A 54,624-nucleotide genomic window follows, 5' to 3' on the forward strand; every position below is an offset into this window, starting at 1 on the left:
GCCGCACCCGATGGCCGCGCGCCTCGAGCAGGCGCACGATGGAGCGCGTTTCGCCGGTGTCGAAGCTCGCGGCGCCATCGGACTGGTCTGACACCACGACATCGAAGGCGCGCCAGCTCTGGCCGATCAGCGTCGCCAGCGTGGCTGCGAGCGCGGTGGAGCGGTGCCGGGTGGGGATCAGGACGTCGACAGTGGGCGTCATGCGCGCATGCGCCCGGGCGCGTTGGCCGCGCCGGTGCCCTTCATGCCGCACAGATAAGGGTTCAACGACGGGTCGTTGTACATCTTGAACTGCCGGTAGAGGCGGTAGGTGCACTCCCCCGCCCGCATGCCGTCGAGCAGGCGCTGCAGGCAGCCCAGCAAGTCTTGTCGCTGCGCTTTCAGGCGCTCCAGTTTCTCGGCGCAAGCCATGCGGTGGGACTGCGACACGCCGACGCGATCGAGTTGCAGCTGCATGTGATGCTGCTTGAGCGCGTTGATCGACAGCCGGTCGATCATCGAGCCGGCGGTTTCGCTGTTGACCCAGGCGTCGTCGTGCACCGGCACCTCGCGCATCGCCTCGAGGATGCATGCGTCGAGCGATTCGATGGCGTCGTTGCGCAACTGGTTGTAGCGGTCGATGGCGCGCTTGTTCTGCGCGATCTCGCGGTCGGCCACGTCGGTGCGGCGCGCCTGGTCCTCTTCCTCCCACAGCGCCGAGTTGTAGCGGTGGTTGGCAGCGACCCAGCGCATCGCGCCGTCAGGGTGCGGGGTCTCGGGCCAGCCGGTCAACTGGAAGGCGGTGCGCTGCAGCGTGTCGATCTCGGCAACGCTGGGCATATCGTGACGAGTGTCGTCGGCGGCGGGATCGGTCCCCCGGCGCATCGGCCGGGACCACTGGACAGATGCGGACATGCTGGATGACTCCCTTGCTGTGCTGAACGGACGTGAACAGATGGGTGTGTCCCACTTCAGCAAGCACGGTGCCGGGGGCGCGACGGCCGCGAACGAGCCCTGCGCTGCAAAAACTGCAGCGCAAGCCCCGATGCGGCGGTAAGCACTTCAGCAGCGCGAACGCAGCGGCCGCGTCAGCCCGCTGGGAAGCGCCAGCAGTTGTTGCCGGAAGTCGCCGGGGCTGGTGTCATACCAGCGCCTGAAGGCGTGCTGCAGCGCGCTCGGCTCCGAAAATCCGAGCAGCACCGCGACCTGCGAGATCGACAAGCCTTGCATCAGGTAGCGTGCGGCCGCCTCGCGCCGCACCTCGTCGAACAGGTCGCGGAAGCGTCGGCCTTCGGACTCCAGCACCTGCCGCAGGCGGCGCGGCGACTGCTTGAGCAGATCGGCCACCCGGTCGAGCGTGACCTCGTCGCCCCGCGTCAGCAGGATGGAGATGGCCGCGACCACCTTGTTCTCGACACGCGCCTCCTGCTCCAGGCTCGCCTTCAGCTCGTCGGCCTTGGCCACCAGGTAGTGGTGCAGATAGCTGTCGGCGGTGCGGAACGGCAGGTCGAGGTAGCCGGCATCGAAGGAGATGCTGTTCTCGCTGGCCGCGAACTCGACCGACGTGCCGAAGGTGCGCTCATGCACATGGCGGCAGCCCGGGTCGGCATGCATGAAGCGTGCGCCGTTGATTTTCAGCGTCTGGCCGGTGAACGAAGCAGCGAACCACACCGCGAGCGACAGCACATGCTCGGAGAACCAGCTCGCGCTGTAGCGCGGATCGCGGCAGGCATAGATGAAGCGCGCCGTGCCACCCTCGACGACGTAGTCGACGTCGTCGACTTCGGAGACGAGGAACGCGTACTTGCGCCAGTGTTCGATGGCCGAGCGCATGTCGGCGCAACGCATGCCCAGATGGGCGACGAAGTGCAACTTGTTCTCGGGGTAGTGGTTGTGCAGCTCGAGGGCGATCGCCGGGTTGTTCAGGCGCTCGGCCGCCAGGCGCCACAGACGTTCGATCTGCGAGACCGGCACGCGGGCGTCGGGGTGGCGGGTGGCGGCCAGCGAAATGCCGGTGCCTTGCTCGATCTCCCTGTCGGTGGCGCCGGCGCGTGCGAGCAGCCGCACCAGCGTGACAGCCGACTCGTAGACGGCGGCGGTCGGCTCGCGGTTCGCAGGCGACGTGCGCCAACTGCTGACCGGCATGCGCTGCCGGGCCGCGGGCAGCATCGCATGGGGCTTGCGCATCATCGCGTCGTCGCCGATGCCAGGCAGCGCCCAACGAGCAGGCCCGGGCCGTGAATGTCGGACATGTCCACTCCTCGCGTCTCCATCGGCCACGCCTCCGGGGCGCGGCTCGTTTTCAGAACGAATAGCCCACACTCAACAACACCACATAGGGATCGAGCTTCGAGCGGATCTCGCGCTTGAAGGTCCCCAGGCTGCCCCCGCGTTCGGTGGCCACCTGGTCGATCAGGTTGTCCATCGCTTCACGGGCGACCGGGTCGGTCGGGATCTGGTTCACCGGGTACGGGTAGTCGCTCAGCACCGGTGAGTTGCCGGACAGCATGGTGTGGGTGGTCGTCATGGTTGCGGTGGTGCGCACCCTGACGTAGCCCACCGTTAGTTTGACATGCAGGCGCTCGTTGATGCGGTACTGCGCACCCGCGAACAAACCCAGGCCCCACGACGGTTTCATCTTGATGCGCGTGCGCCCGCCGGTGTAGGCCTCCAGCGCCGGCGTCGCCTTTGCCTCGAAGAACTTGGTGTAGTTGAGCCCGATGCCGATCGACGGCCGGAACTTCGCGTCGAAGTCGTTGAAGTAGTAGTGCAGGATCAGCGTGGGTGGCAGTTGCTTGACGGTGGCCACCTTGCCGAGCCGCGCGATGGTGCCAGCCCCGTGGATATCGTGCTTGAACGGCAGCGCGAGCACCAGGCCCTCGAGAGCCCAGTGGTCGTCGAGGAACTTGCCGATGCTGCCGAACAGCGAGACCGAGTTCCTGACGTCGACGCTGACGCCGTCGGGCGTGCCGAACGCATCGACGCCGGGCGCCAGCAGCGGCAGGATCGGGTGGTCGCTCGAGCGCAGTACCGGGCCGTCGAGGTCACGCACGTCGGTCGACGAGTCGTTGAGTTTGAGGCCGGCGGCCCCGATGCGGACGAACCAGCGGCGCTTGGGCGTCAGGGGGCCGAGCAGCGAGGGGGGATCGCTGCCCGCCTCCGGCGCGGACACGGCAACTGCGGTCGGGTGCGTGTGGCTTTGCGCGTGGGCAGCAAGCGCCGCACACGTCATCGCGATCGCCCCGGCCCACCGCGCTGCCCGAAGCACGGCCAGCAAGTGTTCCATCTGGTTGTCCCCTGTCTGTTGTTGTGGTGTCGTTCGTGGCCATGGAGACGAAGCGCGCCTCGTGGGAGCGCTTGGTGCAGGTTCGGTCCCGGGTCGGGGCGCGTCCTGCCGGTTCGGCCGTCGGGGGGTGTCAGGCGGCGGCCGGCTGGGCAGTGCCGTGGTGCACCGTCGGGCCCTTGCGGCGACGCTTCAGCGCGGCAATGCCGGCCAATCCGACGCCGAGCATCAGGTAGGTGGAGGGCTCGGGCACGGGTGCGGCCATCACGTTGCTGTTGAGCGTGCCGAAGTCGACCTCGCCGACGACGCCCTGCAGAAACTCCGGCACGCCCAGCGCGTTGCCGAGCGTCGCCACGGCCGAGGCGGTCAGGAACATGCCGCTCGCATTGAGCGTGCGGTTGAGCGGGTCGGACGCGTCTTCGACCAGCGTGGTGATGTTGTAGAGCGCGGAGTCCTGCGTCGTCTCATCGCCGATGGTCACGTCGCCGAACAGCGTCTGCGTCGCGACATCGATGCGGAAGTCATCCAGCGTGATGGCGGTGCTGCCTTTCGTGAGCGTGACGCCGGAACCCGGGTCGGTCTGGACACTGGCGAGCAGATCGCCGGAGATGCTGCCGTCGGTGATCGGGAACGAGAACGCGCGGCCCTCGGTCACCGTCGACGCGCCGCCGCTCGGCGTGACCGACACCGAGATCAGCGACAAGGTGCTGACCGCTTCGTCGGAGAACGTCAGCAACGCATCGCCGCCGGTCACCTCGTAAGGTACGGCGGCAGCAGGCAGGGCAACGGCCGCAACGGCCGCGAACAACGCGTGCTTGAGCAGGCGCAAGGGTTGGGTTTTCATCGTCACTCCACTGAGAGAAAAGTCGCGGACGTTCGAGGGGGAGAGCGCGCAAGACACCTCGCGACGGGCGTCCGCGAGGGTCCCGCCGCAAGGCCGGACGTCCCGGGTTCGTCCTGGCCTGCGCGGGGCAAAGAATGTCGGAGTGACCCGCCCTTCGACAATGATCGAAGGCGCCGCGCCCCTCCGGGCCTTCGACGCTGCAATCACTGGTGGCCTGCAGCCCTTGTGCACACACGCGTCAGGCCGTATCGACGGTGTGTGAGCGATGGTGTCTTGCGTGGCAAGACGTCGCCGGTGCAGGCGCCGCAGGCACGGCAAGTGCCGCCGCTACAGCAGGCGCCCTCCCCCGTTGCGGTCTTCGAGGACGGGGCGCCAGCCCTCGCGCTGGCGAGGTTTCGACCGTGGCGCGATGCAAGCGCGTGGACGCACCGTGCCGCCTCCGGCAGGTCGCCGCGCAAGCGGCGCGTGAAGACCGGCCTGCCGACATCCCCACAACAGGAGTCCCTCATGCAGATCAACCAGATGAAGGAGCGGCTCGGCCGCGTCGAGCAATGTGCCAGCAATGCGCAGCAGGCGTGCCAGTCGGCCAGCGGCGTGCCGCAGGAGTTGCAGCAGTGCGTCAGTGAACTTGACCGCCGTTCGCATGAGGCGATGCAGTGGGTGCACGGCTCGCAGGACGAGCAGCGCATCGTGCAGTGCGTCGATGATCTCGAACGCATCGGTGACCGCGCGATGGCTGCCTGCAAGCGTGCCGACGGCATCGACTCGCAATTGAAGAGCGCCGTGCGCCAGGCCCACGACGAGCTGTCCAGCCTGAAGCACCAGTTGCACTGAGCGCAGCGCCTCGAGGTCAAGCCGACGGGCGGCTTCAGCCCGTCGGTGCGTCTCGAGGCCGCTCGCGATCGCCACCGAACGAACCGTGGCTCGCATGGGTGACGCGGCGTGCGTATGCGCACCCTTTGCCGCCCGCGCAGCAAAAGCTACCTGGCGCCGTTCACCCTCCGCCGATGCCCGTGGTGACCTTGCCGCTGCCTGCACAGTCGGGGCAGGCATCCTGCCCGATGCGGCCGCTGCCGCCGCACCGCGGGCAGACGTTTTCGCCGGCGGCCGGAGCGCCGGGGGGCACCTCGTCGGCGGGGGCAGGAGCCGGTGGCGTGGAAGAGGAAGTCATCATCGGGAACGGACCCGCAGAAAAAGAAAAGCCTTGCTGCACAGGGCAGCAAGGCTCGCGCCCGAAGGCGGCAGAGGTGTCAGCGGGCGACCGCGACGCGCGGACTTTGGGCCACGCGCAGCACCCCAGGGTCGGTCATCGCCGCGGCACGCGACGGCAATTCCTGTTTCACGGCCATGGCTTGCGCAGTCTCGCTGCGCAGGGTCAGGCGGGTCAGCGCATACAACGGGTCGGCGTCTTCGCGGCACAGTTCGAAGGTCTCCATCGCCGCAAGCATCGGCCCCTGGTAGCGCATCAGGCAGGCGCTGATGGCCGACTCGACGGACAGCTCGTAGCGGCGCAGCGTCTGGGTCAGGTGCGGGCGCACGCGCGTGATCTGCAACGAAGCCCAGCTCCACTCGGGCAAGCCCACGATACGCGGCGCCGGACGGTCCTGGCCGAACAGGCCGTGGATCGACGCCTTGATCGCCAACACCGCCAAACTGTCGCAACCCTGGGCGTAACGTGCCGGCAACATGCTGCCGGTCGACGTGCCGATGGTCGGGCTGCGCAGTTGAATTTCGAGTTTGCCGCTCGTGTCGCCGAGTGGGCCGATCTGCAGGCGGTACTGGTCAGACTCCTGGTTTTGGCCATACCGCACCGCCAGTTCCACCGTCAGCATTTCATGTCGATCAGGTACGAATTCCACGAGTCCTCCCGGGCCCAGCCGGCCAGCGCGCTCACTCAGACACATCAATCGCCGGCGAGCGCAGAAAACCACCAGCGATTGAAAAATTTGCAGCAAATTGGCAACCGCCTTTCCGATCGTTGCCATAAAAGCGCCCCGAGCCCGAACCACTCCAAGAGGGGTGAGAGTCGGAAAGGAGGCGAAAAGCAGTTCGGTGAGATCGCCCGGGGCTGACACACGACAGCAAAGGCCGTGCCGGCCATGGCGGCCGTGACGCGAACGCTGTGTCGTCGATGTAACTACGGCGCGCGCAGCACCCGGCAGCCTGCTGCACCGGCGCAGGCCTGCCACGGAGGGGTGTTACGGAGGCACCCGCCGGGAGCCGGCGAGCAAAAGACACCGAGACCGGCGGCTGCAGCAAGGCGCCGCACCGGTCTCGAGCAAGGAGGGAGGTTACTTCTTCTGAACGGCCGACTTCAGCGAGGCGCCAGCGCTGAACTTGACACCCTGGCTGGCATCGATGGTGATTTCCTCGCCGGTGCGCGGGTTGCGGCCGGTGCGGGCCTGGCGCTCGGTGACCGAGAAGCTGCCGAAGCCGATCAGGGCAACGGTGTCGCCTGCGGCCAGGGCCTTGGTCACGTTGCCGATGAAGGAGTCGAGCGCACGGGCGGCGGCGGCTTTCGAGAGGTCGGCATCGGCAGCGATGGCATCAACGAGTTCTGCTTTGTTCATGGTCCTGACTGATGTAAGAACAGAGGAAAAAACGCGCGCCGCGGCGCGCGCAAGAACCCTGCAGTCTAGCGGCTTCCGGCGCCACCGGCCGCCCCGACCGGTTAGCAAGCTGTGCGGGTGTAAGCAGCGATGACCGCTCAGTGCGCCATCAGCACCGGCAGCGCCATGCCGGCCAGCAGCGTGCGGGTGGCGCCGCCGAGCACGAATTCCGCGAGCCGCGTATGCCCGTAGGCTCCCATCACCAGCAAATCCGAGCCGAGGTCGGCCGCGCGCGACAGCAACGCTTCGCCGATGCCGATCTCGGTCGTCTCGCGTGCGACGGTGGCGTCGACGCCGTGCCGGGCGAACCACTGGCGCAATTGCTCGAGCTGCCAGCCCTGCACGCCTTCGGCGCGGCTGCCGCCGTCGAAGACGATGGTCTGCACCTTGGCGCCACGCTCGAACAGCGGCAACGCGGACACCAGTGCACGCGTCGACTCGCGGCTGCCATCCCAGGCCACGAGCACGCGCCGTCCGATCAGGTCGAAATGGCCGGCATAGGGCACCACGAGCACCGGCACGCCCGCGCCGAGCACCACCTGCTGCGGCAAGTCCGAAGGCGCCGGCGACGAGGCATCGTCCTCGGCCTGCCCGATCACGGCCAGATCGCTGCAGCGCGCCATGCGGATCACCGCGCCGGTCGGGTCGCCCTCATGCACCCGGCTTTCGTAGGACAGCCCCTGGCGTCCCGACAGGTGCGCCGAGAAAGCGGCCGAAATCCGTTGCGCGCGCTGCATCAAGTGGTCGAACGACAACTGGATGTAGCTGACACCGCCCACCGCCTGGCCCACGCTGGCCGGCATCTCGACCCAACCGGTGGGCGCCAGGCCGATCAGATGGCCGCCCTGTCCGGCGGCGACTTGAGCAGCAAGGTCGACGCGCACGTTGCAGCGCGGGCTGTCGTCGAGGTGGACGAGGATGGTACGGTAGCTCATGGCCTGCTCCTTCTGCCGGTAGCACAGACGCATCGTCGGAAGGCCTGCGGAGCTTCCCGTGGGACAGATCAGTGCGGCAGCAACTCCAGCTGCAGGCGAGCGGTGCCGCGCTGGGACAGGGAGCTCACCATCCTGCCCAGCAAGACTTGGCCCAGCCCCCGCCCCTGCCATTCGCGACGCGTCCGGATGCCGAACTCGGCCTGCCGGTTGTCGGGATCGCAGGCGGCCCGCACTTCGCCGACCCGCCGGCCGTTGCGGTCTTAGTCGATCTGACCGTAGCGTGCGCGTCTGCACCGTGTTCTTGAGGCCGCACAAGTGCGCGCCTGCGTATCGGCGGCGAGCATGTCGCACGGCGCAGCCATGCAGATCCAGTCCGGCATGGACCGGCGGAACTCGAGCGTGACGTGCACGAGCGGCTGGCCGACGGCAGCGACGGCCTGTGCGCCGATCGCGGGGAGCCGATCGGCCATCTGCGATGGCCCCCCCCCCGCCGTCGTTCCCACGCTGCGTGCGCTGCCAATCCACCCTCGAACACACACATCCGTCGCACGGATGAAGCCGGCGGGCGCGACGTGCGGGGAAGGCGCGATTGCAATTGCCGCACGGCGAACTACCGTTGTTCACGGCCTTGTCACCCAACCGACGATCGTGCCGTCCGGTCGACAGGCTCAGCCCTGCCCCCTGCCCGGGGGACATCCCCAGGAGACCGCCATGCCCAGCAAAACCGCCAAGCCTTCGCCAGCGCGCGCCACCGCTGCGTCCGTCGATGTCGATGCCTGGACGCGGGCCGGCAAGCAGCAACTGGCGTGGTCGATCGATCTGGCCGCGGCCCTGTTCAAGGGCGCAGAAACGATGCGCCGTGCGCAGTTGAACGCAGCGCACCTCGCTCGCGTGCGCCACGAGAACGTTGCGGAACGCCTGTCGGAGGCACGCGACCTGGCCAGCGTGATGGCCTTGCAGGCTGAGTTGCTGCGCTTCGACATGGCCGGCGCTGCGCGCTACTGGCAGGAGCTGTTCGACCTCGGCTTGCGCACCGGCGTCGAGATGCTGGGGTGCACAGGCCGTGCAATGGAGCCGGGCGACGGCGACGGCGCCAAGTCGGCCTGGCAGATGCTGCACGGCCTGACACAGACGGGCATCGGCACAATCGACGATCTGTTCGGCACAACGCTGAACCAGGCGACGAAGGCCGGCACCGCACCGACCCAGCGGCCGGCAGCACACTGAACCCGGTCAGTCGGCGCAGCCCGGCGCAGACGATTGCAGCGGCAGCGCCTGCGACTGGCCGCCGCGGCGCACGTCGAGCCGGATCTCCGGGGCCCGTGCGTCCATCAGGCGCCAGAATGCGTCCTCGCTGTCGAAACGTTCGCCGTTGACCGACACGATCACGTCGCCCAGCCGCAGCCCGCAGTGGTAGGCCAGCGCGATCGAATAGGTGACTTCGAGCCCGAAGGGCAGCCCGGCGTCGCGCAACTGCGCCTCATTCAGCGGTGCGACGCGCAGCCCATAAGGCGGCACGTGCTGGCGCCGCTGCGGCGGGCCGTCGTTCGACGCCTGGGCATGGGTGGTCATCGGCATCGCCCCGACGGGCAGCGCAACGGCCAGTGCGGCGCACCAGGCGGACAGGTTCTTCACGCTCATCTTGCTCGCTCCTGTCTGGCTTCCATGCGCCGATGCTCGGTCAGCCGCGCCAACCCTGCCTCGAGCCGGGTCAATCCGCCGGCAGCGCGCTGGTGGCGCTGCCGGCCAGCGCCATCATGTTGACGACCCGCCGCACGGTCGCGGACGGCGTCAGGATGTGCGCCGGCGCCGCGGCGCCCAGCAGGATCGGCCCGACCGTGATGCCGTGGCTGCCCGTCATCTTCAGCACATTGAACAGGATGTTCGCGGCGTCGAGATTGGGCAGGATCAGCACGTTGGCGGTGCCGCTCAGCGTGCTGCCGGGCAGGAAGCGCTGGCGCACGTCCTCGTTCAGCGCGGCGTCACCCTGCATTTCGCCGTCGGCCTCGATGCCGGGGTAGCGCTGGCGGAAGATGTCGCGTGCCTGCCGCATCTTGCGTGCCGATGGCCGCGTGCTGGAGCCGAACATCGAATGCGACAGGAAGGCGACGCGCGGCGCCAGCCCGAACTCGCGCACGGTCTCGCACGACATCGCGGCGATCTCGGCCAGCGACTCGGCGTCCGGATCCTCGTTGACGAAGGTGTCGGCGATGAACAGCGTGTACTGGTCCAGCATCAGCGCGTTCAGCGCCGCCAGCGTGTGCACGTCGGGCCGCTGGCCGATCACGTCGCGCACGTGGTCGAGGTGGTGGTCGTAGCGTCCGACCAGTCCGCACACCATGCCGTCGGCATCGCCCAGGCGCACCATCAGCGACGAGATCAGCGTGTTGGAGCGTCGCACCGCGGCCTTGGCGGCGTCGGGCGTGATGCCGTCGCGGCCCTTGATCTGGTGGTAGGCCTCCCAGTACTGGCGAAAGCGCGGGTCGTCCTCCGGGTTGGTCAGCTCGAAGTCGATGCCCGGCTTCAGCCGCAGTCCGGCACGCGCGATGCGCTGCTCGATCACCGCCGGGCGGCCCACGACGATCGGCTTGACGATGCCCTCCTCCAGCCCGATCTGCACGGCTCGCAGCACACGCTCGTCCTCGCCCTCGGCGAACACGATGCGCTTCGGCGCGCGCCGTGCGGCCATGAAGACCGGGCGCATGAACATGCCGGTGTGCGTGACGAACTTGAGCAGCGACTGGCGGTACGCATCGAGGTCGGCGATCGGTCGGGTCGCCACGCCGGACTCGGCGGCCGCCTTCGCCACGGCCGGGGCGATGCGCAGGATCAGCCGCGAGTCGAACGGCTTCGGGATCAGGTACTCGGGCCCGAAGCTCATCTCCTCGCCCGGGTAGGCGGCGGCCACTTCGCCGCTGATTTCGGCCTTGGCGAGGTCGGCGATCTCGCGCACGCAGGCGGCCTTCATCTCCTCGGTGATGCGGGTCGCACCGCTGTCGAGCGCGCCACGGAAGATATACGGGAAGCACAGCACGTTGTTGACCTGGTTCGGATAGTCCGAACGGCCGGTCGCGACGATGCAGTCGGGCCGCGCGGCCTTGGCGAGCTCGGGGCGGATTTCGGGCTCCGGGTTCGCCAGCGCCAGGATCAACGGGCGCTCGGCCATCGTCTTGACCATGTCCGGCGTCAGCACGCCGGCGGCCGAGCAGCCGAGGAACACGTCGGCGCCCTTCATCACGTCGGCCAGCGTGCGTGCGTGGGTGCGTTGCACGTAGCGGCGCTTCGACTCGTCGAGCCGGTCCTCGCGCTCGTGGTGCAGCACGCCCTTGGAGTCGCACATGAAGACGTTGTCGCGGCTGACGCCCATTCGCACCATCAGGTCGACGCAAGCGATGGCCGCGGCGCCGGCGCCGGAAACCGCCAGTTTCACGTCGCCGATCCGCTTGCCCGTCAGTTCCAGGCCATTCAGCAGCGCGGCGGTCGAGATGATCGCGGTGCCGTGCTGGTCGTCGTGGAAGACCGGAATGTTGAGCCGCTCCTTCAGCTTCTTCTCGACGTAGAAGCACTCCGGCGCCTTGATGTCCTCGAGGTTGATGCCGCCCAGCGTCGGCTCCAGCGCGGCGATGATCTCGACCAGCTTGTCGGGGTCTTTCTCGGCCAGCTCGATATCGAACACGTCGATGCCGGCGAACTTGCGGAACAGGCAGCCCTTGCCCTCCATCACCGGCTTGCCGGCCAGCGGACCGATGTCGCCGAGCCCCAGTACGGCCGTGCCGTTGGTCACCACACCGACCAGGTTGCCGCGCGAGGTGTACTCCGCCGCCAGCGTCGCGTCCTCCTCGATCGCAAGGCAGGCATAGGCCACGCCCGGCGAGTAGGCCAGGGACAGGTCGCGCTGGTTGGACAGCGGCTTGGTCGGCATCACCGCGATCTTGCCGCGGCTGGGCAGGCGGTGGTATTCGAGCGCTGCGTCGCGCAGCGCTTGCTCGGCGGGGGAGAGTTGCTTGTGGCCCATGCGTGCCTCCTTGTCTTGCTTGTCGGTGCGGGGAGCGGTTTCGCGGCGGGGACGGCGCGAGGTCGTGCAGTCTAAACGCGCTGCCCCCCGGGGGGCGGGCGAACCATTGTGGCGCGCTGCGACCGCGAGGTCTGCGGGGTTCCACCCCCGCACGTGGGCATCCCGGCTGCTGGAGTGAGGGCATGCCGACCGGACTCGGATGCACCCCGCCGCTGGCTCCGGCGCTGCTGCCGCTGAGCTGCCGCCTGCGCGCCGGCACGCCGGGGGCCCCGCTGCTGGTGCTGCTGCATGGCGCCGGCAGCGACGAGACCTCGCTGTGGCCCGTCGCTCGCCCGTTGCCGCGGGGATGGAACGTGGTGCTGGTGCGTGCTCCCCGGCCCATGCCGCGCGGCGGCTTCTTCTGGTATCCGGTGCACTTCCGCCGTCGCGGCGTGCATGTCGACGCCGACCAGGTGGAGGCGGCGTTGGTGCGGCTGGCCGAGTTCCTCGACCGCTTGCCGCAACTGTGCCGCTTCGACGCCGGGCGGGTGGTCCTGGCGGGCTTCAGCCAGGGAGCGGCGCTGGCCTCGGCGCTGGCGCTGCGCCAGCCCTACCGTGTGACCGGCGTGGGCATGTTGAGTGGGCGCTTGCTGTCGTCTGTGCAAGCCTCATCGCTGACGTCGGGCCTGCTGCCGCGACTGCGGTTTTTCATCGGCCACGGGCTGCACGACCGCGTGTTGCCGATGGCGCTGGCGGTCCAGGCAACGCGATGGCTCAGGAGTCATGGTGTGCGGGTGACGGCGCGCGCGTACGACGCGGGGCACGAGGCCACGCCGGCAATGGTGGCCGGCCTGACGCACTGGCTGCAAGCGCTGGCGAGTGAAGTTCCGGGGTCCAAGCAGCCCGGCCTTCAACGACCGGGGTGAAGCAGGATGCGTGCGACGGCAGGGCGAGCCACCCAGGCGAACGGGCCCATCCAGCGGCGGCCGATGCGCGCCACCAGCGAGCCCTCGCCGTCGGTCGCCGACACTGGCCCGGCGCGGCCGCGCGCTGCGACGGGCAGTTCGCCCGCTTCGTGGTCGACACGCCAATGCAGCGGCACCAGCCCGCGAAATCGCACCTTCCATACGGAATAGGGGTCGAAGGCAGCCCGGTACGTCAGTGAGAAACGGTCGGAGTTGCCCTCGCCGTTGAGTTCGAGGCACAGTGCCGAGAAATCGGCCGGCTGAGGACCGGTCTGGTAGGTTTCGCAGATGTAGCCCTCGGCTTCGCTGGCGAGATAGCGGCGGGCGTCCTGGTCCATGCGCTCGATCAGCACCAGCGTCGCCAGCGCCACTTCGCACACCAGCACCGACGGCGGTCGATCGCCCTGGCTCGCGAGCAGCCGCAGGCTGGCCTCGGCCCCAAGCTGCGGCACCGGACAGACCCACGCCATCGATTCCGCGTCCCAGTCCAGCGAAAGCTGACGGTAAGTGAAGCGCCCCTCGGCGGGGTCGAAGTGTGTCGATGAGGTCTTGTCCATGGCCACGTCCTGCAAGGCTGGTGGACGCGCCTTGCGTCCATGCGAGGCATGCTAGCCATGGAACCGGACCGGCCCTATCCCTCGGAGGGGTGTCACCCCCCGAAGGGGGAAGGCCGCAGGCACGAAAAGCTCAAGCTGTTTCCAGCAGATCGAGCGTCGTGGTGCGCAACTCGGGCAGGGTGACGATGCGGACGCGCGCGCCGCTGCCAAGCGTGTAGATCGACTGCAGCGCGCCCCCGGAACGCAGGGCGCGCCAGTTGGCCTGCTCGTCGCCCCACGGCAGCTCGCCGAAATCTCCGCTCTGATGCCGTTGCATCAGCTGGCTCTCGGTGGTGCGGGCCGCCACCAGGGCAGCCATCGCGGCGGGTGTGCGAATCACGAAACCGGCGTCAAACAAGAGCGTGCCGGCAGACGCCGGCACCGAAGCACGTGCTGGGGCGGCGGCGTGGAGCTGCGGGTTCATCGTGAGCCTCCCGGGCGGTGCAGCGGCTACTTTCGCAAGCCCTTGAAGATCGAGCTGCCGGCCAGAAGCGCCAGCACGAACAGCACCACGAAGACGAAAAACAGAATCTTGGCGATGCCCGCGGCCCCCGCGGCAATGCCGCTGAAGCCCAGGCCACCGGCCACCAGTGCGATCACCGCAAAGATCAAGGCCCACTTCAACATGTTTCCTTCTCCCGTTGGTCGGTGCGCCGGAGCCCGGCACGTGAGTGAATGATCGGCGCCCGGGAGCGGCCATGCTGTCGTCCTGCAGCCCTCCGGCAGTCGGCCTCCTCCTACACAAGCTTGCGCCTCGCCAGCAATGCATGTGCACAATGCACACTTGCGCTGATGCGCCGGACGCCGGATCAAGATGGACCTCACCCACCAGGCCGCCCCCTCGATTGCGCTCCAGGAAGAGCGTTTCCGCATGCTCGTCGAAGCGGTGCAGGACTACGCCATCTTCATGCTCGACCCGCAGGGGTACATCGTCAGTTGGAACAGCGGCGCCGAAAAGATCAAGGGGTACACCGCCGGCGAGATCATCGGCAAGCATTTCTCGGTGTTCTATCCGCCCGAAGTGGCGGCGGCGAAATGGCCCGAGGAGGAGCTGCGCCGTGCGACCCGCGACGGACGCTACGAAGAAGAGAACTGGCGCGTGCGCAAGGACGGCACGCGTTTCTGGGCGCTGGTGGTGATCACCGCCGTGCGCGACCGCGAGGGCCGGCTGCAAGGCTATGCGAAGGTCACACGCGACCTGACAGAACGCCGCCGCCACGAAGAGTCGTTGCGACGCAGCGAGGAGGGCTTCCGCCTGCTGATCGAGGGCGTCAAGGACTACGCGATCTACATGCTCGACGAGCAGGGATTCATCCGCAGCTGGAACCAGGGCGCCGCGGCGATCAAGGGTTATGCGGCCAGCGAAGTGCTCGGGCGGCATGTCTCGATGTTCTACACGCGCCAGGACATCGACGCGCGCCGCCCCGAAGACGAACTCGCGCAAGCCGTGGCGCAAGGCCGCGCCGAGGTGGAAGGCTGGAGGGTGCGCAAGGACGGCAGCACCTTCTGGGCCCATGCCATGGTGAATCCGCTGTACGACGAGCGGCACCGCCTGCGCGGCTTCGCGAAGGTCACGCGCGACATGACGGAGCGCCGCCGCGTGGAGGAGCTGGAACGCTCCAGCCGGCGCATGAACGAATTCCTCGCGATGCTGGCGCACGAGCTGCGCAACCCGCTGGCGCCGATCCGCAATGCGGTCAGCATCATGCAGCTCGAGTCGCTCGATCGCGAACGGCTGACCACCTGTCGCGACATCATCGACCGCCAGCTCAGCCAGCTGACACGCCTGGTCGACGATCTGCTGGACATCGGCCGCATCACCACCGGCAAGATCGCCTTGAAGAAGGAGCCGATGGATCTGATCGAGGCCGTCACGCGCAGCATCGAGGCCGCGCGGCCGGATCTCGATGCGCGCCGCCAGCGCCTGCTCGTCGATCTGCCCGAGCAGGCGGTGCTGATGGTGGCCGACTGCACACGCATTTCGCAGGTGCTGCAGAACCTGCTCAACAACGCCTCGAAGTTCACACCGCCCGAAGGCGTCGTGACCCTGCAAGTGCGCGTCGAGAGCCGCGTTGCGGTGATCGAGGTCACCGACACCGGTCGCGGCATCGAACCGGCCCTTGCCGACCGCATCTTCGATCTGTTCGTGCAAGGCCATCCGGCCGGCACGGCCGGCGAAAGCGGCCTCGGCATCGGCTTGACGCTCGCGCGGTCGCTGGTCGAGATGCACGGCGGGTTGATCGATGCGCACAGCGAAGGCCCGAGCCGTGGCAGCCGCTTTTCGGTGCGGCTGCCGCTGGGCCTGGACGCCGCCGTGCCGGCGGAGCCCGGTTCGGCCGTCCCAGGCGACAACGGCGCGCGCTGCCGCGTGCTGGTGGTCGACGACAACCACGACTCGGCCGACAGCATGGCCGCCGTGATGGAACTGCTGGGGCAGGAAGCTCGCGTCGCCTACAGCGGGCAGCAGGCGCTGCAGACGGCACGCCAGTGGTCGCCCGACGCGGTGCTGCTCGACCTGACGATGCCCGACGCCAGCGGCTTCGACGTGCTGAGAGACCTGCGCACGCAGAGTGCCGACCGGCCGCTGTATGTCGCCGCGATGACCGGCTATGCCCAGGCCGACGATCGCCGCCGCACCTTGCAGGCCGGGTTCGACGAACACCTGGCGAAGCCGGTCGACGTGGAAACCCTGCAGCGCCTGCTGCAGGACGTGGAGCGGCGCCGGCGCTGAAGCGGGCGTTGGCGGGCACGGCAGGTGCACATCCGGCAGCGATCTCTCCCGGAGCCGCCTCGCCATGCCGACCTCACCCTCCTTGTCCTCCGTGTCCGCCACGCTGCATCGCCACGCGCGGCCCCTCTCCGGCAGCGAAGACGCCGGTGCCGTCGTGCCGCTGCTGGCCGGCGCCGACCTCGTGCTGCTCGGCGAGGCGACCCACGGCACCCAGGAGTTCTATCGTCTGCGTGCAGAAATATCCAAGCGGCTGATCGCCGAGCACGGATTCGACGCGATCGCGGTCGAATCGGACTGGCCCGACGCACTGCGGGCCAGCCGCCACGCGCAGGGCGACGAGGCCGACGCGTCGCCCGAGCAGTCTCTGGACGGCTATCAGCGCTTTCCCCGCTGGATGTGGCGCAACACCGAAACCGTGCGGCTGCTGCGCTGGCTGCGCGCCCACAACCTGGCGCTGCCGCCCGGCGAGCCGCGTGTCGGCTTCTACGGGCTCGACCTCTACAGCTTGCGCAGCTCGATGGACGCCGTGCTGCGCTACCTGCGCGACACCGATCCCGCGGCTGCGCAGCGCGCGATGGAGCGGTACGGCTGCTTCGACCACATGGCCGAAGACCCGCAGCGCTACGGCCAGATGGCGAGCTTCGGCCTGACCACCGACTGCGAGGCCCAAGTGGTGCAGCAGCTCAAGGAGATGTCCATGGCGCTGGAGCGGCAGTTGCGCCACGACGGCACCGCCGAGGTCGACGAGCTGTTCTATGCTCAGCAGAACGCCCGCGTGGTGCGCAACGCCGAGAGCTACTACCGCAAGATGTTCACGGGCCGCATCGCCTCATGGAACCTGCGCGACGAGCACATGGCCGAGACGCTGTTCGCACTGAGCGAGCACCTCGGACACCGCTTGCGGCGCCGAGCGCGCATCGTCGTGTGGGCGCACAACTCGCACATCGGCGACGCACGCGCCACCGAGCTGGGCGACCACGGCGAGTGGAACCTGGGCCAGCTGGTGCGCGAGCGTGCCGGCGACACCTCGACAGCGCTGCTCGGTTGCACGACACACGCCGGCACGGTGACCGCCGCGGCCGACTGGGACATGCCGGCGCAGCGCCGCACCGTGCGGCCGTCGCACCCCGACAGCATCGAGGGCCTGTTCCACCACCTCGGCCTGCCGGCTTTCGTGCTGCCGCTCGCAGGCAACGCCGAGCTGCGCCGTGCGTTGTCGGAACCGCGGCTGGAGCGCGCGATCGGCGTCATCTATGCGCCGCGCACGGAGCGCGTCAGCCACTACTTCCGTGCCGAGATCCCCCGCCAGTTCGACGCAGTCGTCCACTTCGACACGACGCAGGCGCTGGAGCCGCTGGACGCTTCCGGTCACTGGCAACCGAACGTCGAGGAGGAGACCTATCCATCCGGCCTGTGAGCGCCGCGGGCCGGGCGGCCCCCAGGCCGCCCCATGGGCATGGGGTTCAAGACAACGGGGAACGGCCCGGCGCTTCCCGGAGTAGCCGCCGCTTGACCGCGTTGTAGATCTCGGCGCCCAGCTTGGCCATCATCAGCGGCTTGGTGACGAAGCCGTCGACCCCGGCCTCGAAGCACGCAGCACGGTCGGCCGGCGTGTAGAAGGCGCTGGCGACGATGATCGGAAAGCGCGGCAGCTCTCCTTCGGCCTGCAGGTGCCGCAGCCGGCGTGTTGTTTCCAGGCCGTCCATCACGGGCATTTGCACGTCCATCAGCACCGCGTCGGGTGCGCGTTCCTGGCACGCGGTGATTCCCTCCAGCCCATTGGCCGCCACGCGCACGGTGTAGCCCAGCGCCTGCAGCATGCCGGCGGCCACCAGTGCATTGACGGGATCGTCTTCGACGACGAGAAAGTCCATGGGCTTCGACGACGGGCTTTTGAGATGCAGGCCGCTCAGGCGCCCATCGTATGCCGCTGCCGTGACGCCACGCCGATGCCCACGCGGACGAACGGGGCAGGCACGGGGGTTGCCGTACCGCCCCCGTTGACCCCGAGCAGCATATCCCAGGAGCCGCCATGCAACCGCAGCACGTCAAGGAACGTCTGTCCTTCATAGAACAGTGCATCGACGATGCCGCCCTGGCCTGTCGCGAGACGGGCTTCGCCCCCGAGGAACTGAAGGCCTGGGTGCGCGAACTCGACCGCCGGGCCGACGAACTCGGCACCGCGATCGACCGGGACGACGACCCCGGGCGGCTGCTGGCCTGCCTGGAGACGCTGGAGGAAATCGGCGACCGTGCGGTGGAGGCCTGCCGTGAACTGCGCCACATCGACCCCCAGCTGCGCAGCGCGGTGCAGACCGCACACCACGAGATCGCGTCGTTGCGGCAGCAATTGCACTGACGCCCTTCGGGGCCCTCTCAGCCTGCGAGCACCGCCGCCATGGCGAGTGCCGCGGGCAACGCCTGCACCCACAGTATCTTGCGGCTTGCCGTCGCTGCGCCGAACACACCGGCCACGATGACGCAGCCCAGGAAGAACAGCAGCACCGCCCGGCCGTCCTCCAGCCACAGCCCCCACGCGAGGCCGGCCGCCAGAAAGCCGTTGTACAGCCCCTGGTTGGCCGCCAGCACCTTGGTCGCCGCCGACTGCTCGGCGCTCATGCCGAAGCTGCGGCGTCCGAAGGGCGTGTCCCAGAGAAACATCTCGAGCACCAGGAAATACAGGTGGAGCAGGGCCACCACCCCCACCAGGATTGAAGCCAGAACCGCCATCGGATCTCCCTCACGTTGCAAGCTCGTCGAGCGTCGGAGCATAGCGCCGTTGCGGACTCGGTGTTTGCCCTGACGAATCGCACGCACGTGCAGGAACGCAGTTTGCTTTCAGTGCGCCGTACCTTTGCTTTCCGGGGCTTGCATGGCACTCGATTCCCCCACCGAGACGAGAGCGCCGCGCGTTCTCGTCGCCGACGACAACCGCGACGCCGCGGACAGTCTGTCCCTGCTGCTGTCGATGCTCGACTGTGAGGTGCGCACCGCCTATGACGGCGCGCAGGCGATCGCGATCGCGCGCGAGTTCCGTCCTTCGCTGATTCTGCTGGACCTGTGCATGCCAGTGCTCGACGGGCTGTCGGCGGCACGCGTCCTGCGGGCCGAACCCGCCGGGCAGGGCTTGGCCCTGGTCGCCGTCACGGCCCTTGCCACGGAGGCCGACAAAGCTGCCGTAAAAGCTGCCGGCTTCGACGCTCATTTGCCCAAACCGCTCGACCTCGACAGCCTGCGCCCCTACCTCCGGGTCGAACGCGCTCCGCTCCCCGCCTGACCCCGGCCACCCTTCCGTGCAACTTCTCACATCTTTGCCGTCGACATAGACCCGCCGACCGGGCCGACAGCCAAACAGGAGCAGGGCTTGCTCCAGTGAGGGTCCCCCGGGCACCGGCCCCATGCCGGCGTGCCCGCCCTTTGAACCTTCTCCCCCGACACCCCATGCAGCAGCCCGCCGCCATCCCGACTGTCGACGCCCCCGCGCCCCGCGTCCACGCCCCGCTGGTCCGTCCCTCAGTGCGCCGGCTCGCGTTGGTGGTCGAGGACAACCCGGTCAACCAGTTGCTCGCCGAAGAAATGCTGAAGCGGCTCGGCTTCGAGGTGGCACTGGCCGCCGACGGTGTCGAGGCGCTGGAAGCCTGCCAGCGCAACACACCCGACATCGTGCTGATGGACATCCAGATGCCGCGCATGGACGGGTTCGACGCCACGCGGCAGTTGCGCCTGATGCAGCAGGCCGGGTTGCTGCGCCGCTTTCCGATCATCGCGGTGACGGCATGCGGCACGTCGCGGCAGCAATGCCTCGACGCCGGGATGGACGGCTACATTCCGAAGCCACTGGATCTCGCCAGCATCGGCCGCCAGTTGCAGGAAGTGGCGCACTGACACACGCCGCCTCCAGCCACCCGGCAGTGCCCCCTCAGTGCAGCTTCACGCGCGGCTGCGCCCGCCCGGCCAACCAGCCACCCAGTGTCGCCAGCGCCGTCCGCGTCACACCGTGCAGCGTCGCCAGATGCCGGCGATACAGCATCCAGTAGGTGGTGCGCGCGATCCATCCTTCGATGGTCCAGGCGCGTCCGGTCACGCTGCCCACCAATCGCCCGACGGCATTGCGCCGGCCGAGCGACACGATCGCGCCCTGTTCATGGAATCGGAAGACCGGCAGAGTGCGCCCTGCCAGCCGCTGCTCCAACCCCTGCGCGAGCAGCTTCGCCTCCTGGTGCGCGGCCTGCGCCCGCGGCGGCACCGGCGCCCCGCCGGGCACCGGCACGCAGCTCGCGCAGTCGCCGAATGCGAACACGTCATCATCCAGCGTCGCCTGCAGTGTGGGGCGCACCACGAGCTGTCGCTGCTGGTTCAGTTCCAGGCCGTCGAGCCGTTCCAGCACGTCCGGCCCCTGGATGCCGGCCGCCCACACCGTGAGGTCCGCCGGCAAGCCCACGCCGGACGCCAGCAGCACGCGATCGGCCTCGACCGCCGTGACTCGCTGCTGCACCCGCACGTCGATGCCCAGTCCACGGAGATCTTCGTGCACCTCGCGCGCGATCGCTTCGGGCAGTGCTGCGAGCAAGCGCGGCCCGGCCTCGACGACCGTGAGCCGCACCGGGCTGGGCAGCGCGGCCAGCCGGCTGCCGTAGCTGGCGATCTCCGAGACCGCTTCGCTGAGTTCGGCGGCCAATTCCACGCCGGTCGCGCCGCCGCCGACGATCACGATGTCTACAGGCCCCTGGTCCCGCAACTCGGCCCGCATGCAGGCAGCGAGCAGGCGGCGGTGGAAGCGGTGCGCGTCATTCGCACTGTCCAGCGCCAGCGCGTGTTCGGGAACGCCGGGGGTGCGGAAATCGTTGACCACGCTTCCGACCGCGATCACCAGCGTGTCGTAGCCGATCGCCCGACGCGGCGCGATCTGCTCGCCCTCCTCGTCGATCAGCGGTGCGAGCCACACCTGCTTGTGGCTGCGCTCGAGCGATTCGAGCGTGCCGAGATGAAAACGGAATCCATGCCGCCGTGCCTGCTGCAGGAAATCGACTTCGCTCTCCTGCGCGCGCAGCGTGCCGGCCGCCAGTTCGTGCAGCATCGGCTTCCACACGTGCGTCAGCGCGGTGTCGATCAGCAGCACCTCGGCCCGGCCGCGGCGGCCGACACCGTCGCCCAGGCGGGTCGCCAACTCGAGCCCGCCGGCGCCGCCGCCGACGATCACGATGCGATGCTGTCCCGCGGTGCGTTGCTGTCCACTGGCCCAAGCCGATCGACGCGATCGCCGGCCACCGCCATCGGCATCGCGCACATCCTGCCGCATCGGCGCAACCGGCCGGCTCTCGGGCAGCGGCGCGGCCGGCCGCCCCGGCGCGGCCCCAACCGGTGCGCAGACTCGCGTCATGGCTGGCCGCCCCCCGGTACGGCGACCGCATGCGTGGAGCCGGACGCCGCCTGGTATGCCTGCGTGTCAGCGGCATCGGCGTCGGCGTCGCTGGCCGCATAGCGATAACCCCGAGGGTCGACGCCGTATTGCGCTTCAAGGGCCTGCGCCGGCAACTCGTCCCAGGCCGCGAGAGAGCCGACCTCGATCACCTCGCCGCCGCGCGCACCGCGCGCGACGCGACGCAACCGCATCTCCAAAGGCGTCGCGTCGCCGGCGCCGGCCGGTTCGTACAAGGTGCAGTGCTGTACGCCGATCCATTCCCCCTCGTGCATCCACGGGGTGTAGCAGTAGGCGCTGCTTCCGGTGGCCCGCACATAGGCACAGGCCTGCTGGAAATCCATCATCTTCGTTTCCCGTCTGGTTGAGGCTGGCGATGGTTCCGGATCCGCAAGCCCTGTGCCTGCGGCGACAGCGCATGCCGATTGCACGGCAGTGCAGCATCGCCGAACAAGGAGTACCGATGTCCCCGACACCACCGCCCACGGACTGCCTCGTCATCGGTGGCGGACCCGCCGGGCTTACGGCAGCGATCTATCTGCGCCGCTTTCATCGCGAGGTGCAGCTGTGCGATGCGGGCGACGGCCGGGCCCTTCGCATCCCTCTGACGAAAAACTTCCCGGGTTTCCCGGACGGCATCAGCGGCGCGCACCTGCTCGACCGTCTGCGGCTGCAGTTGAGCCAGGTCGGCGGCGCGGTACAACAGGGCACCGTCGAGCAGTTGCAGCGCCTGGACGACGGGCTGTTCGTGGCCCACGTGGACGGCCGGAAGGTGCGGGCGAGGACGGTGATCCTGGCAACCGGCATCGTCGACGTGATACCGGCGCTCCCCGGTGCCGCGGAACTGCTGCAGGCCGGGCGGCTTCGCTTCTGCCCGATCTGCGACGGCTTCGAATTCACCGGACGGCACATCGGCATCATCGGCAGCGGCGCCCATGGCGTTCGCGAAGCGCTGTTCATCCGGCGCTTCAGCCACCGCGTCTCCTACGTCTGCCACGGCGCGAAAGACGCGTCGTTGCTGCACCCGCTGGATGCGGCCGGCGTGGCAGTGATGGACGGTGCGGCCGGGTCACTGCATGCACAGACCGACGAAACGGTGTCACTGGTCACGCGGGAAGGGGTCGAACACCGGTTCGATGTGCTCTACGCCGCACTGGGCTCGCATACCCGGTCCCGCCTCGCGCTGGCGGTCGGCGCGCAGGCAGATCCCGCTGGCGGACTGCATGTCGACGCCCATGCACGCACCAGCGTGCAAGGGCTCTATGCGGCGGGCGACGTGGTATGTGCGCTCGACCAGCTCGTGGTCGGCATGGCGCATGCCGCAACTGCCGCAACGCACATCCACAACACGCTGGGCTGAGGCGGCTTCACTCCGCGTCCGCCGTGGTCAGGTAGTTTTCGTCGGCGTTCTCGGTGCAGCACAGCTGGCGCACCAGTTCCAGCACACGCGGCGAAACCGGCCGACTGCTGCCGTCGTGCGTTCCGGGGTCCTGGTCTGCAAGGCACTGCACGCCTGCGGGCAGCACATGCAGCCGCACATCGGACAATTGCGCCACCTCGCGATCGCTCGCCTGCAGGAAGCTGGAGGACATGTCCCGACCATCGATCAGCGTGATCGCCCCCTCGCCTATCACTTCGATGCCACACCCGCGCTGCACGATGAGTGCCGTGTCCTCGTCGATCCCGATGCCGATGAGCTTGGGGTTGTGGGCCACCGCACCGAGCAGCCGACCCAGCCGCTGTCGCTCGGAGAAATGCTGGTCGATCACGACGTCGAGCAGAAAGCCCAGCCCAGCGCGCAGGCTCGTGTCGTCTCGTTCCGGGTGCCCCTGCAGCGGACCGGGGTCGAGCATGTAGGCCGATATGGCCGAGGCCCCTGCACTGGTGCCGCCGATGCAGGCGGCGCGCTGCGCATACGCCTTGCGCATCGCGTCACACAGCAGCGAGCCGCCGAGACGCGACAGCAGCCTCTTCTGATCACCGCCGGTCATGAACACGCCGGCCGATTCGAGCACTCGGGCGGCCAACGCCTCGTCGTTGGCCTCGGCACGGCTGGCGATGTGCAGCGGCTCGCAACGCTGCACACCGAGATCGGCGAAAGCGTTCTTGTAGGTGCGCCATGCCGCCTCGGGCTCCTGTGTGGCGGCTGTCAGTACGTACAGCGGGGCCTCGGCCCGCGGCAGGAGATCCACGAAGCGGCGCAGGATGTCCTTACCGTTCTTCCGGTCCTCGGCGCCCCCGACGATCACGAGGCACCCGCCGCGCATCCTGGCGGCCACGCTATTTCGCCTTGCTCGCCTTGCCGGCCTTCAGCGCACGGGCCATCTCCAGGTGGTGTTGCAGGGCCGGCAGCGTCTTGGCCGCAAAGGCTTTGATCTGCGGATCGCGCGCATTCGATGCCCCGCGCTGGAACAGCGAGATCGTCTGCTCGTGGGCTGCTACGCCCATCTGCTCGACATACTGCTTGTCGAACTCGGCACCGCTCAAGCCGCTGAGCGCTTTCATCTTGGCCTGTTGAGCGGCATCAGGCTCCTTCGGCAGTTGAATCCCCTTCGACGTCGCGATCTGCTCGAGTTCGGCATTCGTCTTCGTGTGGTCTTCCACCATCCGTTGCGCAAAGGCCTTCACGTCCGCACTCGAGGCCTTCTGCTGCGCGAGCTTGCTGCTGACCACTTCGGCATGCCCGTTGTGCGCTGCCTGCTTCATGAAGCCCGCGTCGTCATCGGCAACGGTCTGTGAGGCCGCCGCGCCACCAAAAGCCAGAAAAGCGACCAGCGTCGCGCCGTGTAGGAATTGCTTCATGGATGTCCTCATTGCTCAGTGCACGGCCCCGATGGCCAATTGCGCCTCCGGTGGCGTTGCAATAGCCGTTCCCGCCCGGGCACCGCGCGCAGCGACCTCGGGTGTCGTCTGGCAATACTGCACCGCGTGCCCCCTGTGGGGTCCTCGAGCGCAGGGCTACCATGCGCAGCCATGCCGCACAGACAAAAACGAGGAGAACCCGATGACCCTGCGCCTGCGCTTGTATGAACTGGCTGCGCGCCACCGGCTGGACGGCACTGCCCAACGCAGGCTGCGCGCATGGGCCGGCCTCGAGCAGGAGCCGCCCGGTGTGGGGCATTGGTTGCCGCAAGGCGCCGCGGTGCTCGCGGCCGCACTGGCGGGCCTCGGCATCGTGTTCTGGGTCGCCGCCAACTGGGACGCGCTGGGCCGCGTCGGGCAGTTCGCGCTGCTGCAGTGTGTCGTGCTGGCCGGCTGTGCGGTCGCCTGGCGTTGGCCATCGGCACGCCATGCCGGCGCGCTGGCCGCGCTGCTAGGCATCGGTGGCCTGTTCGCCTATTTCGGCCAGACCTACCAGACCGGTGCCGACCCGTGGCAGCTGTTCGCATTGTGGGCGACGCTCGCGCTGCCGCTATGCGTCGCACTGCGCAGCGACGTACTGTGGGCCCCCTGGGCGGTCGTGGCGGCAACGGGCATCTCGCTGTGGGTGCACGCTCATGCCGGCCACCGCTGGACCATCGAGCCCGAAGCTCTGTCGGTACACGCAGCGGGCTGGGGCGCAGCCGCTGCGCTGGTGTTCGTGCTCGGCCCCGCACTGCGCCGCCACACCGGAGCGGGCACCTGGTCGTGGCGCACGGCGTTGACGCTCTGCGTCGTGATGGTCAGCGCCACCGCATTGGGCGGCCTGTTCCATCGCGAGGTGGCGCCGCACTACCTGCTGGGCCTGGCGCTGCTGGCCGCCGCGGCCGGTGCGCTCGCCTGGCCCCGCAGCTTCGACCTCTACGGGCTCAGTGCGGTGGGGCTCGGCCTCAACACGCTGCTGGTCGCAGGCCTTGCCCGCTGGCTGTTCGACGACCATCGCGGCGACCCGATCGGGCCGCTGCTGTTGCTCGGTCTCGTCGCCGCCGCACTGCTGGCCGGCACGGTGACCGGCGTGCTGAAACTGGCGCGAGCCCGTGTCTCGCAGGGAGCCGCGGCATGAACGACGCGATCCGATTCGAACGTGCGGCGCAGGCCGCGGTGGAGGCCGGCTTGCTGCCGGCCCAGGCACATCCCGCGGCGGACGACTCCCGCCCCTGGCCGGTGGTGCTGCTCACGGCACTCGGGGCCTGGCTGGCGGCGCTCCCGTTGCTCGGCGTGGTGGGCTTGCTGCTCGGCGACCTGATCAGCCGCGGCGTGGGGCCGTATTTCGTCGGCAGCCTGGTGCTGGCCGGCGCCTGCGTGACGTTGCGCTCTTCGTCACTGCCGCTGTTCTTCGAGCAGCTCGCCGTGCCGGCGCTGCTGGTCGGCGGCGGCAGCCTGGCCTTCGGCCTGTTCCGCGACCTGCCCGACCCGGCCGCGGCAGGCGTGCTGGCAGTGATCGCCCTCGCGGTCGCGATCGCGCTGCCGCGCGCCTGGTTGCGCGTGCTGCTGGGCGCTGCAGCCGCCGTGCTGCTCGTGTTCGCCCTCGGCCCGCGACGCTGGTACGACTTCGGCATCCAATGGCGGCATCACTACTGGTGGGCCTGGCACCTGGTGCTGACACTCGCGGCGGCAGGGCTGGGGCTGCAGCAGGCCATCGAAAGCGCCCGGCCGCGGCTGGCGGGGGCGCTCGAATCGCTGCTGGCAGGCTGGCTGCTCGCGACGCTGGCGGGCTTGGCGTGGTGGTCGGGCATGACCCTGCTCGCCGGCGCCAGCCTGGGTGCCGAGCTGGCGCGTGACCTCGGCAGCCAGGCGTCGGTGGCGTGGCGCGGCACGGTCCCGCAGGCGGGCTCGGTGCTGCTGGCCGTCGGTGCGGTAGTCTGGGGCGTGCGCCTGTGGCCCAGTTGCAGGCAGCCGTGGTGCGCCGGTCTGGCGGCCGTGCTGATCGCGCTCGCGTGGTTCATGCCGGCTCTGGGAGCCGCGCTGCTGGCGCTGGTGTGGGCGGCCACCACGCAGCGCTGGCGCCAGGCAGGGGCAGCCGGCGTGACCGCCGCGTGGGTCATCGGCAGCTTCTACTACCAGCTGCAATGGCCGCTCGCCATCAAGGCGGCCGTGCTGGCGACCGCCGGGGCGGCGCTCGGTCTGCTCGTCTGGTGGGCCCTGCGTGGGGGGCCACGCGATACAGCGGCCGCCGCGCCGACGCCGCCACGCGTCACCCTCGGTGTCGCGGCTGCCGCACTGGCAGTGCTGGTCGTGGCCAACTTCGGCATCTGGCAGAAGGAGCGGCTGGTATCGCAAGGCCGGCCCGTCTTCGTCGAGCTCGCGCCGGCGGATCCGCGCTCGCTGATGCAAGGCGACTACATGGCACTGAACTTCCGCCTGCCCAGCGCCGTGCAGGACTCGCTCGAGCCGGTCAACAGCGCCCGCCGACCGCGCCTCGTCGCGCGCATCGATGCGCGCGGCGTTGCCACGCCGGTTCGCGTCGACGACGGCAGCGACCTCGCCACCGACGAGCTGCGCATCGAACTGACGCCGCGCCGCGGCCGCTGGGTGCTGGTCACCGATGCATGGTTCTTCGAGGAAGGCGAAGCCGCACGTTGGCAGCCGGCACGCTATGGGGAGTTCCGCGTGGCGCCCGACGGCAAGGCGCTGCTCGTGGGACTGCGCAGTGCCGAACTGCGGCCCTTGTGACCGGCCGCTGCACGCGCACTCCTAGAATCCGCGCAGCCACTGCCCCCTTTGCGAACCGCCCGATGCCGGACCCCTTGCGCCACGCCACACTGCGCCAGCTGCAGATCTTCCTGCTCGCAGCCGAGCACGGCAGCTTCATGCGTGCGGCCGAGCTGCTGCATCTGACGCAGCCGGCGGTCTCGATGCAGATGTCGCAGCTGGCGGAATCGATCGGCATGGCCTTGTTCGAGAAGCGCGGTCGCCACCTGGTGCTGACGCAGGCCGGCGAAGCGCTGGTGCCCTACGTGCGTCGTATCGGTGACACGCTGCGCGACGCCGGCGATGCGCTCGACGCGTTGCAGGGGCTGCGGCACGGCCGGCTGCGCCTGGCACTCGTCACGACGACGCGCTACTTCGCGCCGCGGCTGGTGGCTCAGTTCCATGCCCGTCATCCCGAGATCGAACTCGAAGTGGCGATCGAAGACCGTGAGCGGGTGATCGCTCTGCTCGAAAGCCACCACGCCGACCTGGCCATCATGGGCCGTCCGCCGAGCCATCTGCCGGTGACCTTCGAGGCCTTCGCGAAGCACCCGCACGGCATCATCGCGGCCCCGAGCCACCCGCTCGCCGGCCGCAAGCGGGTCTCGCCGCAGAACCTCGCACGCGAGTCGTTCATCGCCCGCGAAACCGGCTCCGGCACCCGGCACGCGATGGACAGCTACTTTGCCGAGCACGGCCTGAACCCGCCGCTGGTGCAGGAGATGCACAGCAACGAATCGATCAAGCAGGCGGTGATGGCCGGCATGGGGCTCGCATTCATTTCCCTGCACACGGTGAACCTGGAACACCAGACCGGCCACCTCGCGCTGCTCGACGCGAAGGGCCTGCCGGTGGTGCGCGAGTGGTACGTGATTCACCTGGCGACCAAGCCGCTGAGCCCGGCTGCCGGCGCCTTCAAGCAGTTCATGCATTCGGAGGCGAGTGCCTACATGAAAACCTTGCTGCCCAAAGGGAGCCCCAGGAGGCTGGGCGGCTGAGAGTCGCCGTCCGTTTCGTGGCCATGGCTGCGAACGACCTTCCCTATGAGCCGCAGCAGATGCTGCTGCTGGCCGAGGCGATCCAAGACGGATCACTCCATACGGCGGCGGTGGAGCCCTCGTCAGACTGACTGGAGCCTCCCTCGTGGAGGGAGGCTGGAGGGTGCGGTCCAACGAGCTGGAGCTCTCTCGCGGAGGGGGCTCGGGGGAGCCGTGCGTAAAGCCGCAGGCTAGGAGACTGGGCGGCAGCTGCCGCTCAGTCTCCTAGACGCTGTGCAGCGCCCGCTGCGGCGCAGCGACCTCGTCGTTGCCCGCGGCGTCGAAGCGCCGGTAGCGGGCGCCTGCCGGTTGCCGGCCGTCGTAGACGATGCGGTCCTCGTAGTCGGACAGCCACAGCGCGTGCGGGTTGCGCCGCGCGATGACGAGATCGCCCTGGCTGTCGGCCGAGAACGGCGAACGGTGCACCTTCATCACGACCAGGCCGTCGCCGAACACGCCGCCGATGTCGGCCGTGCAAGTCGCGTCGTCGCCCGGACCGTCGATCACCGAGACCACCTCGAGCTTGCCCCATTCGGTGGACATGGCAAAGCGTGAACGCGCGGTGTCCGACAAGCCCTTCTGCGCCTCGTTGTGCAGCCGCCAGGCCTGCTCGACCGGCAGCGCGAACGCGGTGTGGCCTTCGATCTCGCGGCACTGGAACAGGTACTTCGGCCGGATGTTGAGGCGCCGCAGCTCTTCCTGCAGCAGGCGCAGGCTCGGCGCGTCGTCGTTGACTCGCGCGATGACCGGCGTCTGATTCTCCAGGCTCACGAAGCCGAACTGCTGCACCTGGTCCAGAGCGCTGCGCACGCCCGGCAACCACTGGTGGTAGCCCTGCTCGTTCTTCACGTAGTTGTTGTGCTCGTCGCGCACCAGCATCTCGTCCGGGTGCGTGAAGTGCACGACGATGTTGACGTGCACGTCCGGGTGGCGGGCATGGAACACGCGCAGCATGTGCGCGAAGTTCTCGTCGAAACGCTGCGGCCGGAACGCCATCTCCTTGGTGCCGATGCGCACCAGGTGCACGCCCGCTTCGGCCGCGGCCGCCATGTAGCGGTACAGGTTCTTGTTGGACAACACCATCGGATCACCGCCCGACAGCAGCACCTCGCGAATCGGGTAGCGGCGGGCACCGCTGTCGGCATCCACGCCGCCATGGGCCGCCAGCGTGGTGTTGTAGCCGACGATGTAGGTCTTCAGGTCGTCGGCCTTGATGAGCCCCTTGCCGGTAGAGCCGTTGAAGATGTCGAGCCGGTAGCAGTAGCGACAGTGGGCCGAGCAGGCCAGCGCGGTGTAGCCGAGCACGATCTCGTCGTACTTGTGCAGGATCTTGCCCTTCAGGCTCTCGGGGCTGTAGCGGATCTGGTTCGACGGGTCCTTCTCGCCGCTCATGTCGTCGGCTTCGGCCAGGATCGGCACCACCAGGGCTTCGAGGGGCCGGCTCGGCGGCATCGCCGGCACCAGCACGTCGCCCCCCGGGCCGCGGAACTCCTGCCCCTTCACGAGCGCCATGTAGTACGGGTTGATGCCGAACATCATGCGCTGGTCCACCCCCCGTTCGCGCATCTGCTCGATCTGGCCGGGCGGGTAGAACGCCTGGAGCAAGGGCACCACGTTGTTGTTGTTGAAGCGCCCGCGTGCGGGCTTTACGTTCTGCACGGGGGTGTCGGGCAGATCGATCTCTTGCGGGTCGGTGGTCATCGGGCGGTCCTCCTGAGTCGGATAGAGAGTTCAGATGCGGAAATCAGGGGTGCAGTCTATTGGATGATTTCTTATGTTTTCCAATGTTGAGTTCAGTGTTTCTTATGAATAGACCACTACATTGCCATGCACGTTTCTTGTGCAACTGACCCCGCGGCCTCCTACAGCCCTGTCATCGGTACGCCGACAGGCGACCGAACACGCCGCGCTAAGGTGTGCTTGATCCGTTGCCACGAAAGGACACACGATGAACACCCGAACGCTGTCGGTGCCGCTGCATTTGCGAGTGCTGCTGGGTACCTTCCTGCTGGCCGCCGGCGCAGCCGCCCTCGCGACGGATGCGCGTCCGGGGGCCGGCGCAAGCGAGCAGGCGTCATGCGCCCGCCACACGTCGGCAGAGGATCGCAAGACCTGCCTGCGCGAAGCGGGGGCGGCGAAGGCCGAAGCCCGCCGTGGCGAGTTGCGCGTGCCTGGCGCCGACTATGAGCACAACAGCATGCAACGCTGCCAGGCGCTGCCCGCGGACGATCAGGAAGCCTGCCGCGCCCGTGTGCGCGGCGAGGGCACCTCGAGCGGCAGCGTCGAAGGGGGCGGCATTTACCGCGAAACGCGAGAGATCGTGCCTGCCCCGGCCCCACCTCCGTGAGACCACGCGCGATACCGGTCTTCGGCGCGCGTGTTCAGGTGTGCGGCTCCTCGGTCAAGCCGAGGAAGTGATCGAGCATGTGGAAGTGGTCGTCAAGGAACTGGTCTTCGAACGCCGTCAACTCGTCGACCGGTACCCACAGGGCCTGCGCCGCATCGTCGCCGCCTTGCACCTCGGGCAGCTCCCGCTCGCCGAGTTCGAAGTAATGCGCGTGCGTGATCGTCCTGCCGCGCTGGCTGCGATCCGGGTGGTCGAACACGGCGGTGGCCTTCAGGCACTGGCGCATCGTCGTGTCGAGCAGCGCAAGGCCGGTCTCCTCCTGGAGCTCGCGCAAGGCTGACTGATACGCCGTCTCCCGTTGCTCGATGAAACCACCCGGGACCGCCAGCAGCCCCTTGCCGGGGGCCTGCCCTCGACGCACCAGCAGCACCCGGCCGGAGCAGGCCACCACACTGTCGACGGTGACGAACACCGGCGGGTATGGCGCGGCTGACCAGCTCTGCTTGTAGTGCCTCAGCAGCCGCCATTCCTCGGCCAGTTCCTCGTGATGCGGCAACGCCGACCAAGCTCGCAGGAAGGCCGTGGTGCTCGGCGGCAGGTGTTCCACCAGCGCGGCGAGCGCGGCCTCGCGGTCGTCGGCTCCCGCACCGAACCACGCATCACGAACCGCCGTGGCGTCGACCGCAGCCACGCGCTCGACCGGCGTCAGGCGCCACCCGGGAAAGCCGTGCAGGTATTCGCTGGTGGCGTCCTTGAAGTGGCCGACCAGCGTGACGTGCGCATGCGACGGCATGCCTTCGCCGGCCAGGAGGCGGCTCACGCCATCGCGCACGGCAGTCACCCATCGGGTCTCGTCGTAGTAGTCGCGCACCGGCAGGAAACGCACACGGCTGCGCTCGTCCTCGGACAGCGCCAGGCGCACCATCTCTGCGCGCTCCTGCCATGTGAACGGGTTCTTCGGCGTGCGCGCCTGGTGGGCCGAGCCCAGCACCACGACGCAGCGCGGCGCCAACGCCAGCGCCTGCCGCAGCAGCGCAAGGTGGCCGCGATGAAAAGGCTGGAAGCGGCCGATGTAGACCGCGACATCGGCCCGCTGCGGAAGTGGTTCGCTGTGGGGCATGGTCATCTCAGGCAGGGTGAGCCGCAATCGGCATCTGCCGGCCGGTGCCGAAGGCCCGTGAGCGCACGCGCAGGATGGGCGGCGCCTGCCGCCGCTTGTACTCGTTGCGCGCAATCATCCGACGCACGCGCTCGACCAGCGCCCGTCCGTCCTCGGCACGCGTCAGCTGTTGCACGAAGCGTGCGGCCTGTGCATGTTCCCAGGGCGCCAGCCGTTCGCCTTCGATCAGCACCTTCAGCACCTCGTCGAGCACCGGGTAAGGCGGCAGGCTGTCGGTGTCTTTCTGCCCCGGCGCCAGCTCGGCCGACGGTTCCTTGTCGAGAATGGCATGCGGAATGAGCTCGCGCCCGGCGGATTCGTTCAGGTGGCGCGACAACGCGAACACCTCGGTCTTGTAGAGGTCGCCGATCAAGCCGAGCCCGCCGTTGGTGTCACCGTACAAGGTGCAGTAGCCGACCGAAATCTCCGACTTGTTGCCGGTGGTCAGCAGCAGATGGCCGTAGCTGTTGGAGAACTCCATCAGCACGGTGCCCCGCACGCGGGCCTGCAGGTTCTCGAGTGCCAGGCCTTGCAGCGGCTGGCCGAAGCTGGCCTCGAACTGCGCGGCGAATGCGGCCACCGCGTCGGCAATGGGGTGCGTGTGCAATTCGATGCCGAGGTTGCGGCACAAGCTGACCGAATCGTCCACCGAGCCGGCCGACGAATAGCGCGATGGCATCGTCACGGCCACCACGTTGCCGGCCCCGAGCGCCTCGACGGCCAGTACCAGCGTCAGTGCGCTGTCGATGCCGCCCGACGAGCCGACCACCGCCTGCCGGAAGCCGCAGCGGCGTGCATAGTCACGCAGCCCCAGCACGATCTGGGCGCGGTAGAACGCCATGGTCGACAGCCCCTCGGCGCTGACGCGCGACAGCTCGTCGCCGCCGGCGCTGCGGAAGCGCCCGTCAGCGAAACCCAGCGTGGTCACGTCTTCGACGAAGCGCTGTGCCTCATAGACGACGCCCTCGTCCGGCTGCACCGCGAACGACGCACCGTCGTAGACGACCTGGTCGTGGCCGCCGATCTGGTTGGCATAGAGGATCGGCAGGCGGTGCCGGCGGCTGGCAGACGCGAAGACGCTGTGCCGCTGCTCGCGCTTGCCGATGTTGGACGGGCTCGCGTTGATCGACACCACGAGGTCGGGCGCCGCGTCGCGCATGCGCTCGAACGGGTTGACGAGGTAGTCGGCGCCTTCGTCGTTCCAGCCGTCCTCGCAGATCATGAAACCGACCTGTGTCGGGCCGATGCGCAGCACCTTGGCAACGTCCGGGCCGGGCTCGAAGTGGCGCCGCTCGTCGAAGATGTTGTAGGTGGGCAGCAGTTGCTTGGCATAGCGCAGCACCACCTCGCCCGCCTTCAGCACGAGCAGCGTGTTGTACAGCTTCTTGCCGGGGCCGCTCTTGGGCTCGGGCAGGCCGAAGGCCCAGTGCAAACCGCGCAACTGGCGCGAGGCCTGCTGCAGCGACTCCAGCCCGCGGGCGACGCGTTCCATGAAGTGCGGCTCGTCGAGCAGGTCGGCCGGGTAGTAGCCGGTCAGCGACAGTTCGGAGTACACCACCAGCTCGGCACCGGCGCACCATGCCTTCTGGGCGGCCGCGACCATTTTCTCGACGTTGCCCTCGATGTCGCCGATCGTGTAGTTGAGCTGCGCGACGGTGATCTTCAGCATGGCCGGCTCCTCACGATGCGACGTTGAAGACCTGGCGCAGGTAGGCCAGGAAGGTCTCGTCGTCGCACAGCGTCTTGCCCGGGCTGTCGGACAGCTTCGCCACCGGCTGGCCGTTGCAATGCGTCAGCTTCATGACGATGTTCAGCGGGGTCAGGCCGACGTCGTTCGACAAGCTGGTGCCGATGCCGAAGCCCAGCTGCGTGCGGTCGGCGAAGTGGCGATACAGCATGAAGGCACGCTCCATGTCCAGCCCGTCGGAGAACACCATCCGCTTGGTGTGCGGGTCGATGCGCAGCTTCGCATAGTGGTCCAGGGCTTTCTCACCCCACACGACCGGGTCGCCGGAATCGTGCCGCAGGCCGTCGAACAGCTTCGCAAAGTAGAGATCGAAGTCGGCGAGGAAGGCGTCCATGCCGACCACGTCGGTCAATGCCACGCCGAGATCGCCGCGGTATTCCTGCACCCAGTCTTCCAGCGCGGCTTTCTGGTGGTCGCGCAGCCGCACGCCCAGTGCCTGGTAGGTCTGCAGGTACTCGTGCGCCATCGTCCCGATCGGCACCAGGCCCAGCTCCTTGGCCAACAGCACGTTGGAGGTGCCCTTGAAGAACTGCGGCACCTCGCGCTTCATCGTTTCGACCACCTCGCGCTGCCAGGCGCCGCTGTAGCGGCGTCGCACGCCGAAGTCGAAGAACTCGAACGGGTGGCGGCGCGCCGGCTCTTGCTCGAAGCGGTGCAGCGCGTCGATCTTGCCCGCCAGCTTTTCCCGCCCCACGCGCAGCGCCGCAGCGGCATCGAAGCGCTGGAAGTACAGCTCGTTGACGATGGCGAGCACGTGGATCTCGAAGGCCATCACGTGCACCTGCGGCCCCTGCGCGACGATGTGCAGCGTCTCGCCGTCGACGCTCGCGCGGATGAACTCGCGCTGGAAGCGGAAGATGCGCAGGAAGTCGACGAAGTCGGACTTGATGAAGCGCAGGTTGCGCAGATAGGCGAGCTCGTCGGCCTGAAAACTCAGAGAACACAGATGGTCGAGCTGCTCGTTCACCTGCGGCAGCAGCTCGGCCAGCGGATATTCGCTGCGGTTGCGGCAGACGAAGCTGTACTCGGCTTGCGTCTGCGGGTGCCGGTGCAGCATCGTCTGCCACATGGTGAACTTGTACAGGTCGGTTTCCAGCAGGCTGTGGATGACGGGCGGCATGCAGTGGTTCTCCGTGGAGTCTCGTTGGGGTGGGTGCCGTTCAGGCGGCAGCCTGCAGTTCGGGCAACAGCTCGGTGCTCGTGGCCAGCCGTGCGCCCCGGGCGCGCATGGCTTCGAGGAACGCCGCCTGCTGCGTCTCGAAGCCGCCGACCGGGCTCATGCAGTCGGTCAGCAACACCAGCCGTTCGAGCCTGCCGCCTGGCAAGTGGTCGGCGATGTGCTCGGTCGTCGCCTTGACGCAGTGGCTGCCCGCCTCGCCGGCGACCACGATCATGTCGGCCGCGTCGAGCGCGTCGATCAAGCGGCGGTTCAACTGCGTGTCGGCGTCGTCGCGGTCCGGCACTTCGGCCTGCACGGCACTGTAGTGCTCGGTCCAGGGATTGGTGCCCTTGACGACCTTCGCCACCTGCGTCTGCCGGCGTTCTTCCCACCGGTTGTAGGCTGCACGCACCGCGGCGTGCACGCCGTGTCCCCAGGAGCCGATCTCGCAATGCACCGGCCACACCATCAGCGTGTAGCGGCCGCGCGCCTCCAGTTCGTCGACGTAGGTCAGCACACGAGGCAGCGCTCGCGCGTCACGCGGCGCGAACTCGCCGGCCCGCACCTGTCGCGCGGTGACCTGCGTGAACGGTGCCACCGGGCCGCCGTCACCGCGCCGCCAGAACGGTGGGTGCGCCACGTCGACACGGTGGTGCGAGTCGAGCGTGACGACGACGCCGGACAGGGCTTCTGCAGCTTCGTCCACCAGCCGGGCCAGGCGCAACATGTCGGCATGAGCGCCGGCAACCGGCAGGGCCGGGTCGGTGCGACGTCCGTTCTGCGGATCCAACGGACGCCAAGCCTCCGGGAGATCGCAGAAGTCGTTCTGCGGGTCGATGATCAGGAGTTGGACATTGCGTCTCATGGCGCCTCCGCGTGTTGATGGTTCCACTATATGCCAGTTAGATTACTGTTGCAACTAACATGGCATATGGCCGGCACCTTGTATCAATGCCGCATCCAGTATGCTGTTCGTTCCTTTTCCGGTCTAAGCATGGCAACTTCGATCATCTGCACCGTCGACGTGGTATTGCTGACGCTGCACGACGGCGACCTGCACGCAGTGCTGCTGCGCCGCGAGCGTGACCCGTTCAAGCAGGCCTGGGCGCTGCCCGGCGGCTACATCGACCCCGAGCACGACCAGAGCGCCTGGGAGGCCGCCGCCCGCCTGCTCGAACAGAAGACCGGCATCGTGAGCCCTTACCTCGAGCAGCTTGCCACGTTCTCGGGCCCGGCCCGCGACCCACGCGGCTGGTCGGTGTCCGTCGCCTATTACGCCCTGGTGCCGGCCGACATCCTGCCTGCCGACGGCGAGGCCGTGAAACGCGTGCCCACCGCCCGCCTGCCCACCCTGCCTTTCGACCACGGCAACATCCTGCAGACGGCCGTGTCGCGCGTGCGCTCGAAGAGCCAGTATTCGTCGCTGCCGGTGTACCTGTGCGGCGAACGCTTCACGCTGCCGCAACTGCAGACCGTCTACGAGGCGGTGCTGGGCGAACCGGTCAACAAGGTGAGCTTTCGGCGCAAGGTCGAGGAACTGGGCATGCTGGAGCCGATCGAGGGCGAGATGGACGCAGGCAAGGCGCACCGCCCGGCGCAGCTGTACCGGCTGCGCAAGGAGTTCCGGCGGCGGCTGTCGGTGCTCGATCGCGGACTGAACTCGCGCAGTTGACGCCAGCCATTCAAGGCGGATGGAAAAAATGGGGGCAGCTGCGAGGCCGCCCCCGAGCGGCATCAGGCTGACACCGACTCCTGCGCGACGCCTTGCGGCGCCACGGCATAGTGATCGAACTGCATCGAATACTGCGCCCTGCCTGACGACAATGCGCGCAGCTGCCCGATGTAGCCGAACATCTCCTTCAGCGGTACCCACGCTTGCACCGTGACGACGTTGTCGCGCTGATCCTGAGCGCGCACCGAGCCGCGTCGGCGGTGCAGGTCACCGATGCAGTCGCCCAGATGCTCGACCGGCGTGATGACCTCGACCGCCATCACCGGCTCGAGCACCGCCGGTGCCGCCTTGGCGGCTCCGACCCGGAAGGCCGCCGCAGCTGCCAGCTCGAACGCCATGCCCGACGAGTCCCTCTCATGGAACCTGCCGTCGAGCAGCGTCGCCTGGAAGTCGACGCATGGGTAGCCCGCCAACACACCGGCTTCAGCTGCGCGCCGGAGGCCGGTTTCAACCGCGGGAATGAACTCGCGGGGAATCGCGCCACCGACGATACGGCTTTCGAAGCGGATGCCTGCGCCGCGAGGCAGCGGCTCCAGCCGCAAACTCACCTCGGCGAACTGACCTGGGCCGCCGCTTTGCTTCTTGTGCACATGGTGCACCTCCGTCATCTGTGTGAGGGTTTCACGGAAGGCCACCTGCGGCCTGCCCACGGACACCTCGACACGGTGTTTCGTTCTCAACTTCTCCAGCGAGACTTCGAGTTGCAGCTCACCCATTCCCGAAAGAACCGTCTGGCCCGACTCGGCGTCCTGCCGCACGTGCAGGCTCGGGTCTTCCTTGACCAGCGCCTGCAGCGCGCGGCTCAGGCCCTGCTGGTCGGCCTGCGTCTTCGGCTCGATCGCCACGTCGATCACCGGCTCCGGCACCACGATCTGCTCGAGCACCAACGGATGCTGAGGGTCGCACAGCGTGTGGCCCGTCAGCGTGTCCTTCAGGCCCACCAGCGCGGCGATGTCACCCGCCTGCAGCAGGGCACGCTCCTCGTGGCGATTCGCATGCACTTCGTACAGCCGTGCCACCCGCTCGCGCCGGCCCGTGCTGGCATTCAGCACGGTATCGCCCGGCTGCAGACGGCCGCGGTAGACGCGCACGAACACCATCAAGCCGTGCGCCTCGCTCACCACCTTGAAGGCGAGCGCCGCCAACGGGCCCTGTGGGTCGGACTCGGGCTGCCGCGCGCCGGACACTTCGCCAGGCGCCGGCAGGTAGTCGACCACCGCGTCGAGCAAGGGCTCAACGCCCTTGTTCTTGAACGCGGCGCCGGCGAGCACCGGCACGAAGGCCCCTGCCAACGTGCCCTTGCGAATGCACGCCCGCAACTGCTCGCCCGACACGCCGGCACCTTCGACGTAAGCCCGCAAGGCCTCATCGTCCTGCTCCGCGGCAGCCTCGATCAGGCGCTCCCGACGCTGCTGGACCATGGCGACCAACTCGGTCGGGATGGCTTGCACCACGTAGCCGTCGTCCGGGTCGTCCGAACGCCACACGAGCGCGCGCTCCCCAACCAGGTCGACCACGCCGCGGAAGCCGCCTTCCGTGCCGATCGGCCACTGCAGCACCAGCGCCTTCACGCCCAGACGCTGCTCCAGCATGCGCACCACGCGCTCGAAGTCGGCGCCGGTACGGTCGAGCTTGTTGACGAAGGCGATGCGAGGCACGCCGTACTTGTCGGCCAGCCGCCAGTTGGTCTCGGTCTGCGGCTCCACGCCGGCCACGCCGTCGAACACGACGACGGCGCCGTCGAGCACGCGCAGCGACCGGTTCACCTCGATGTTGAAGTCGATGTGGCCCGGCGTGTCGATCAGGTTGATCTGCACGCCGTTCCAGAACACGGTAGTGGCCGCGCTGTTGATCGTGATGCCGCGCCGCTTCTCCTGGTCGTCGAAGTCCATCGTCGCGGTGCCCGCATGCGTGTCGCCGATGCGATGGTTGCGTCCGGTGTAGTAGAGGATGCGTTCAGTGGTTGTGGTCTTGCCCGCGTCGACGTGCGCAATGACGCCGATGTTCCTGAGGGGTCTGGGGACGGAGTTCATACGGATCTCTTTCCTGGAGCCGCTGTCCTTGCGGCTCGTGCCGGTGGCCATGCCCGGCCCCAGGCGGAAGATCCGCCTTCAGGGCCGGTCGATCACTTGCGAAACGGAACGCGCGACGGCTCGCCGGGGGCCGTCCCGTTCCTGCACCTTGACGCCAAGGCACGTGCGCAAGTCTCCCGCGCCTTGGCGGGCGGGAATCGTCGCGATCAGCTTGTCGTAGGTACGCATGGTGGAACCCGAAAACAAAAAACCCCGGAGGTGCGAACCTGCCGGGGCGGGAATGCCGGAAGGCCCGCGCCTTCCGATGCGATATCGAAAGGCGAGACTAGGAAAGCCGCGTCCAGCGCACACCACACAGCGAGTCCTCACGGACTTGCGCAAGGGCTGGTACGGTCGATGCAAAGGTCTTGCTCATGTGCTTCAACATAAGGGCAGCGCTCTCGCTGTCAAGAGACGGTATTGTCGAACTTTCGTGACGCGCCGGCCGAGCGCACCACGGTGCGCTCATCCGCCGCTGGACCGGTTGCCCCGGTCCACCGTCAACTGCAGCGTGTCTTCGAACACATACGGCGCGATGCCGCGACCCATTGCCCGTTCATAGCGCTCCTCGCTCGACAGCGTGCGCCGGGTCACGCGCACCGTTCGCCACACCGGGTGCTCGCCGTGCAGGCGTGCCCGCTCGATCGCGGCGTCACGATCCATGCCCTGGTAGACGTGGTACTTCGCCAGCGGCCCGAGTTCCAGGCGCTGCTCCACCCGCACCTCGGGCAACGAGACGGCCGGCCGGCACGCCGAACTCTCGCCGAGCACGGCGCAGCGGTACGCGTCCAGATGCCTGTCCGCTGAGCTCTGGGCCAGTACGGGTGCGTGCGCCAGGGCCAGAAGCAGGTACAGGGTGGGCTTGATGGTCATTGCTTGTCCTCGCGGTGTGGCTGCCGCGCCCCGTACACGGGCTGCCACGATGCAGGCCTGAGCGGAGGGCGCTTGCAATCACTGTAGGCCGCCGGGGCCGATGAAAAAACCACCGCAGCGGCAATCGTCCATTCCTCGAATCGAAATGAACGCCGCCTCAACCCCCCGCATGCAGCAAGGCCAGCAGCAGCACGCATCCCAGCGCGAGCAGCGCAGACAGCGACTTCCAGAACACCAGCGGGTTGCGCTCGATCAACGGCAGTCGGCCGCTGCGCGCGAAGTCCGGGTCGGGGCGGTGCAGGCTGGCGACGAACTCGTCGACGTCGCCGTAGCGCTTGTGCGGCTCGGGCTGCAGCGCCTTCTCGATCGCGTCGTCCACCCAGGACGGCAGTCGAGGCTGGGCCTGTCGCGCGGTGCGGTATTTCAGGCGCCTGTGCTCGGCGAGGCTCTTGCACTTCGCCACCTCGGTGCCGTAGGGCAACTGCCCGGTCAGCATCTGGTAGGTGATCACCGCCAGAGAAAACTGGTCCGAGCGCGCCGTACCGGGCTGGCCGAGCAGGCACTCGGGGGCGCTGTAGGTGACCGTGCCGAGCGGGTGGACGTCGCGTTCCGGCGCCATCTCGACAACGCCCGCCACCCTTGCGGCGCCGAAGTCGATGATCTTCACGGTGCCGGTCGCATCGACCATGATGTTCTCGGGCCGCAGGTCCTGGTGCAGCATCTCCAGCCGGTGGAAAGCGCGCATGCCGCGCGCGATCTGCTCGACCAGCGGGCGCACGGCGGCGATGTCGGCGCGTGGGTGATCGAGCATCCATTGCGCCAGCGTGCGGCCTTCGACGTACTCGAACACCACGTAGAGGAAGCTGCGTGCACGCACGCCAGCGCGGGGCTTGAGCACGTGCGGGCTGCTGATGCGCCGGGCCACCCACTCTTCCAGAAGAAAGCGCTCCAGGTAGGCGCGGTCGCCGTGCAGGTCGATCGAAGGCGTCTTGAGGACGACCGCCTCGCCGGAGGACTCGTCCGTCGCCAGGTAGATGTGGCTGCGGCTGCTGCCGTGCAGCTCGCGCACGATGCGGTAACCGTCGAATACCGCGCGCGGCTCCAGCATCGGTGGCAACGGCAGCTCGGTGGCCAGGCGTGCCAGCTCGCTGGCCTGCGGGTCCGGCAGCCGCTCGACGCGCACGATCTGCACCGTCAGGTTGTCCGGGCTGCCCCGCGACAGGCCTTCGTCGACGATCTCGCGCGCGGCGCGGTCGAGCGCGTCGCCATGCCGCTCGATCGCGGCGACGATGGCCGCCGGCGGCACATGCTCGTACACGCCGTCGGTCGCCAGCACGAAGGTGTCGCCCTCGGCCAGCGCCACCGTGTGGTGGTCGATCTCCAGGTGACCGTGCACGCCGAGGGCTCGTGCCAGGTAGCTCTGGCCCGCCCCCACCTGCACGCGGTGGTCCTGCGTCAACTGCTCCAGCGCCTTGCCGTGCAGCTGGTAGATGCGGGTGTCGCCCACATGAAAGAGATGCGCCGTGCGGGACTTGAGCACCATCGCGCTCAAGGTGCAGACCCAGCCGCGGTCCTTGTCGTAGCGGCCGGGCCCACGCTGGTTCTGCGCATGCAGCCAGGAGTTGGCCGCCACCAGCACGCGCTCGACCGAGGTCTTCACCGACCAGGCGTCGGAGGTGCAGTAGTAGTCATCGAGGAAACTGCGCACCGCCGCCTGCGCAGCGAGGTGGCTTACGTCGCTGCTGCTGATGCCGTCGGCCAGTGCGATCGCGATGCCCTTGGTCGCCAGCTGCGGCTGCGCGGGCACGCACAGTCCGTGGAAGTCCTGGTTGCAGGGCTTGCGTCCCTTGTCGGAACACTGGCCGGTGCGGAGGGTCAGCGACATCGCGGCATTGGAGCAGAAGAATGCCCCGGTCCATGACGGTCCGGGGCTCCAGAGACGTCGGCGGCGATCAGGCGGTGACGCGCTTCGGCGCCGTGCGCACGTGAGTCGCGTAGAGCGTGAGGCCGGTGAACGACAGGCCGCCGACGAGGTTGCCCAGCACCGTCGGGATCTCGTTCCAGATCAGGTAGTCCATCAGCGAGAACTTGGCGCCCAGCAGCAGGCCCGACGGGAACAGGAACATGTTCACGATCGAGTGCTCGAAGGTCATATAGAAGAACAGCATGATCGGCATCCACATCGCGATCACCTTGCCGCTGACGGTGGTGGAGATCATCGCACCCACCACGCCGGTCGAGACCATCCAGTTGCACAGCATGCCGCGAAAGAACAGCGTGACCATGCCAGCGGCGCCGTACTCCGCGTAGCCGAGCGTACGGCTCTCGCCGATGATGCCGATGGCATGGCCGACCGCATTGGCCGGTGTCGAGAACCCGAAGGTGGTGACGACGGCCATCATCACGGCCACGGTGAAGGCGCCGGCGAAGTTGCCGCAGAACACCAGGCCCCAGTTGCGCAGCACGCCCTTGACCGTGACGCCGGGACGCTTGTCGAGCAGTGCCAGCGGGGTCAGCACGAACACGCCGGTCAGCAGGTCGAAGCCGAGCAGGTACAGGATGACGAAGCCGACCGGAAACAGCACCGCACCCAGCAGCGGCTGGCCGGTGTTGACGTTGATGGTGATCGCGAACCAGGCGGCCAGCGCGAGGATGGCGCCGGCCATGTAGGCACGGATCAACGTGTCGCGCGTCGACATGTACAACTTGGATTCGCCGGCGTCGACCATCTTGGTGACGAATTCGGAAGGAACGAGGTAGGCCACTTTGCTGTCTCTCTCTAGGAAATGGAATGCGGTTCGGCTGCAGGAGGGCGTGTCAGACCGCCACCAGGACGGTGTCGTTCTCGATGCGCACCGGATACGCGGCGACGGAGTTCTCCGGTACTTCGAGGCATTCGCCGCTCTGCAGGTCGAAGTGATGCTTGTAGATCGGCGAGGCGACAACGATGCGTTCACCCACGTTGCCTACCAGGCCGCGCGACAGCACGCTGGCCTTCGCGTTCGGGTCGAAGTTGTCGATCGCGTAGACCGCGCCGCGCCCCTTGACGTGGAACACGGCCACGTGGCGCTGCCTGATCAACGCGCACACGCCGGTGTCGGGAAGGATGTCGGCGACGGAGCAGACAGGGCTCCACTGGGGGGGGTCGTTGCGGTTCATGGTGTCGCTCCTTCGCGGGCGGGTCTTCAAGCGGGTTGATCGGCAAGGACGGGCGCTGCGGCCACGCGCTCGTCCGGCGCGGCGGGGCGGATCTGCCCGCGCTCTTCCACGAAGATCACGTGGTGGTCGGGCTGGTCGCTGTTGACGAACTGGCGGAAGCGCTTGCGCACCTCGGGCTGGGTGACCGCGGTCTTCCATTCGCAGGCGTAGGTGTCGACCACGTGCTGCATCTCGGCCTCGAGCTCGGCGGCCAGGCCGAGCTTGTCGCCCACGATCACCTCCTTCAGGTAGTCCAGCCCGCCTTCGAGGTTCTCGCGCCACACGCTGGTGCGCTGCAGCCGGTCGGCGGTGCGCACGTAGAACATCAGGAAACGGTCGATGTAGTCGATCAGCTGCTGTTTCGTCAGGTCGGACGCCAGCAGTTCGGCGTGGCGTGGCTTCATGCCGCCGTTGCCGCAGACATACAGGTTCCAGCCCTTGTCGGTGGCAATCACGCCGACGTCCTTGCCCTGGGCTTCAGCGCACTCGCGGGTGCAGCCCGACACGCCGAACTTGATCTTGTGCGGCGCGCGCAGGCCCTTGTAGCGGTTCTCCAGCTCGACCGCGAGGCCGACGCTGTCGCCCACGCCGTAGCGGCACCAGGTCGAGCCGACGCAGGACTTCACGGTGCGCAGCGACTTGCCGTAGGCGTGGCCCGACTCGAAGCCGGCGGCAATCAGCTCCTCCCAGATCGACGGCAGCTGTTCGACGCGGGCGCCGAACAGGTCCACCCGCTGCCCGCCGGTGATCTTGGTGTACAGGCCATACTTCTTGGCCACCTGTGCCACCGCCATCAGCCCGTCCGGCGTCACCTCGCCGCCGGGCATGCGGGGCACCACCGAGTAGGTGCCGTCCTTCTGGATGTTGCCGAGGAAATAGTCGTTCGAGTCCTGCAGGCGCGCGTGGTCCTGGTTCAGGATGAAGTCGTTCCAGCACGACGCGAAAATGCTGGCCGCCACCGGCTTGCAGATGTCGCAGCCCAGGCCCTTGCCGTGGCGGGCGAGCAGGTCGTCGAAGCTGCGGATGCGCTCCACCTTGACCAGGTGGAACAGCTCCTGGCGCGAATAGGCGAAGTGCTCACACAGGTGGTTGTTCACCGCCAGGCCGCGCTTCTTCATCTCGACCTTCATGATCTGCGTCACCAGCGGCACGCACCCGCCGCAGGACGTGCCCGCTTTGGTGCAGCTCTTGAGTTCACCGATCGCGGTCACGCCCGCGCCCACGGCCTCGCAGATCCGGCCCTTGGACACGTTGTTGCACGAGCAGATCTGCGCAGAGGCCGGCAGCGCATCGGGGCCCAGCCCGGGCCTGGCCTTGCCGTCGCTTTGCGGAAGGATCAGGAATTCCGGCGACTCGGGCAGCGCGATGCCATTCAGCATCATCTGCAGCAGCGTCCCGTATTCGGCGGCGTCGCCCACCAGCACAGCGCCTAGCAGTTTCTTGCCGCACTCGGAAACCACGATCTTCTTGTAGACCTGCTTGCGCTCGTCGCTGAACTGGAACGATCGGCTGCCGGCGGTCGCGCCCATCGCATCGCCGACACTCGCCACGTCGACGCCCATCAGCTTGAGCTTGGTGCTCATGTCGGCGCCCTTGAACTGGGCGCCCTCTCCGGCCACGTGCTTCGCCGCCACCCGCGCCATGTCGTAGCCCGGTGCCACCAGGCCGAAGATCTGGCCGTTCCACAGCGCACACTCGCCGATGGCGTAGATGTCGGGGTCGCTGGTCAGGCAGTGGTCGTCGATGGCGATGCCACCGCGCGGGCCGACGGACAAGCCGGCCTGGCGCGCCAGTTCGTCGCGCGGCCGGATGCCGGCCGAGAACACCAGCATGTCGGTTTCGAGGTGCGAGCCGTCGGCGAACACGAGGCGGTGGCGTGCCTGCTCGCCGTCGACGATCTGCAGCGTGTTCTTCTGCGTGTGCACCTGCACGCCCAGCGCTTCGATCTTGCGGCGCAGCATCTGCCCGCCGGCGGCATCGACCTGCAGGGCCATCAGGCGCGGCGAGAACTCGACCACATGGGTCTGCAGCTTCATGTCGCGCAAGGCCTTGGCACATTCCAGGCCCAGCAAGCCGCCGCCGATCACGACGCCGCTCGTCGAGCGGGCGCCGCATTCGAGCATCGCTTCGAGGTCTTCGATGGTGCGGTAGACGAAGCAGTCCGGACGGTCCTTGCCCGGCACCGGCGGCACGAAGGGGTAGGAGCCGGTGGCGATGACGAGCTTGTCGTACGGCAGCGTCTCGCCGGTGCTGGCGGTCACGGTCTTGCGAGCACGGTCGATGGCGGTGGCACGCGCGTCGAGCTTGAGCACGGTGTCGAGCCGGTCGAAGAAGCCGGGCGCCACCAGGGACAGCTCCTCGGCCGACTTGCCCGCGAAATATTCGGACAGATGGACGCGGTCGTAGGCAGGGCGCGGCTCCTCGCACAGCACCGTGACGTGGGCACCCTCGGGCATTGCCTCGTACAGGCTTTCAAGAAACTTGTGGCCCACCATGCCGTGGCCGATGACGACGATCTTCATGGAAATGCGGTGTCCTGAGGTGTGTGCCGGCCGCGGCCATCGTGGGTCGCGCCGTTCAGCGAGGAGCTCTTCGGTCAGTGCGCCCCGATGACCGGGCCTGCGGCCTGGTGTCATGACCAGCGGGATCGGCGTCGCAGCACAGCGGCGTGCTGCGGCTCGCACTACGGCGTGCGGCCTGACGCGGCCCTCGAGGCACGCATCAAAGCGCGCCCGGGTCGGCGCAGACCTTTGCGCAAGGTTCATGCCAGGCAAAGTGGTGCGTTGTAGTGCGTGCCGGGGCAGAAAGCCGACCGTGCGAGCACTTCAATGGAGCGTGCCGCGCCGTCGCGCACCGGGTTGGCGCACACGGGGCGGCGGCTTTTGGGGCAGGCCTTGCAAGCCCCGGGGCAGGCACCGCCCCTCCCCACGGCCGGCGAGAGCGGCCAGGAGTCCGGGACGCAGAAGGGAAGAGCCTGGCTGCGGCTGAGAGTTGAGGTCGGTGTCATGGCCATGGCCGCGAACTACCTTTCCTATCAACCTCAGCAGATGCTGCTGCTGGCCGAGGCGATCCAGGACTGGCTGCCCTTTGGGCCCTGGCGCACCCGGCGCGAGGCTCGACTGCGGCCATCACCGAGACCCGTCAGCGCCTGGATCAACGCCAACGCGACGCCGACCTCGAGCGCGGGCGTGCCCCTGACGAACCGCCGCGCGCGGGCGCTACATGCGCGAGTTCGGCTGGGCGAGTTGCCCGAGCAGGCCCCGGCTGCAGCCTCCCTCGCGGAGGGGGTCGGGGAAGCCGTGCGTGAAGCCGCAGGCGGGAAATCCGGGCGGCAGAAGCCGCCCGGATTCTTAGCGGCGGAACCGTCCGTCCGCGCCGATGATGGACAGATCGGCGAAGTCGAGGCCGGTGTGGTCGGTCGGGCTGTAGCTGACTTCCATGCCGCCGATGTCGAAGTTCCTGAGGCCGTTCAGCGCAGCGGTGATCTTTTCGCGCGTGGGGTTCGGTCCGGCACGCCGCAGCGCCTCCACCAGCACCTTCGCGCCGGCATAGCCTTCCATCATGGCAGGCGAGATGGCGTCGATGTTCTTTGCCTTGGCCAGTTCGGCGGCTTCCTTGACGATGGGCGACGCGATCGAGCGCTCATAGGGGAACACCTGGCTGACGATGGTGCCGTGGGCGTATTCCCCCATCTGCTTGATGAAGCCGCCGGCCGCGTTGTTCGACAGCGTGACGATCTGCGCGCGAGACCCCGCCTCGCGGATCGCCTTGGTGCCTTCGGCCACCGTGGACCCCGAGCCGATGAGCAGTACCGCCTGCGCGTCGGCCTTCGCCACCTGGGGGGCGATGAGCTTGAAGTCCGGCTTGCTGCGGTCGAACTTCTCCAGCAGCACCGGCTGCTTGTTGACGGCCGTGAAACCCGCTGTCGCGCCGGCCACTGCGTCGGCGCCGAACGAATCGTCCACCTGCAGCACCGCGATGCGCTCCATGCCGATCAGGCTGAGGTGCCGTACGGCGCGTTCCGCCTCGCGTTGGTAGGTGGCGCGCACGTTGAAGATGTACGGATGCACCGGGCTGTGCAGGACCTTCGCGCCGGTGGACGGCGCCACGAGCGGAACCTTGAACTCGGCCAGCAGCGGTGCGATCGCCTGCGTGTGCGGCGTGCCGCGCACCAGGAACAGCGCCACCACCTTCCTCTCGGTGATCAGCTTGCGCGCGTTCTCTGCTGCCAGCTTCGGCTCGAACTTGTCGTCGGTGGAGACCAGCTCGATCGGCTGCCCGTTCACGCCACCGCGCGCGTTGACCGAGTCGATATAGAGCAATGCGCCGTCGGTGGTTTCCTTGACACCGGCGGCCACCGGGCCGCTGAACCCTGCCGTCTGACCCACGAGGATCTGTGCCGAGGCCGGGGCCGCCAGCGTGGCGCTCAACGCCAGCACACCAAGAAGCTGCTTCATGTCGGGAGGTCTCCTGCCAAGGGAAGTTGAACGGATGCTTGACGCACGGGCGGTGCCCATGCGCTTGTAATTATGAATTATGAATGCCAGAATGCAACCAACGTCCTCTCGGGCCTTGGCGTCATGCTGCAGTCGACCGACTTGAGTTCCGCGATCCGCCCCTCGTCTCTGCACGAGGAAGTGGCATCGCGCCTGCGTGCGCTGATCTTCGAACGCCAGCTCGCTCCCGGTCAGCGGGTCGACGAACAGGCCCTGGCCGCCGAGTGGGGCATCAGCCGCACCCCGATCCGGGAAGCGCTGAAGGTGCTCGCCGTCGAAGGGCTGGTCACACTGCAACCCCGACGCGGCTGTGTGGTGACCGAGGTGTCGGAAGACGACGCCGAACAGCTGTTTCCCGTGATGGCCTTGCTCGAGGGGCGGTGCGCCTACGAGGCCGCGCAGCGTGCCACCGACGACGAGCTGGCCGAGTTGCGCCGCCTGCACCGGGACCTCGAGCTCTACGCCCGCTCGCACGACACCGAAGGCTATTACCGCGCCAACCACGTCTTCCACACGCGGGTGCAGACCGTCGCCGGCAACCCCTGGTTGAGCCGGGCGACCGACCAGTTGCGCGTCTTCATGCGGCTGCTGCGCGGTCGCCAGCTGAGGCATCCCGGGCGCATCGACGCCTCGATCGCGGAACACCGGGTATTGATCGACGCACTGAGCGCGCGCGATGCGCCACGCGCTCAGCAGCTGATGTACGAACACCTGATGGAACAGCTCGCCGCGCTGAAGGCCTTGCGGGCCAGCGAAGCCCAGGCCGCCGCGGACGACGCGAAGCGCCGCGCCATGTGATCGACAACAACAGGGAGTCGTCGATGTTCAGCTTGCCGTCCTACAGCTTGCGTCTCGATACCACCACGAGGCTGCGGCCCAGACCGCGCCATGGGGTGTCGGAGGCGCGCCGCATGCAGCGCGTGGCAGAGACCTGCCGCCGCCTGCTGTCCGAACGCGGGGAAGCGAACAGCGTGGCGATCGCCGCCGATCTGCTCGACGACCTGCTCGAACTCCAGGCCGATCAGCGCCTGGCCTTCTTCGAGCTGCTCGAGCACCAGTTCGGCCCCGACCCCGGGCAAGTGTTGCAGGCAGCCCAGCGATACGCCGAATCGCCGAACGCGGAGCATTTGATCCAGCTGACCGCCGCCGCCGAACCGCCCCGGCAGGAACTGTTGAGGCGCCTCAATCGTGCGCCCGGAGGAACGGCCGGCATCGTGTCGCTGCGCCGAGCGCTGCTCGGCGTGCTCAAGAGCCGGCCCGACCTGGCGGCCGTCGAGGCCGACTTCCAGCATCTGCTGTCGTCGTGGTTCAACGCCGGCTTCCTGCAGATGGAGCAGGTCGACTGGCGCTCGCCTGCGGCACTGCTGGAACGCATCATCGAGCACGAAGCGGTGCACGCCATCGACGGCTGGACCGACCTGCGACGGCGGCTGCAGCCGGACCGCCGATGCTTCGCGTTCTTCCACCCGCAACTGCCCGGCGAACCGCTGATCTTCGTCGAGGTGGCACTGCTGCCTCACATGCCGGAAGCCATCGGCCCGTTGATCGACCCGGCGTCGGCGTCGCTGGCGCCGCGCAGCTTCAAGGTCGCCACCTTCTACTCGATCAGCAACTGCCAGCCCGGCCTCAAGGGCGTGTCCCTCGGCAACTTCCTCATCAAGCAGGTTGCCGAGCACCTGCAGCGCGAGTTCCCGCAGCTGCGCACCTTCTGCACGCTGTCGCCGATACCCGGCCTGTGCACGTGGCTGCGCGGCTGCGGCGATTGGGACGCTCGCGACGACCTGCGCCCGCGGCTGCGCGAGCGGCTGGGCCGTGCCCACGCGTTGCTTCGGTCCCACTTCGGCGACACCCTGGCCAGCCTGCCCGGCAGCTTCGCCCCGGAAGCCGCACCGCCCGAGCTGCGTGAAGCCCTCGAGCTGCTCGCGGCCCACTACCTCGGGCAGGAGTCGGTCACCGTGCGCGCGGACCCGGTTGCGCGCTTCCACCTCGGCAACGGGGCCCGGCTCGAGCGCATCAACTGGGCCGCGGACGTGAGCCGCAAGGGACTGAAGCAATCGCTCGGACTGATGGTGAACTACCTCTACGACCTCGGCGAAGTCGAGGAGCGCCACGAGCGCTTCGTGCGCGGTGAGGTCGTGAGCGCCCGAAGAATCACACAGAAACTCTGAGCGAAGGTCGCGCTCAAGTGCCTTGACACCTCGACCAACCCCAAGGAGACAAGACCATGATTTCACGTCGTCATGCGCTGTGCGCGATGGCCGTTGCGGTGGCGGCCGCCGTCGGCCCGTGGGCCTCGGCTTCGGCACAGACCTGGCCGGCCAAGCCGATCACCATCGTGGTGCCCTTCCCCGCCGGCGGCGGCACCGACGCGTTTGCGCGGCCGCTGTCCGCCACGATGACGAAACAGCTCGGCATGCAGGTCGTCATCGACAACAAGGGCGGCGCCGGCGGCACGGTGGGCGCCTCGATCGCGGCGCGCGCAGCGCCCGATGGCTATACCTTCTTCATGGGCGCGGTGCATCATGCGATCGCCCCGGCCATGTATCCCAAGCTCGACTACAACATCCTGACCGACTTCGTGCCGGTGGCATTGCTGTCGAAGGTGCCGCAGGTGATCGTCGTCAACCCGCAGAAGGTGGCGGCCAAGGACCTGAAGCAGTTGCTCGCCGAAGTGAAAGCCAACCCGGGCAAGCTGAACTACGGCTCGGCGGGCAACGGCACGTCGCATCATCTGGCCGGCGAGCTGTTCAAGATGCAGACCGGGACCTTCATCACGCACATCCCGTACCGCGGTGCCGGCCCTGCGTTGCAGGACCTGATGGCCGGGCAGGTCGACATGATGTTCGACGGCCTGGGCTCGTCGGCGACGCACATCAAGGGCGGCCGCATCAAGGCGCTCGCCGTCGCCGGCGAGCAGCGCGCGCCGGGCTTCCCTGACATCCCCACGACCATCGAGGCGGGCGTGCCGAGCTACCAGGTCAGCACCTGGTACGGCCTGTGGGCACCCAAGAACACGCCGCCCGAGGCGATCAGCCGCATGACGGCGGAACTGCGCCGGGCCTTCGCCAACCCGGAACTGCGCGATGCGTGGACAGCCCTCGGCTCGGAGATCCCCACGCTCACCGGCAAGGCGTTCGGCAGCTTCGTCGAGTCTGAAGTCAAGCGCTGGGCCGAAGTCGCCAAGTCGTCGGGGGCCAAGATCGACTGACGCCCCGACGGTGCCCGCGAAGCCGGGCACCGCCCCGGACCTCGGCTGGCCCGGCCGCCGATTGCACGGACGCTACACACGATGAACAACGCCAATCTCTTCTGCGCCCTGCGCGCAGCCTTCTTTGCACGTCCCGACGCGGCGGCCATCGAGACCGACAACGGCCTGACCTACAGCTGGCGCGACCTGGACCGGGCCACGGCCATGCTGGCCAATCTGCTCGGCTCGCTGCAGCTCCCGGCGGGCTCCCGCGTGGCCGCGCACACCGACAAGTCGGTCGAGGCCTTGATGCTGTACCTGGCCACCTTGCGCGCCGGTCTGGTGTACCTGCCGCTCAACACGGCCTACCAGCAAGCGGAGTTGGCGTACTTCATCGGTGACGCCCAACCGGGCGTGATCGTCTGCTCCAGCCGCAACCTGCCGTGGGTGCGCGAACTGGCCGCGCAGGCGGGGGTGAGCCATGTGTTCACGCTCGACGACAACCGGTGCGGCACCCTGCTGGACCAGGCCGCACGGATGGACGACGAGCACGAACCGGTGGCCCGCGACGCCGACGACCTGGCCGCCATCCTCTACACGTCGGGCACCACCGGTCGCAGCAAGGGCGCGATGCTCACGCACGGCAACCTGCTCAGCAACGCCCTGACGCTGAAGGACTACTGGGACTGGCAACCGGGCGACGTGCTGATCCACGCGCTGCCGATCTTCCACGTGCACGGACTGTTCGTCGCGTCTCACGGCGCGTTGTTGAACGGCAGCAAGATGCTGTGGCTTTCCAAGTTCGACCCGGGTGCGGTCGTGGAGCGGCTGCCGCGGGCCACCGTCTTCATGGGCGTGCCCACCCTGTACGTGCGCCTGCTCGGCGAACCGGGCCTCACACGCAAGGCATGCGCATCGATGCGGCTGTTCGTCTCGGGCTCGGCCCCGCTGCTGATCGAGACCTTCCGCGACTGGCAGGAGCGCACCGGCCACACGCTGCTCGAACGCTACGGCATGAGCGAGACGGTGATGCTGGCGTCCAACCCCTGCCGCTCCTCGGACGGATCACGCATCGGCGGTACGGTGGGCAAGCCGCTGCCCGGGGTGAAGATCCGCGTGGTGAGCGACGGCGGCGCACCCATGCCCACCGGCGAAGTGGGGCACATCGAAGTGCAGGGACCCAACGTGTTCAAGGGCTACTGGCGCATGCCCGAGAAGACCGCCGAGGAGTTCACCGCCGACGGCTGGTTCAAGACCGGCGACGTGGGCCGCTTCGACGAACACGGCCACCTGACCATCGTCGGTCGCAGCAAGGACCTGATCATCAGCGGCGGCTACAACATCTATCCGGCCGAGGTCGAGAGCTATCTCAACGACACCGAGGGCGTGGCGGAATCGGCGGTGGTCGGCGTGCCGCATGCGGACTTCGGCGAAGGCGTCATCGCCTTCGTGGTGCCGCGGCCCGGTGTCGCGCTCGACGAAGCCGGGCTGCTAGCCCGGCTCAAGCGCCAGATCGCGAACTACAAGGTGCCCAAGCGCATCTTCTTCGCCGACGAGCTGCCGCGCAACGCGATGGGCAAGGTGCAGAAGAACGTGCTGCGGGGCCTGCACGAACGGCTGTTCGTGAAGTGAGCTGAGCGCCGCGCTGTGCGAACGACCTGATCGGTCCGCCATGCCGGCCCTCGCCGGCTTGGTCAGCGTGGCGCCTGCGCGAGTGACGCCAGACGTCACGGTCGAGTCAGCTACTGAGGTCCATCAAGACAGCTCCAGGCCAAAAAGCATCTCGCCGCCACGTTGGTCCCGTGGCGGCGATCAAGCGACCTCTACCTGCTGCCCGCCGTGACCAGCAGCACGATGGTGTCGTGCAGCTCCGTCTTGGCCTGCGCGGCCGTGATCTCGCCCGAAGCAGCCGCATACGACAAGGCTTCGGCCGCGCCGAGCATCGCCCGCACGCGCAGCCGGGTCAAACGGCTGCCACCCGCAAAGGGCGCCAGCACCTTGCGGCACTTTTCGTGGAACGCGTTCGAACACTCGCGCTTCACCTGTTCGAGTTCCGGCGCACCGGCCAAGGCCCCCACGATGCCGGGGATCTCGCGGCCCTGGGCCAGCACACAGTCGACATAGGTGGACGCGATGACCTTCGCCTTGGCGGGAAGCGTCTTCGCGCTCGCTGCGATGGCAGCATCGATGATCGCGACCTGCCGCTGATCGAAGTCCAGGTACAGCGCCGCGATCAGCCCGTTGCGCGTCTTGAAATGGTCGTAGACCACCGGCTTGGCCACCTGAGCGTGTGCTGCGAGCCGCCCGAGCGTCAGTGCATCCATGTCTTCGTCTCGCAGCAGCTCCCAGGCAGCGGCAATGAGCTGTCGATAACGGGCCTCACGCGTGAGGCGCTGGCGGGGCGGTGCTGTGGTCAATTCAGGGTGCACGTCGGGGTTATATACGAATGGTACATTGCGAACCGTCAACCTACCAAACGTATATAACCGCAAAGGAATCCCCATGCACACCCTTGTTGTCGTCGCCCATCCTCATCGCGATTCCGTCACTCACGCCGTGGCGTCCAAGGTCGCCGACGGCCTGCACCTCGAGGGGCACACGTCCGAGATCGCCGACCTGGCAGCGGAGGGTTTCGATCCCCGCTTCACGCTGCACGACGTGGCGGTGCACCGCGAAAAGCGCGCGCCGGCCGACGACGTGCTCGCCGAGCAGGCACGCATCGACCGCGCCGACGCGCTGGTGCTGGTCTACCCGATCTACTGGTGGTCTTTCCCGGCCCTGCTCAAGGGCTGGATCGACCGGGTGTTTTCCAACGGATGGGCCTATGACGAACGGCCCGGCACGCCGCTGGTGAAAAAGCTGCACCACCTGCCGGTGACGCTGGTGGCCATCGGCGGGGCCGACTGGCGCACGTATGCACGGCACGGCTATTTCGGCGCCATGAAAACCCAGATCGACCACGGCATCTTCGACTACTGCGGAGCCCGCGTGCTGCGGTCCGAGTTGCTGCTCGAACCGGCCGACGGCGACTGGAACGCCAACTTCGAGACGGCCAGGGCCCTGGGCCGCAAGGTGGCCGCAGTCCGGGTCGCCCACGCGGAAGCGCTCGCGACCTGACCGGGGCAGCGGGCCTCGCGATGGCCTCAGCCGCGCGACTCGGCGGCCAGCGCCGAGAGCAGCCACTGCTCGAGCCGCCGGATGCCGCGATGCTCGCTGCGCTGTGGCGGGTAGGTCAGGAAGTAGGCGTGCCCGCTGTCGACCTCGATTTCGAACGGCTTGACGAGGCGGCCGTCGGCGAGCAGTTCGGGAAACATCGACGCGTCGGCGACCGCCACGCCCAGGCCGCGCTCGGCGCTCTGGAGGCACATGTCCACGGTCTCGAACATCTGCTCCGGTGCGCCACCGGTCCCGTCCAGGCCCGCCCCTCGCAGCCACGTCAGCCACTCGTGCCGTTGCGCGCTGGCATGGAGCAGCGTGCAACGTGCCAGGTCGCGCGGCTCGCGAAGGCCGGCGGCTACCTGGGGCGAGCACAGCGGCACCAGCTTCTCGCGCATCAGCGGCACCTCGACCACATGAGGCCACCCGCCCTTGCCGTGCGCGACGATCACGTCGGCGTCCGACTTGCTGAAGTCGGGCGCCGCCGTCCAGTGGATCGCCACGCGGATCTCCAGGCCGGGCATGTACGCCTGCAAGGCCGGCAAGCGCGGCAGGAACCACCTCACCGCCATCGTGGGCGGGAACTGAACCGTCAGGCTTTCGGTGAGCCGCCTCACACGGGCGCTCGCCTCGGCGAGTGACGCGAGTGCCTCCTGCACCGGCCCGAGCAGCTCCTGGCCTTCGGGCGTGAGCCCCAGCCCGCGTGGCAGGCGCACGAACAGCGGGCAGCCGTAGTACTCCTCGAGCAACTGCACCTGCCGGCTCACCGCGCCTTGGGTGAGGTTCATGCGTGAGGCAGCGCCCGTGAAGCTGCCGGCCTGGGCGGCAGCCAGAAAAGCTTGAAGCGCGTAAAGAGGGGGGAGCGCGGGCATCGTCAGGACGACGGAACGCGGTTGCGCCACGTCGCGCTTGCTGCGGGGGTAGCCACCATGGAAGCAGTGTACTGAAGCGGGTTGCAGGCATGCGCGGCCCGCATGGCTGGCCCCAGAAACTTTGGCTTGTGGCTGCAGTGGGGCCTTCCTACGATGGCCATACCCCCGACAAACGGCATCCGCCCACCCACCGACAGCCCGCGGCCATGACCATGATCATCAGCTCCAACGCCCTGAACTACCTGGCCGTCGTCCGCCGCTGCCTGGACCTGCTGGCCGGCGACGACGCGCCTGCTGCAGCCGCGATGTTCAGCCCCACCGCCGTCGTGCACTGCCCGCTGGGGGGCGTGCAGACCGCGGCCATCTACTTCGAGGCGCTGGCGTCGGCACCCCGCCGCACCGCCGCCCAGGACGAGCGGCTTTTCGTCAGTGCCAGCGGGTCGCGCTCGGTCTGCGCGTGGCTCGCGCGCGAGTGGCAGCTTTCCGGCGGAACACGCATCTGCTTGCCCTGCATCGACGTCTTCGACTTCGACGAGCACGGCCTGATCGACCAGTTGACCATCTTCCATGACTGTGCGGCATTCCAACAGGCCGGCGACGACGCGTATCGCAACGCGCAAGCGC

The 54,624-nt window shown here is 68.2% G+C and carries 54 protein-coding genes and 1 pseudogene (2 of these 55 running past the window's edge); 20 read left to right on the forward strand and 35 right to left on the reverse strand.

Annotated features, from left to right (window positions below; translation table 11 throughout):
- The 5 genes from M8A51_RS13625 to M8A51_RS13645 form a co-directional block, all read right to left on the reverse strand.
- Window positions 1–202, reverse strand: the 5' portion of a protein-coding gene (locus tag M8A51_RS13625; protein ID WP_251779019.1) for a glycosyltransferase family 2 protein. It extends 626 nt beyond the left edge of the window; only the first 202 of its 828 coding nucleotides appear in the window; its start codon is at window positions 200–202; the stop codon falls past the left edge of the window.
- Entirely contained in the window at window positions 199–894 is a 696-nt protein-coding gene (locus M8A51_RS13630) for a DUF4254 domain-containing protein (RefSeq protein WP_251779020.1), read from the reverse strand. Before M8A51_RS13630 ends, M8A51_RS13625 begins: the two co-directional genes overlap by 4 nt.
- Before the next feature lie 147 nt (window positions 895–1,041).
- On the reverse strand, window positions 1,042–2,166 hold the full coding sequence (locus M8A51_RS13635) for an AraC family transcriptional regulator (protein WP_251779021.1): 1,125 nt from the start codon (window positions 2,164–2,166) through the stop codon (window positions 1,042–1,044).
- Between the two features lie 115 nt (window positions 2,167–2,281).
- Entirely contained in the window at window positions 2,282–3,265 is a 984-nt protein-coding gene (locus M8A51_RS13640; RefSeq protein WP_251779022.1) for an OmpW/AlkL family protein, read from the reverse strand.
- Window positions 3,266–3,395: 130 nt separating this feature from the next.
- Complete coding sequence (locus tag M8A51_RS13645; RefSeq protein ID WP_251779023.1) at window positions 3,396–4,106, reverse strand: PEP-CTERM sorting domain-containing protein; 711 nt, start codon at window positions 4,104–4,106, stop codon at window positions 3,396–3,398.
- A 507-nt stretch (window positions 4,107–4,613) separates the two neighbouring features.
- Here M8A51_RS13645 and M8A51_RS13650 point away from each other — a divergent pair.
- Window positions 4,614–4,940 (forward strand): hypothetical protein, encoded by a 327-nt coding sequence (locus tag M8A51_RS13650; RefSeq protein ID WP_251779024.1) that lies wholly within the window; start codon window positions 4,614–4,616, stop codon window positions 4,938–4,940.
- A gap of 416 nt (window positions 4,941–5,356) precedes the next feature.
- Here M8A51_RS13650 and M8A51_RS13655 read toward each other — a convergent pair whose 3' ends face one another.
- The 4 genes and pseudogenes from M8A51_RS13655 to M8A51_RS26550 all read right to left on the reverse strand — a co-directional run.
- Window positions 5,357–5,965, reverse strand: a complete 609-nt coding sequence (locus tag M8A51_RS13655; protein ID WP_251779025.1) for a hypothetical protein — start codon at window positions 5,963–5,965, stop codon at window positions 5,357–5,359.
- Window positions 5,966–6,397: 432 nt separating this feature from the next.
- Complete coding sequence (locus tag M8A51_RS13660) at window positions 6,398–6,676, reverse strand: HU family DNA-binding protein (protein WP_251779026.1); 279 nt, start codon at window positions 6,674–6,676, stop codon at window positions 6,398–6,400.
- 137 nt (window positions 6,677–6,813) lie between these two features.
- A complete protein-coding gene (locus M8A51_RS13665) occupies window positions 6,814–7,650 on the reverse strand; it encodes a universal stress protein (protein ID WP_251779027.1) in 837 nt (278 codons plus the stop codon).
- A gap of 68 nt (window positions 7,651–7,718) precedes the next feature.
- Window positions 7,719–7,895, reverse strand: a pseudogene (locus tag M8A51_RS26550) (hypothetical protein); the annotation flags it as partial.
- Between the two features lie 466 nt (window positions 7,896–8,361).
- Between M8A51_RS26550 and M8A51_RS13670 the strand changes: the two are divergent.
- A complete protein-coding gene (locus tag M8A51_RS13670) occupies window positions 8,362–8,877 on the forward strand; it encodes a phasin family protein (protein ID WP_251779028.1) in 516 nt (171 codons plus the stop codon).
- 6 nt (window positions 8,878–8,883) lie between these two features.
- Here the strand turns inward: M8A51_RS13670 and M8A51_RS13675 are convergent, their stop codons facing one another.
- Both M8A51_RS13675 and M8A51_RS13680 read right to left on the reverse strand, forming a co-directional pair.
- Window positions 8,884–9,291 (reverse strand): PDZ domain-containing protein, encoded by a 408-nt coding sequence (locus M8A51_RS13675; protein WP_251779029.1) that lies wholly within the window; start codon window positions 9,289–9,291, stop codon window positions 8,884–8,886.
- Window positions 9,292–9,361: 70 nt separating this feature from the next.
- Complete coding sequence (locus M8A51_RS13680; protein ID WP_251779030.1) at window positions 9,362–11,665, reverse strand: NADP-dependent malic enzyme; 2,304 nt, start codon at window positions 11,663–11,665, stop codon at window positions 9,362–9,364.
- A gap of 182 nt (window positions 11,666–11,847) precedes the next feature.
- Between M8A51_RS13680 and M8A51_RS13685 the strand changes: the two genes are divergently transcribed.
- Window positions 11,848–12,570 carry an alpha/beta hydrolase gene (locus tag M8A51_RS13685; RefSeq protein ID WP_251779031.1) on the forward strand — a complete coding sequence of 241 codons (723 nt, stop codon included), beginning with the start codon at window positions 11,848–11,850 and terminating at the stop codon, window positions 12,568–12,570.
- On the opposite strand, the gene M8A51_RS13690 is transcribed toward M8A51_RS13685, so the two are convergent.
- The 3 genes from M8A51_RS13690 to M8A51_RS13700 all read right to left on the reverse strand — a co-directional run bounded on the left by M8A51_RS13690 (window position 12,555) and on the right by M8A51_RS13700 (window position 13,832).
- Window positions 12,555–13,166, reverse strand: coding sequence for a hypothetical protein (locus M8A51_RS13690; RefSeq protein WP_251779032.1), 612 nt, complete (start codon window positions 13,164–13,166; stop codon window positions 12,555–12,557). The genes M8A51_RS13685 and M8A51_RS13690 overlap by 16 nt on opposite strands.
- A gap of 130 nt (window positions 13,167–13,296) precedes the next feature.
- The gene (locus tag M8A51_RS13695; protein ID WP_251779033.1) at window positions 13,297–13,629 is read right to left on the reverse strand and encodes a hypothetical protein; all 333 of its coding nucleotides are present in this window, start codon (window positions 13,627–13,629) and stop codon (window positions 13,297–13,299) included.
- Between the two features lie 26 nt (window positions 13,630–13,655).
- Window positions 13,656–13,832, reverse strand: coding sequence for a DUF1328 family protein (locus M8A51_RS13700; protein ID WP_251779034.1), 177 nt, complete (start codon window positions 13,830–13,832; stop codon window positions 13,656–13,658).
- A gap of 187 nt (window positions 13,833–14,019) precedes the next feature.
- On the opposite strand from M8A51_RS13700, the gene M8A51_RS13705 reads away from it, so the two are divergent.
- Both M8A51_RS13705 and M8A51_RS13710 read left to right on the forward strand, forming a co-directional pair.
- Window positions 14,020–15,936 (forward strand): PAS domain-containing hybrid sensor histidine kinase/response regulator, encoded by a 1,917-nt coding sequence (locus tag M8A51_RS13705; protein WP_251779035.1) that lies wholly within the window; start codon window positions 14,020–14,022, stop codon window positions 15,934–15,936.
- Window positions 15,937–16,000: 64 nt separating this feature from the next.
- Window positions 16,001–17,353 carry an erythromycin esterase family protein gene (locus M8A51_RS13710; RefSeq protein WP_251779036.1) on the forward strand — a complete coding sequence of 451 codons (1,353 nt, stop codon included), beginning with the start codon at window positions 16,001–16,003 and terminating at the stop codon, window positions 17,351–17,353.
- A 46-nt stretch (window positions 17,354–17,399) separates the two neighbouring features.
- On the opposite strand, the gene M8A51_RS13715 is transcribed toward M8A51_RS13710, so the two are convergent.
- Window positions 17,400–17,810, reverse strand: coding sequence for a response regulator (locus M8A51_RS13715; RefSeq protein WP_251779037.1), 411 nt, complete (start codon window positions 17,808–17,810; stop codon window positions 17,400–17,402).
- A gap of 158 nt (window positions 17,811–17,968) precedes the next feature.
- On the opposite strand from M8A51_RS13715, the gene M8A51_RS13720 reads away from it, so the two are divergent.
- Window positions 17,969–18,295: a hypothetical protein gene (locus M8A51_RS13720; RefSeq protein ID WP_251779038.1), complete on the forward strand. Its 327-nt coding sequence runs from the start codon at window positions 17,969–17,971 to the stop codon at window positions 18,293–18,295.
- Window positions 18,296–18,312: 17 nt separating this feature from the next.
- Here M8A51_RS13720 and M8A51_RS13725 read toward each other — a convergent pair whose 3' ends face one another.
- Window positions 18,313–18,666: a DUF1304 domain-containing protein gene (locus tag M8A51_RS13725; protein ID WP_251779039.1), complete on the reverse strand. Its 354-nt coding sequence runs from the start codon at window positions 18,664–18,666 to the stop codon at window positions 18,313–18,315.
- A 142-nt stretch (window positions 18,667–18,808) separates the two neighbouring features.
- Here M8A51_RS13725 and M8A51_RS13730 point away from each other — a divergent pair, with 142 nt between their 5' ends.
- Window positions 18,809–19,213, forward strand: a complete 405-nt coding sequence (locus tag M8A51_RS13730) for a response regulator (protein ID WP_251779040.1) — start codon at window positions 18,809–18,811, stop codon at window positions 19,211–19,213.
- 164 nt (window positions 19,214–19,377) lie between these two features.
- Entirely contained in the window at window positions 19,378–19,821 is a 444-nt protein-coding gene (locus M8A51_RS13735; protein WP_251779041.1) for a response regulator, read from the forward strand.
- A 34-nt stretch (window positions 19,822–19,855) separates the two neighbouring features.
- Here the strand turns inward: M8A51_RS13735 and M8A51_RS13740 are convergent, their stop codons facing one another.
- Both M8A51_RS13740 and M8A51_RS13745 read right to left on the reverse strand, forming a co-directional pair.
- On the reverse strand, window positions 19,856–21,316 hold the full coding sequence (locus tag M8A51_RS13740; protein WP_251779042.1) for an NAD(P)/FAD-dependent oxidoreductase: 1,461 nt from the start codon (window positions 21,314–21,316) through the stop codon (window positions 19,856–19,858).
- Window positions 21,313–21,702: a hypothetical protein gene (locus M8A51_RS13745; protein ID WP_251779043.1), complete on the reverse strand. Its 390-nt coding sequence runs from the start codon at window positions 21,700–21,702 to the stop codon at window positions 21,313–21,315. Before M8A51_RS13745 ends, M8A51_RS13740 begins: the two co-directional genes overlap by 4 nt.
- A 116-nt stretch (window positions 21,703–21,818) precedes the next feature.
- Here M8A51_RS13745 and M8A51_RS13750 point away from each other — a divergent pair, with 116 nt between their 5' ends.
- Entirely contained in the window at window positions 21,819–22,715 is an 897-nt protein-coding gene (locus M8A51_RS13750) for an NAD(P)/FAD-dependent oxidoreductase (protein ID WP_251779044.1), read from the forward strand.
- A gap of 7 nt (window positions 22,716–22,722) precedes the next feature.
- On the opposite strand, the gene M8A51_RS13755 is transcribed toward M8A51_RS13750, so the two are convergent.
- A complete protein-coding gene (locus M8A51_RS13755; protein ID WP_251779045.1) occupies window positions 22,723–23,634 on the reverse strand; it encodes a cyanophycinase in 912 nt (303 codons plus the stop codon).
- Between the two features lies 1 nt (window position 23,635).
- Window positions 23,636–24,157, reverse strand: coding sequence for a DUF4142 domain-containing protein (locus M8A51_RS13760; protein ID WP_251779046.1), 522 nt, complete (start codon window positions 24,155–24,157; stop codon window positions 23,636–23,638).
- 202 nt (window positions 24,158–24,359) lie between these two features.
- Here M8A51_RS13760 and M8A51_RS13765 point away from each other — a divergent pair, with 202 nt between their 5' ends.
- From M8A51_RS13765 to M8A51_RS13775, 3 genes are all read left to right on the forward strand, one after another.
- On the forward strand, window positions 24,360–25,337 hold the full coding sequence (locus tag M8A51_RS13765) for a DUF2157 domain-containing protein (protein ID WP_251779047.1): 978 nt from the start codon (window positions 24,360–24,362) through the stop codon (window positions 25,335–25,337).
- Window positions 25,334–26,947: a GDYXXLXY domain-containing protein gene (locus tag M8A51_RS13770; protein ID WP_251779048.1), complete on the forward strand. Its 1,614-nt coding sequence runs from the start codon at window positions 25,334–25,336 to the stop codon at window positions 26,945–26,947. Before M8A51_RS13765 ends, M8A51_RS13770 begins: the two co-directional genes overlap by 4 nt.
- A gap of 62 nt (window positions 26,948–27,009) precedes the next feature.
- Window positions 27,010–27,963, forward strand: a complete 954-nt coding sequence (locus tag M8A51_RS13775; RefSeq protein ID WP_251779049.1) for a LysR family transcriptional regulator — start codon at window positions 27,010–27,012, stop codon at window positions 27,961–27,963.
- Between the two features lie 264 nt (window positions 27,964–28,227).
- Here M8A51_RS13775 and M8A51_RS13780 read toward each other — a convergent pair whose 3' ends face one another.
- A complete protein-coding gene (locus M8A51_RS13780) occupies window positions 28,228–29,703 on the reverse strand; it encodes a hypothetical protein (RefSeq protein ID WP_251779050.1) in 1,476 nt (491 codons plus the stop codon).
- Between the two features lie 247 nt (window positions 29,704–29,950).
- Between M8A51_RS13780 and M8A51_RS13785 the strand changes: the two genes are divergently transcribed.
- Entirely contained in the window at window positions 29,951–30,349 is a 399-nt protein-coding gene (locus M8A51_RS13785) for a hypothetical protein (protein ID WP_251779051.1), read from the forward strand.
- A 34-nt stretch (window positions 30,350–30,383) separates the two neighbouring features.
- On the opposite strand, the gene M8A51_RS13790 is transcribed toward M8A51_RS13785, so the two are convergent.
- Genes M8A51_RS13790 through M8A51_RS13805 form a run of 4 tightly spaced genes read right to left on the reverse strand, consistent with a single transcriptional unit; the run spans window position 30,384 to window position 35,279 of the window.
- Complete coding sequence (locus M8A51_RS13790) at window positions 30,384–31,469, reverse strand: bifunctional nicotinamide-nucleotide adenylyltransferase/Nudix hydroxylase (protein ID WP_251779052.1); 1,086 nt, start codon at window positions 31,467–31,469, stop codon at window positions 30,384–30,386.
- Between the two features lie 7 nt (window positions 31,470–31,476).
- Window positions 31,477–33,177 (reverse strand): NAD+ synthase, encoded by a 1,701-nt coding sequence (locus M8A51_RS13795; RefSeq protein ID WP_251779053.1) that lies wholly within the window; start codon window positions 33,175–33,177, stop codon window positions 31,477–31,479.
- 10 nt (window positions 33,178–33,187) lie between these two features.
- Window positions 33,188–34,375: a nicotinate phosphoribosyltransferase gene (gene pncB / locus M8A51_RS13800; protein WP_251779054.1), complete on the reverse strand. Its 1,188-nt coding sequence runs from the start codon at window positions 34,373–34,375 to the stop codon at window positions 33,188–33,190.
- Between the two features lie 40 nt (window positions 34,376–34,415).
- Window positions 34,416–35,279, reverse strand: a complete 864-nt coding sequence (locus M8A51_RS13805; protein WP_251779055.1) for a cysteine hydrolase family protein — start codon at window positions 35,277–35,279, stop codon at window positions 34,416–34,418.
- 129 nt (window positions 35,280–35,408) lie between these two features.
- Here M8A51_RS13805 and M8A51_RS13810 point away from each other — a divergent pair, with 129 nt between their 5' ends.
- Window positions 35,409–36,086 (forward strand): NUDIX hydrolase, encoded by a 678-nt coding sequence (locus M8A51_RS13810; RefSeq protein ID WP_251779056.1) that lies wholly within the window; start codon window positions 35,409–35,411, stop codon window positions 36,084–36,086.
- Between the two features lie 62 nt (window positions 36,087–36,148).
- Here M8A51_RS13810 and fusA read toward each other — a convergent pair whose 3' ends face one another.
- From fusA to M8A51_RS13850, 8 genes are all read right to left on the reverse strand, one after another.
- Entirely contained in the window at window positions 36,149–38,179 is a 2,031-nt protein-coding gene (gene fusA, locus M8A51_RS13815) for an elongation factor G (RefSeq protein ID WP_251779057.1), read from the reverse strand.
- Between the two features lie 78 nt (window positions 38,180–38,257).
- A complete protein-coding gene (locus M8A51_RS13820) occupies window positions 38,258–38,407 on the reverse strand; it encodes a hypothetical protein (RefSeq protein WP_251779058.1) in 150 nt (49 codons plus the stop codon).
- A gap of 276 nt (window positions 38,408–38,683) precedes the next feature.
- The gene (locus tag M8A51_RS13825; protein ID WP_251779059.1) at window positions 38,684–39,091 is read right to left on the reverse strand and encodes a hypothetical protein; all 408 of its coding nucleotides are present in this window, start codon (window positions 39,089–39,091) and stop codon (window positions 38,684–38,686) included.
- A 157-nt stretch (window positions 39,092–39,248) separates the two neighbouring features.
- On the reverse strand, window positions 39,249–40,976 hold the full coding sequence (locus tag M8A51_RS13830) for a bifunctional protein-serine/threonine kinase/phosphatase (RefSeq protein WP_251779060.1): 1,728 nt from the start codon (window positions 40,974–40,976) through the stop codon (window positions 39,249–39,251).
- Between the two features lie 67 nt (window positions 40,977–41,043).
- Window positions 41,044–41,856, reverse strand: a complete 813-nt coding sequence (locus M8A51_RS13835) for a formate/nitrite transporter family protein (RefSeq protein ID WP_251779061.1) — start codon at window positions 41,854–41,856, stop codon at window positions 41,044–41,046.
- 52 nt (window positions 41,857–41,908) lie between these two features.
- Complete coding sequence (gene nirD / locus M8A51_RS13840) at window positions 41,909–42,250, reverse strand: nitrite reductase small subunit NirD (RefSeq protein ID WP_251779062.1); 342 nt, start codon at window positions 42,248–42,250, stop codon at window positions 41,909–41,911.
- A 26-nt stretch (window positions 42,251–42,276) separates the two neighbouring features.
- Window positions 42,277–44,811: a nitrite reductase large subunit NirB gene (gene nirB / locus M8A51_RS13845; RefSeq protein WP_251779063.1), complete on the reverse strand. Its 2,535-nt coding sequence runs from the start codon at window positions 44,809–44,811 to the stop codon at window positions 42,277–42,279.
- Window positions 44,812–45,639: 828 nt separating this feature from the next.
- Window positions 45,640–46,746 (reverse strand): ABC transporter substrate-binding protein, encoded by a 1,107-nt coding sequence (locus M8A51_RS13850; RefSeq protein ID WP_251779064.1) that lies wholly within the window; start codon window positions 46,744–46,746, stop codon window positions 45,640–45,642.
- Between the two features lie 123 nt (window positions 46,747–46,869).
- Between M8A51_RS13850 and M8A51_RS13855 the strand changes: the two genes are divergently transcribed.
- The 4 genes from M8A51_RS13855 to M8A51_RS13870 all read left to right on the forward strand — a co-directional run bounded on the left by M8A51_RS13855 (window position 46,870) and on the right by M8A51_RS13870 (window position 51,604).
- Window positions 46,870–47,583: a GntR family transcriptional regulator gene (locus M8A51_RS13855; protein WP_251779065.1), complete on the forward strand. Its 714-nt coding sequence runs from the start codon at window positions 46,870–46,872 to the stop codon at window positions 47,581–47,583.
- Between the two features lie 113 nt (window positions 47,584–47,696).
- Complete coding sequence (locus M8A51_RS13860) at window positions 47,697–48,953, forward strand: malonyl-CoA decarboxylase (RefSeq protein WP_251779066.1); 1,257 nt, start codon at window positions 47,697–47,699, stop codon at window positions 48,951–48,953.
- Window positions 48,954–49,009: 56 nt separating this feature from the next.
- On the forward strand, window positions 49,010–49,993 hold the full coding sequence (locus M8A51_RS13865) for a Bug family tripartite tricarboxylate transporter substrate binding protein (protein WP_251779067.1): 984 nt from the start codon (window positions 49,010–49,012) through the stop codon (window positions 49,991–49,993).
- An 81-nt stretch (window positions 49,994–50,074) separates the two neighbouring features.
- Entirely contained in the window at window positions 50,075–51,604 is a 1,530-nt protein-coding gene (locus tag M8A51_RS13870; protein ID WP_251779068.1) for a malonate--CoA ligase, read from the forward strand.
- Window positions 51,605–51,795: 191 nt separating this feature from the next.
- On the opposite strand, the gene M8A51_RS13875 is transcribed toward M8A51_RS13870, so the two are convergent.
- Window positions 51,796–52,389, reverse strand: coding sequence for a TetR/AcrR family transcriptional regulator (locus tag M8A51_RS13875; RefSeq protein WP_251779069.1), 594 nt, complete (start codon window positions 52,387–52,389; stop codon window positions 51,796–51,798).
- 85 nt (window positions 52,390–52,474) lie between these two features.
- Here M8A51_RS13875 and M8A51_RS13880 point away from each other — a divergent pair, with 85 nt between their 5' ends.
- Window positions 52,475–53,089, forward strand: coding sequence for an NAD(P)H-dependent oxidoreductase (locus tag M8A51_RS13880; RefSeq protein WP_251779070.1), 615 nt, complete (start codon window positions 52,475–52,477; stop codon window positions 53,087–53,089).
- A gap of 26 nt (window positions 53,090–53,115) precedes the next feature.
- Here M8A51_RS13880 and M8A51_RS13885 read toward each other — a convergent pair whose 3' ends face one another.
- Window positions 53,116–54,000 (reverse strand): LysR substrate-binding domain-containing protein, encoded by an 885-nt coding sequence (locus M8A51_RS13885; protein WP_259371988.1) that lies wholly within the window; start codon window positions 53,998–54,000, stop codon window positions 53,116–53,118.
- Window positions 54,001–54,206: 206 nt separating this feature from the next.
- Between M8A51_RS13885 and M8A51_RS13890 the strand changes: the two genes are divergently transcribed.
- A protein-coding gene (locus M8A51_RS13890) for a nuclear transport factor 2 family protein (RefSeq protein ID WP_251779072.1) crosses the window boundary here: on the forward strand, window positions 54,207–54,624 show its 5' portion. It continues 17 nt past the right edge of the window; only the first 418 of its 435 coding nucleotides appear in the window; its start codon is at window positions 54,207–54,209; the stop codon falls past the right edge of the window.

The sequence above is a fragment of the Caldimonas mangrovi genome (assembly GCF_023721835.1).
Lineage (GTDB): Bacteria > Pseudomonadota > Gammaproteobacteria > Burkholderiales > Burkholderiaceae_C > Caldimonas > Caldimonas mangrovi.

Excerpts from the sequence above, each read along its gene's own strand:
- M8A51_RS13630 (WP_251779020.1), bottom strand. The coding sequence starts at position 894 with ATGTCCGCATCTGTCCAGTGGTCCCGGCCGATGCGCCGGGGGACCGAT.
- M8A51_RS13635 (WP_251779021.1), bottom strand. The coding sequence starts at position 2,166 with ATGCGCAAGCCCCATGCGATGCTGCCCGCGGCCCGGCAGCGCATGCCG.
- M8A51_RS13640 (WP_251779022.1), bottom strand. The coding sequence starts at position 3,265 with ATGGAACACTTGCTGGCCGTGCTTCGGGCAGCGCGGTGGGCCGGGGCG.
- M8A51_RS13645 (WP_251779023.1), bottom strand. The coding sequence starts at position 4,106 with ATGAAAACCCAACCCTTGCGCCTGCTCAAGCACGCGTTGTTCGCGGCC.
- M8A51_RS13650 (WP_251779024.1), top strand. The coding sequence starts at position 4,614 with ATGCAGATCAACCAGATGAAGGAGCGGCTCGGCCGCGTCGAGCAATGT.
- M8A51_RS13660 (WP_251779026.1), bottom strand. The coding sequence starts at position 6,676 with ATGAACAAAGCAGAACTCGTTGATGCCATCGCTGCCGATGCCGACCTC.
- M8A51_RS13665 (WP_251779027.1), bottom strand. The coding sequence starts at position 7,650 with ATGAGCTACCGTACCATCCTCGTCCACCTCGACGACAGCCCGCGCTGC.
- M8A51_RS13670 (WP_251779028.1), top strand. The coding sequence starts at position 8,362 with ATGCCCAGCAAAACCGCCAAGCCTTCGCCAGCGCGCGCCACCGCTGCG.
- M8A51_RS13675 (WP_251779029.1), bottom strand. The coding sequence starts at position 9,291 with ATGAGCGTGAAGAACCTGTCCGCCTGGTGCGCCGCACTGGCCGTTGCG.
- M8A51_RS13680 (WP_251779030.1), bottom strand. The coding sequence starts at position 11,665 with ATGGGCCACAAGCAACTCTCCCCCGCCGAGCAAGCGCTGCGCGACGCA.
- M8A51_RS13685 (WP_251779031.1), top strand. The coding sequence starts at position 11,848 with ATGCCGACCGGACTCGGATGCACCCCGCCGCTGGCTCCGGCGCTGCTG.
- M8A51_RS13690 (WP_251779032.1), bottom strand. The coding sequence starts at position 13,166 with ATGGACAAGACCTCATCGACACACTTCGACCCCGCCGAGGGGCGCTTC.
- M8A51_RS13695 (WP_251779033.1), bottom strand. The coding sequence starts at position 13,629 with ATGAACCCGCAGCTCCACGCCGCCGCCCCAGCACGTGCTTCGGTGCCG.
- M8A51_RS13700 (WP_251779034.1), bottom strand. The coding sequence starts at position 13,832 with ATGTTGAAGTGGGCCTTGATCTTTGCGGTGATCGCACTGGTGGCCGGT.
- M8A51_RS13705 (WP_251779035.1), top strand. The coding sequence starts at position 14,020 with ATGGACCTCACCCACCAGGCCGCCCCCTCGATTGCGCTCCAGGAAGAG.
- M8A51_RS13710 (WP_251779036.1), top strand. The coding sequence starts at position 16,001 with ATGCCGACCTCACCCTCCTTGTCCTCCGTGTCCGCCACGCTGCATCGC.
- M8A51_RS13715 (WP_251779037.1), bottom strand. The coding sequence starts at position 17,810 with ATGGACTTTCTCGTCGTCGAAGACGATCCCGTCAATGCACTGGTGGCC.
- M8A51_RS13720 (WP_251779038.1), top strand. The coding sequence starts at position 17,969 with ATGCAACCGCAGCACGTCAAGGAACGTCTGTCCTTCATAGAACAGTGC.
- M8A51_RS13725 (WP_251779039.1), bottom strand. The coding sequence starts at position 18,666 with ATGGCGGTTCTGGCTTCAATCCTGGTGGGGGTGGTGGCCCTGCTCCAC.
- M8A51_RS13730 (WP_251779040.1), top strand. The coding sequence starts at position 18,809 with ATGGCACTCGATTCCCCCACCGAGACGAGAGCGCCGCGCGTTCTCGTC.
- M8A51_RS13735 (WP_251779041.1), top strand. The coding sequence starts at position 19,378 with ATGCAGCAGCCCGCCGCCATCCCGACTGTCGACGCCCCCGCGCCCCGC.
- M8A51_RS13740 (WP_251779042.1), bottom strand. The coding sequence starts at position 21,316 with ATGACGCGAGTCTGCGCACCGGTTGGGGCCGCGCCGGGGCGGCCGGCC.
- M8A51_RS13745 (WP_251779043.1), bottom strand. The coding sequence starts at position 21,702 with ATGATGGATTTCCAGCAGGCCTGTGCCTATGTGCGGGCCACCGGAAGC.
- M8A51_RS13750 (WP_251779044.1), top strand. The coding sequence starts at position 21,819 with ATGTCCCCGACACCACCGCCCACGGACTGCCTCGTCATCGGTGGCGGA.
- M8A51_RS13760 (WP_251779046.1), bottom strand. The coding sequence starts at position 24,157 with ATGAAGCAATTCCTACACGGCGCGACGCTGGTCGCTTTTCTGGCTTTT.
- M8A51_RS13765 (WP_251779047.1), top strand. The coding sequence starts at position 24,360 with ATGACCCTGCGCCTGCGCTTGTATGAACTGGCTGCGCGCCACCGGCTG.
- M8A51_RS13770 (WP_251779048.1), top strand. The coding sequence starts at position 25,334 with ATGAACGACGCGATCCGATTCGAACGTGCGGCGCAGGCCGCGGTGGAG.
- M8A51_RS13775 (WP_251779049.1), top strand. The coding sequence starts at position 27,010 with ATGCCGGACCCCTTGCGCCACGCCACACTGCGCCAGCTGCAGATCTTC.
- M8A51_RS13780 (WP_251779050.1), bottom strand. The coding sequence starts at position 29,703 with ATGACCACCGACCCGCAAGAGATCGATCTGCCCGACACCCCCGTGCAG.
- M8A51_RS13785 (WP_251779051.1), top strand. The coding sequence starts at position 29,951 with ATGAACACCCGAACGCTGTCGGTGCCGCTGCATTTGCGAGTGCTGCTG.
- M8A51_RS13790 (WP_251779052.1), bottom strand. The coding sequence starts at position 31,469 with ATGCCCCACAGCGAACCACTTCCGCAGCGGGCCGATGTCGCGGTCTAC.
- M8A51_RS13795 (WP_251779053.1), bottom strand. The coding sequence starts at position 33,177 with ATGCTGAAGATCACCGTCGCGCAGCTCAACTACACGATCGGCGACATC.
- pncB (WP_251779054.1), bottom strand. The coding sequence starts at position 34,375 with ATGCCGCCCGTCATCCACAGCCTGCTGGAAACCGACCTGTACAAGTTC.
- M8A51_RS13805 (WP_251779055.1), bottom strand. The coding sequence starts at position 35,279 with ATGAGACGCAATGTCCAACTCCTGATCATCGACCCGCAGAACGACTTC.
- M8A51_RS13810 (WP_251779056.1), top strand. The coding sequence starts at position 35,409 with ATGGCAACTTCGATCATCTGCACCGTCGACGTGGTATTGCTGACGCTG.
- fusA (WP_251779057.1), bottom strand. The coding sequence starts at position 38,179 with ATGAACTCCGTCCCCAGACCCCTCAGGAACATCGGCGTCATTGCGCAC.
- M8A51_RS13820 (WP_251779058.1), bottom strand. The coding sequence starts at position 38,407 with ATGCGTACCTACGACAAGCTGATCGCGACGATTCCCGCCCGCCAAGGC.
- M8A51_RS13825 (WP_251779059.1), bottom strand. The coding sequence starts at position 39,091 with ATGACCATCAAGCCCACCCTGTACCTGCTTCTGGCCCTGGCGCACGCA.
- M8A51_RS13830 (WP_251779060.1), bottom strand. The coding sequence starts at position 40,976 with ATGTCGCTGACCCTCCGCACCGGCCAGTGTTCCGACAAGGGACGCAAG.
- nirD (WP_251779062.1), bottom strand. The coding sequence starts at position 42,250 with ATGAACCGCAACGACCCCCCCCAGTGGAGCCCTGTCTGCTCCGTCGCC.
- nirB (WP_251779063.1), bottom strand. The coding sequence starts at position 44,811 with ATGAAGATCGTCGTCATCGGCCACGGCATGGTGGGCCACAAGTTTCTT.
- M8A51_RS13850 (WP_251779064.1), bottom strand. The coding sequence starts at position 46,746 with ATGAAGCAGCTTCTTGGTGTGCTGGCGTTGAGCGCCACGCTGGCGGCC.
- M8A51_RS13855 (WP_251779065.1), top strand. The coding sequence starts at position 46,870 with ATGCTGCAGTCGACCGACTTGAGTTCCGCGATCCGCCCCTCGTCTCTG.
- M8A51_RS13860 (WP_251779066.1), top strand. The coding sequence starts at position 47,697 with ATGCAGCGCGTGGCAGAGACCTGCCGCCGCCTGCTGTCCGAACGCGGG.
- M8A51_RS13865 (WP_251779067.1), top strand. The coding sequence starts at position 49,010 with ATGATTTCACGTCGTCATGCGCTGTGCGCGATGGCCGTTGCGGTGGCG.
- M8A51_RS13870 (WP_251779068.1), top strand. The coding sequence starts at position 50,075 with ATGAACAACGCCAATCTCTTCTGCGCCCTGCGCGCAGCCTTCTTTGCA.
- M8A51_RS13880 (WP_251779070.1), top strand. The coding sequence starts at position 52,475 with ATGCACACCCTTGTTGTCGTCGCCCATCCTCATCGCGATTCCGTCACT.
- M8A51_RS13885 (WP_259371988.1), bottom strand. The coding sequence starts at position 54,000 with ATGCCCGCGCTCCCCCCTCTTTACGCGCTTCAAGCTTTTCTGGCTGCC.